Origin of the sequence: Paenibacillus glycinis, from assembly GCF_009909185.1 — a bacterium.
GTDB classification, from domain to species: Bacteria; Bacillota; Bacilli; order Paenibacillales; family Paenibacillaceae; genus Paenibacillus_Z; species Paenibacillus_Z glycinis.
In genome coordinates this window covers 1-57671 of the sequence record NZ_JAAAMV010000018.1, presented here as the reverse complement: position 1 = coordinate 57671, position 57671 = coordinate 1, and the positions used below count along the sequence as shown (strand labels likewise).

General features: G+C 58.4%; 55 protein-coding genes and 1 other RNA gene (1 of these 56 running past the window's edge). 38 read left to right on the top strand and 18 right to left on the bottom strand.

The features are described 5' to 3' along the window. The 7 genes from icd to GT019_RS19510 form a co-directional block, all read left to right on the top strand. A protein-coding gene (gene icd / locus GT019_RS19540; protein ID WP_161744875.1) for an NADP-dependent isocitrate dehydrogenase crosses the window boundary here: on the top strand, window positions 1–1233 show its 3' portion. 60 nt of this gene lie to the left of the window's left edge; the window shows 1233 of its 1293 coding nt (coding positions 61–1293); its start codon lies off the left edge, out of view; its stop codon occupies window positions 1231–1233. A 313-nt stretch (window positions 1234–1546) separates the two neighbouring features. After that, window positions 1547–2488 (top strand): malate dehydrogenase, encoded by a 942-nt coding sequence (gene mdh, locus GT019_RS19535; RefSeq protein ID WP_161744874.1) that lies wholly within the window; start codon window positions 1547–1549, stop codon window positions 2486–2488. 150 nt (window positions 2489–2638) lie between these two features. Then, entirely contained in the window at window positions 2639–4900 is a 2262-nt protein-coding gene (gene recQ, locus GT019_RS19530) for a DNA helicase RecQ (protein ID WP_161744873.1), read from the top strand. A 74-nt stretch (window positions 4901–4974) separates the two neighbouring features. Next, window positions 4975–5400: a hypothetical protein gene (locus GT019_RS19525; protein WP_161744872.1), complete on the top strand. Its 426-nt coding sequence runs from the start codon at window positions 4975–4977 to the stop codon at window positions 5398–5400. A gap of 37 nt (window positions 5401–5437) precedes the next feature. Further along, a complete protein-coding gene (locus GT019_RS19520) occupies window positions 5438–6394 on the top strand; it encodes a sugar kinase (protein WP_201755477.1) in 957 nt (318 codons plus the stop codon). After that, a complete protein-coding gene (locus GT019_RS19515; protein ID WP_161744871.1) occupies window positions 6395–7201 on the top strand; it encodes a DeoR/GlpR family DNA-binding transcription regulator in 807 nt (268 codons plus the stop codon). It abuts the gene before it with no gap. Window positions 7202–7368: 167 nt separating this feature from the next. Next, window positions 7369–8301, top strand: a complete 933-nt coding sequence (locus GT019_RS19510; protein WP_161744870.1) for an NHL repeat-containing protein — start codon at window positions 7369–7371, stop codon at window positions 8299–8301. A gap of 138 nt (window positions 8302–8439) precedes the next feature. On the opposite strand, the gene nagA is transcribed toward GT019_RS19510, so the two are convergent. Both nagA and nagB read right to left on the bottom strand, forming a co-directional pair. Continuing rightward, a complete protein-coding gene (gene nagA, locus GT019_RS19505) occupies window positions 8440–9630 on the bottom strand; it encodes an N-acetylglucosamine-6-phosphate deacetylase (RefSeq protein WP_161744869.1) in 1191 nt (396 codons plus the stop codon). Window positions 9631–9633: 3 nt separating this feature from the next. Then, window positions 9634–10356, bottom strand: coding sequence for a glucosamine-6-phosphate deaminase (nagB, locus tag GT019_RS19500; protein WP_161744868.1), 723 nt, complete (start codon window positions 10354–10356; stop codon window positions 9634–9636). Window positions 10357–10554: 198 nt separating this feature from the next. On the opposite strand from nagB, the gene fni reads away from it, so the two are divergent. Then, window positions 10555–11616 (top strand): type 2 isopentenyl-diphosphate Delta-isomerase, encoded by a 1062-nt coding sequence (fni, locus tag GT019_RS19495; protein WP_161744867.1) that lies wholly within the window; start codon window positions 10555–10557, stop codon window positions 11614–11616. A 51-nt stretch (window positions 11617–11667) separates the two neighbouring features. Here the strand turns inward: fni and GT019_RS19490 are convergent, their stop codons facing one another. The 3 genes from GT019_RS19490 to GT019_RS19480 are packed head-to-tail and all read right to left on the bottom strand — an operon-like array spanning window position 11668 to window position 15204. Continuing rightward, window positions 11668–12765: a Ger(x)C family spore germination protein gene (locus GT019_RS19490; RefSeq protein ID WP_161744866.1), complete on the bottom strand. Its 1098-nt coding sequence runs from the start codon at window positions 12763–12765 to the stop codon at window positions 11668–11670. Beyond that, window positions 12722–13879: a GerAB/ArcD/ProY family transporter gene (locus GT019_RS19485; protein WP_161744865.1), complete on the bottom strand. Its 1158-nt coding sequence runs from the start codon at window positions 13877–13879 to the stop codon at window positions 12722–12724. The genes GT019_RS19490 and GT019_RS19485 overlap by 44 nt, the downstream gene beginning before the upstream one ends. Continuing rightward, a complete protein-coding gene (locus GT019_RS19480) occupies window positions 13879–15204 on the bottom strand; it encodes a spore germination protein (RefSeq protein WP_161744864.1) in 1326 nt (441 codons plus the stop codon). Before GT019_RS19480 ends, GT019_RS19485 begins: the two co-directional genes overlap by 1 nt. Window positions 15205–15386: 182 nt before the next feature. On the opposite strand from GT019_RS19480, the gene GT019_RS19475 reads away from it, so the two are divergent. From GT019_RS19475 to GT019_RS19465, 3 genes are read left to right on the top strand one after another with little or no spacing between them, the layout of a single operon-like run. Next, window positions 15387–16388: an MBL fold metallo-hydrolase gene (locus GT019_RS19475; RefSeq protein WP_161744863.1), complete on the top strand. Its 1002-nt coding sequence runs from the start codon at window positions 15387–15389 to the stop codon at window positions 16386–16388. A gap of 36 nt (window positions 16389–16424) precedes the next feature. Then, complete coding sequence (locus GT019_RS19470) at window positions 16425–17885, top strand: CapA family protein (protein WP_161744862.1); 1461 nt, start codon at window positions 16425–16427, stop codon at window positions 17883–17885. Window positions 17886–17890: 5 nt separating this feature from the next. After that, window positions 17891–18625 carry a glycerophosphodiester phosphodiesterase gene (locus GT019_RS19465; RefSeq protein ID WP_161744861.1) on the top strand — a complete coding sequence of 245 codons (735 nt, stop codon included), beginning with the start codon at window positions 17891–17893 and terminating at the stop codon, window positions 18623–18625. 131 nt (window positions 18626–18756) lie between these two features. Here GT019_RS19465 and GT019_RS19460 read toward each other — a convergent pair whose 3' ends face one another. Continuing rightward, on the bottom strand, window positions 18757–19914 hold the full coding sequence (locus GT019_RS19460; protein WP_201755472.1) for an HD domain-containing phosphohydrolase: 1158 nt from the start codon (window positions 19912–19914) through the stop codon (window positions 18757–18759). A gap of 186 nt (window positions 19915–20100) precedes the next feature. Between GT019_RS19460 and GT019_RS19455 the strand changes: the two genes are divergently transcribed. Continuing rightward, window positions 20101–20913, top strand: coding sequence for a DUF92 domain-containing protein (locus GT019_RS19455; RefSeq protein ID WP_161744860.1), 813 nt, complete (start codon window positions 20101–20103; stop codon window positions 20911–20913). On the opposite strand, the gene GT019_RS19450 is transcribed toward GT019_RS19455, so the two are convergent. After that, on the bottom strand, window positions 20910–21107 hold the full coding sequence (locus tag GT019_RS19450) for a hypothetical protein (RefSeq protein WP_161744859.1): 198 nt from the start codon (window positions 21105–21107) through the stop codon (window positions 20910–20912). The two genes, GT019_RS19455 and GT019_RS19450, sit on opposite strands and share 4 nt — an antisense overlap. Before the next feature lie 209 nt (window positions 21108–21316). Here GT019_RS19450 and GT019_RS19445 point away from each other — a divergent pair, with 209 nt between their 5' ends. From GT019_RS19445 to ssuE, 5 genes are all read left to right on the top strand, one after another. Next, window positions 21317–22024 carry an ABC transporter ATP-binding protein gene (locus GT019_RS19445; protein ID WP_161744952.1) on the top strand — a complete coding sequence of 236 codons (708 nt, stop codon included), beginning with the start codon at window positions 21317–21319 and terminating at the stop codon, window positions 22022–22024. Further along, on the top strand, window positions 22008–23048 hold the full coding sequence (locus tag GT019_RS19440; protein ID WP_161744858.1) for an efflux RND transporter periplasmic adaptor subunit: 1041 nt from the start codon (window positions 22008–22010) through the stop codon (window positions 23046–23048). Before GT019_RS19445 ends, GT019_RS19440 begins: the two co-directional genes overlap by 17 nt. Window positions 23049–23079: 31 nt before the next feature. Continuing rightward, complete coding sequence (locus GT019_RS19435; RefSeq protein ID WP_161744857.1) at window positions 23080–25950, top strand: ABC transporter permease; 2871 nt, start codon at window positions 23080–23082, stop codon at window positions 25948–25950. 3 nt (window positions 25951–25953) lie between these two features. Then, on the top strand, window positions 25954–26832 hold the full coding sequence (locus tag GT019_RS19430; protein ID WP_161744856.1) for an ABC transporter ATP-binding protein: 879 nt from the start codon (window positions 25954–25956) through the stop codon (window positions 26830–26832). Between the two features lie 235 nt (window positions 26833–27067). Next, window positions 27068–27628: an NADPH-dependent FMN reductase gene (gene ssuE / locus GT019_RS19425; protein ID WP_161744855.1), complete on the top strand. Its 561-nt coding sequence runs from the start codon at window positions 27068–27070 to the stop codon at window positions 27626–27628. Window positions 27629–27787: 159 nt separating this feature from the next. Here ssuE and pepF read toward each other — a convergent pair whose 3' ends face one another. From pepF to GT019_RS19410, 3 genes are all read right to left on the bottom strand, one after another. Beyond that, window positions 27788–29578 (bottom strand): oligoendopeptidase F, encoded by a 1791-nt coding sequence (pepF, locus tag GT019_RS19420; RefSeq protein WP_161744854.1) that lies wholly within the window; start codon window positions 29576–29578, stop codon window positions 27788–27790. Between the two features lie 186 nt (window positions 29579–29764). Further along, entirely contained in the window at window positions 29765–29944 is a 180-nt protein-coding gene (locus GT019_RS19415) for a hypothetical protein (RefSeq protein WP_161744853.1), read from the bottom strand. A gap of 98 nt (window positions 29945–30042) precedes the next feature. Further along, complete coding sequence (locus GT019_RS19410; protein ID WP_161744852.1) at window positions 30043–30276, bottom strand: hypothetical protein; 234 nt, start codon at window positions 30274–30276, stop codon at window positions 30043–30045. A 185-nt stretch (window positions 30277–30461) separates the two neighbouring features. Between GT019_RS19410 and GT019_RS19405 the strand changes: the two genes are divergently transcribed. The 6 genes from GT019_RS19405 (at window position 30462) to GT019_RS19380 (ending at window position 34935) form a co-directional block, all read left to right on the top strand. After that, the gene (locus GT019_RS19405) at window positions 30462–31160 is read left to right on the top strand and encodes a class I SAM-dependent methyltransferase (RefSeq protein ID WP_235948694.1); all 699 of its coding nucleotides are present in this window, start codon (window positions 30462–30464) and stop codon (window positions 31158–31160) included. 76 nt (window positions 31161–31236) lie between these two features. Then, complete coding sequence (locus GT019_RS19400; protein ID WP_161744850.1) at window positions 31237–31434, top strand: cold shock domain-containing protein; 198 nt, start codon at window positions 31237–31239, stop codon at window positions 31432–31434. A 314-nt stretch (window positions 31435–31748) separates the two neighbouring features. After that, entirely contained in the window at window positions 31749–32063 is a 315-nt protein-coding gene (locus GT019_RS19395) for a hypothetical protein (protein ID WP_161744849.1), read from the top strand. Window positions 32064–32095: 32 nt separating this feature from the next. Beyond that, entirely contained in the window at window positions 32096–33181 is a 1086-nt protein-coding gene (locus GT019_RS19390) for a tetraprenyl-beta-curcumene synthase family protein (RefSeq protein ID WP_161744848.1), read from the top strand. 41 nt (window positions 33182–33222) lie between these two features. After that, entirely contained in the window at window positions 33223–34191 is a 969-nt protein-coding gene (gene pfkA / locus GT019_RS19385) for a 6-phosphofructokinase (RefSeq protein WP_161744847.1), read from the top strand. A 210-nt stretch (window positions 34192–34401) separates the two neighbouring features. Then, window positions 34402–34935 carry an NADPH-dependent FMN reductase gene (locus GT019_RS19380; protein WP_161744846.1) on the top strand — a complete coding sequence of 178 codons (534 nt, stop codon included), beginning with the start codon at window positions 34402–34404 and terminating at the stop codon, window positions 34933–34935. 82 nt (window positions 34936–35017) lie between these two features. Here GT019_RS19380 and GT019_RS19375 read toward each other — a convergent pair whose 3' ends face one another. From GT019_RS19375 to GT019_RS19365, 3 genes are all read right to left on the bottom strand, one after another. Further along, entirely contained in the window at window positions 35018–36250 is a 1233-nt protein-coding gene (locus tag GT019_RS19375; RefSeq protein ID WP_161744845.1) for a putative glycoside hydrolase, read from the bottom strand. 188 nt (window positions 36251–36438) lie between these two features. Continuing rightward, entirely contained in the window at window positions 36439–36633 is a 195-nt protein-coding gene (locus GT019_RS19370; protein ID WP_161744844.1) for a hypothetical protein, read from the bottom strand. A gap of 153 nt (window positions 36634–36786) precedes the next feature. Beyond that, window positions 36787–37611 (bottom strand): YitT family protein, encoded by an 825-nt coding sequence (locus GT019_RS19365; protein WP_161744843.1) that lies wholly within the window; start codon window positions 37609–37611, stop codon window positions 36787–36789. 141 nt (window positions 37612–37752) lie between these two features. On the opposite strand from GT019_RS19365, the gene GT019_RS19360 reads away from it, so the two are divergent. The 4 genes from GT019_RS19360 to GT019_RS19345 all read left to right on the top strand — a co-directional run bounded on the left by GT019_RS19360 (window position 37753) and on the right by GT019_RS19345 (window position 41196). Beyond that, complete coding sequence (locus GT019_RS19360; RefSeq protein ID WP_161744842.1) at window positions 37753–39363, top strand: DEAD/DEAH box helicase; 1611 nt, start codon at window positions 37753–37755, stop codon at window positions 39361–39363. A 312-nt stretch (window positions 39364–39675) separates the two neighbouring features. After that, window positions 39676–40476, top strand: coding sequence for a YesL family protein (locus GT019_RS19355; RefSeq protein ID WP_161744841.1), 801 nt, complete (start codon window positions 39676–39678; stop codon window positions 40474–40476). Between the two features lie 48 nt (window positions 40477–40524). Beyond that, a non-coding RNA gene (ssrS, locus tag GT019_RS19350) (6S RNA) lies at window positions 40525–40707 on the top strand. A 96-nt stretch (window positions 40708–40803) separates the two neighbouring features. Further along, window positions 40804–41196, top strand: a complete 393-nt coding sequence (locus tag GT019_RS19345) for a DUF1499 domain-containing protein (RefSeq protein WP_161744840.1) — start codon at window positions 40804–40806, stop codon at window positions 41194–41196. A gap of 64 nt (window positions 41197–41260) precedes the next feature. Here GT019_RS19345 and tpx read toward each other — a convergent pair whose 3' ends face one another. Continuing rightward, a complete protein-coding gene (gene tpx / locus GT019_RS19340) occupies window positions 41261–41779 on the bottom strand; it encodes a thiol peroxidase (protein ID WP_161744839.1) in 519 nt (172 codons plus the stop codon). Between the two features lie 98 nt (window positions 41780–41877). Here tpx and GT019_RS19335 point away from each other — a divergent pair, with 98 nt between their 5' ends. From GT019_RS19335 to GT019_RS19325, 3 genes are all read left to right on the top strand, one after another. Continuing rightward, window positions 41878–42498, top strand: coding sequence for a rhomboid family intramembrane serine protease (locus tag GT019_RS19335; protein ID WP_161744838.1), 621 nt, complete (start codon window positions 41878–41880; stop codon window positions 42496–42498). 50 nt (window positions 42499–42548) lie between these two features. Next, complete coding sequence (locus tag GT019_RS19330) at window positions 42549–43457, top strand: LysR family transcriptional regulator (RefSeq protein ID WP_161744837.1); 909 nt, start codon at window positions 42549–42551, stop codon at window positions 43455–43457. A gap of 149 nt (window positions 43458–43606) precedes the next feature. Then, on the top strand, window positions 43607–45430 hold the full coding sequence (locus GT019_RS19325; RefSeq protein ID WP_161744836.1) for a peptidoglycan D,D-transpeptidase FtsI family protein: 1824 nt from the start codon (window positions 43607–43609) through the stop codon (window positions 45428–45430). A 16-nt stretch (window positions 45431–45446) separates the two neighbouring features. Here the strand turns inward: GT019_RS19325 and GT019_RS19320 are convergent, their stop codons facing one another. Beyond that, window positions 45447–46571 (bottom strand): AI-2E family transporter, encoded by a 1125-nt coding sequence (locus GT019_RS19320; protein WP_161744835.1) that lies wholly within the window; start codon window positions 46569–46571, stop codon window positions 45447–45449. A 210-nt stretch (window positions 46572–46781) separates the two neighbouring features. Here GT019_RS19320 and GT019_RS19315 point away from each other — a divergent pair, with 210 nt between their 5' ends. Both GT019_RS19315 and GT019_RS19310 read left to right on the top strand, forming a co-directional pair. Next, window positions 46782–48230, top strand: a complete 1449-nt coding sequence (locus GT019_RS19315) for a polysaccharide deacetylase family protein (protein ID WP_328804001.1) — start codon at window positions 46782–46784, stop codon at window positions 48228–48230. 123 nt (window positions 48231–48353) lie between these two features. Beyond that, window positions 48354–49082 (top strand): zf-HC2 domain-containing protein, encoded by a 729-nt coding sequence (locus GT019_RS19310; RefSeq protein WP_161744834.1) that lies wholly within the window; start codon window positions 48354–48356, stop codon window positions 49080–49082. A 226-nt stretch (window positions 49083–49308) separates the two neighbouring features. Here GT019_RS19310 and ilvD read toward each other — a convergent pair whose 3' ends face one another. Further along, window positions 49309–50997: a dihydroxy-acid dehydratase gene (gene ilvD / locus GT019_RS19305; RefSeq protein ID WP_161744833.1), complete on the bottom strand. Its 1689-nt coding sequence runs from the start codon at window positions 50995–50997 to the stop codon at window positions 49309–49311. 352 nt (window positions 50998–51349) lie between these two features. On the opposite strand from ilvD, the gene GT019_RS19300 reads away from it, so the two are divergent. From GT019_RS19300 to GT019_RS19275, 6 genes are read left to right on the top strand one after another with little or no spacing between them, the layout of a single operon-like run. After that, window positions 51350–51652, top strand: a complete 303-nt coding sequence (locus GT019_RS19300) for an urease subunit gamma (RefSeq protein ID WP_161744832.1) — start codon at window positions 51350–51352, stop codon at window positions 51650–51652. A gap of 19 nt (window positions 51653–51671) precedes the next feature. Beyond that, the gene (gene ureB / locus GT019_RS19295; protein ID WP_161744831.1) at window positions 51672–52040 is read left to right on the top strand and encodes an urease subunit beta; all 369 of its coding nucleotides are present in this window, start codon (window positions 51672–51674) and stop codon (window positions 52038–52040) included. Continuing rightward, window positions 52037–53755 (top strand): urease subunit alpha, encoded by a 1719-nt coding sequence (gene ureC, locus GT019_RS19290; protein WP_161744830.1) that lies wholly within the window; start codon window positions 52037–52039, stop codon window positions 53753–53755. The genes ureB and ureC overlap by 4 nt, the downstream gene beginning before the upstream one ends. Window positions 53756–53773: 18 nt before the next feature. Then, window positions 53774–54487 (top strand): urease accessory protein UreF, encoded by a 714-nt coding sequence (locus GT019_RS19285; RefSeq protein WP_161744829.1) that lies wholly within the window; start codon window positions 53774–53776, stop codon window positions 54485–54487. Window positions 54488–54512: 25 nt separating this feature from the next. Next, complete coding sequence (gene ureG / locus GT019_RS19280; RefSeq protein WP_161744828.1) at window positions 54513–55247, top strand: urease accessory protein UreG; 735 nt, start codon at window positions 54513–54515, stop codon at window positions 55245–55247. Next, window positions 55201–56079, top strand: coding sequence for an urease accessory protein UreD (locus GT019_RS19275; protein ID WP_235948691.1), 879 nt, complete (start codon window positions 55201–55203; stop codon window positions 56077–56079). The genes ureG and GT019_RS19275 overlap by 47 nt, the downstream gene beginning before the upstream one ends. Window positions 56080–56124: 45 nt before the next feature. Here the strand turns inward: GT019_RS19275 and GT019_RS19270 are convergent, their stop codons facing one another. Next, the gene (locus GT019_RS19270; protein WP_161744827.1) at window positions 56125–56667 is read right to left on the bottom strand and encodes a GNAT family N-acetyltransferase; all 543 of its coding nucleotides are present in this window, start codon (window positions 56665–56667) and stop codon (window positions 56125–56127) included. A 318-nt stretch (window positions 56668–56985) separates the two neighbouring features. After that, entirely contained in the window at window positions 56986–57336 is a 351-nt protein-coding gene (locus tag GT019_RS19265; protein WP_161744826.1) for a hypothetical protein, read from the bottom strand. Between the last annotated feature and the right edge of the window lie 335 nt (window positions 57337–57671).

Here is a 57671-nt window from a genome sequence, read left to right as displayed (position 1 = left end):
GTGCTTCAAGTACCGAACAACCCGATCATTCCTTTCATCGAAGGCGACGGCACGGGCCGCGATATCTGGAAAGCATCCAAACGCGTTCTGGACGCGGCCGTAGAGAAAGCATACGGCGGCGAGAAAAAAATCGCTTGGTACGAAGTGTTCGCCGGCGAGAAAGCATTCAATACTTACGGCGAGTGGCTTCCGGCCGACACGCTGACGGCTATTCGCGAATACATCGTTGCGATCAAAGGACCGTTGACGACGCCGATCGGCGGCGGCATCCGTTCCCTGAACGTCGCGCTTCGCCAAGAGCTCGACCTGTACGTTTGCCTGCGTCCCGTCCGTTACTTCGACGGCGTGCCTTCCCCGGTTAAACGTCCGGAGCTCGTAAACATGGTGATCTTCCGCGAGAACACGGAAGACATCTATGCCGGCATCGAGTACCAAGAAGGTTCCGACGCGGTCAAGAAAGTAATCTCCTTCCTACAAAACGAAATGGGCGTCAACAAAATCCGCTTCCCTGAAACGTCGGGTATCGGCATCAAGCCGGTTTCGGCGGAAGGTTCCAAACGTCTGGCTCGCGCAGCGATCGAATACGCGCTGAAACACAACCGCAAATCGCTGACGCTCGTGCATAAAGGCAACATCATGAAATTCACGGAAGGCGCGTTCAAGAACTGGGGCTACGAAGTGGCCGAGCAAGAGTTCGCGGATCAAACCTTCACGTGGGGCCAATACGACCGCATCAAAGAAGCAGACGGCGCGGACGCTGCCAACAAAGCGCAAAAAGACGCGGAAGCCGCCGGCAAGCTGATCGTGAAAGACGCCATCGCCGATATCGCGCTGCAGCAAGTGTTGACGCGTCCTACGGACTTCGACGTCATCGCGACGCTGAACCTGAACGGGGACTACCTGTCCGACGCACTGGCTGCGCAAGTCGGCGGCATCGGCATCGCTCCGGGCGCCAACATCAACTACCTGACCGGACATGCTATCTTCGAAGCTACGCACGGCACGGCTCCGAAATACGCGGATCTTGACGTGGTGAACCCGGGTTCCGTTATCCTCTCCGGCGTTATGCTGCTTGAGCACCTGGGCTGGCAGGAAGCGGCTGATTCCATCTACAAAGGCTTGGAAACGGCGATCAACAACAAAACGGTCACGTACGACTTCGCCCGCCTGATGGAAGGCGCGACGGAAGTGAAGTGCTCGGCGTTTGCCGACGAGATCATCAAGCATCTGTAAGGAATAGGGGTCTCTATTGACCCTTTGGTTTAAAAATAAATTCATAAGTGCATCCTCTAGATATTAAGTGCACCCCCTAAATCTCCCTGAGGGGGACTCCAAGGGCTTCGCCCTTTGGAATCCCTCCGAATAGCGGGCGAGCGGGAGAGGCGCTTAAATGTAGATGCATGCAGGGCTTACGCAAGATCCGCATGGCTTCGCTTATGCGGATCTTGTCCGCTTTTACGTCGTTCGAGCGGTTGGGCGCTTGCAGCGTTCTATCAAACTAATGATGGCCGCTTGACGCGGTTATACTTATGGGAGGCTTTCTAAGATGGTGATTAAACGGCATAAGATTACGGTTGTCGGCGCCGGCTTTACCGGTGCTACGACGGCTTTGATGCTGGCGCAGAAAGAGCTTGGGGACGTCGTGCTGGTCGATATTCCGCAGCTCGAGAACCCGACGAAGGGCAAAGCGCTCGATATGATGGAATCCACGCCGGTCCAAGGCGTCGACGCCAAGATCACGGGTACGTCCAACTATGAAGACACGAGAGATTCCCAAGTCGTGATCATCACGGCCGGCATCGCCCGCAAACCGGGGATGAGCCGCGACGATTTGGTCAACACGAACGCGGGCATCGTGAAATCCGTCTGCGAGAACATCAAAGCGACCAGTCCGGACGCTTACGTCATCATCTTGTCCAACCCGGTCGATGCCATGACATACGTGGCTTACAACGCGCTGGGCTTCCCTAAGAACCGCGTCATCGGCCAGTCGGGCGTGCTGGACACGGCGCGTTACTGCACGTTCATCGCCGAGGAGCTGAACGTATCCGTCGAGGACGTTCGCGGGTTCGTGCTCGGCGGGCACGGCGACGACATGGTTCCTCTCGTGCGGTACTCCAACGTCGGAGGGATCCCGATCGAGAAGCTGATCGCGGCGGATCGCATCGAGGCAATCGTGCAGCGCACGCGCGTCGGCGGCGGCGAGATCGTCAACCTGCTCGGCAACGGCAGCGCGTACTATGCGCCCGCGGCATCGTTGGTCCAGATGACCGAAGCGATTCTGAAGGACAAGAAACGCATCACGCCGGTCATCGCGCTGCTGCAGGGCGAATACGGCTACGATAATTTGTTCATGGGCGTACCGGCGATTCTGGGCGGCGACGGCATCGAGAAAGTGTTCGAGCTCGAGCTGACCGAGGACGAGAAAGCGGCGTTGGAGAAATCCGCGAGCTCCGTTCGGAACGTGATCGCTGTCGTGAACGGCTAGCCGATACGCTTATCGCAACACTCATGAAGCACATGAGACCCTGACTGATCTGCCGTCAGGGTCTTCCTGTTTTTCCGGCCTTATGAAGCGGGTTATTTCTACTAAAGCGATTTTCAGGCGGATACCTAACACGTAAAAGGAGTGGGTCTTATGCATCTCGAAGCGCTGCAGACGCTAAAAAAGATTTACGGCTATGACAGCTTCCGCAAAGGGCAGAGCGATATCATCGAGGGGCTGCTTTCCGGCAAAGACACGTTGGCGATCCTGCCGACGGGCGGCGGGAAGTCGGTCTGCTATCAAATCCCCGCCATGCTTCAGACGGGCACGACGATCGTGGTCTCGCCGCTCATATCATTGATGAAAGACCAGGTCGATACGCTGAACCGGCTGGGCGTGCCCGCCGCGTATTTGAACAGCTCGCTCGATGCCGCCGCATACCGGGACGTCGTCAGGCAGACCTCCCAGGGCGCCTACAAGCTGCTCTACGTCGCGCCCGAGCGGCTCGACGGCGGCATGTTCGAGTCGTTGTCGGCGCAAATGCATATTCCGCTCATCGCGATCGACGAAGCGCACTGCGTCTCCCAATGGGGGCATGACTTCCGTCCGAGCTACCGCCAGTTGGCGGGCTGGATCGGCCGGCTCGAGAACCGGCCTCCGGTCGCCGCGTTCACGGCCACGGCAACACCGGAAGTATCGGAAGATATCGCGGCCATGCTCGGACTGCATGATCCGAATATTTTCGTAACGGGCTTCGCCCGAACGAATCTCACGCTGTCGGTCGTAACGGGAACGGACAAGCGCAAATTTTTGCGGGATTTCGTGCGGCAGCGGCCCGATCAATCGGGCATCGTCTACACCGCGACGCGCAAAGAAGCCGAGGAAGTGTGCGAGGATCTGTCCCGGCTCGGCATCGCGGTCGGCAAATACCACGGCGGCCTGAACGACGAGGAGCGCGCGGATGCGCAGGAACGGTTCCGGTTCGACGAGAACCGGGTGATGGTCGCGACGAATGCATTCGGCATGGGCATCGACAAACCGAACGTCCGCTTCGTCGTGCACTGGCAGATGCCGGGCGACGTGGAATCGTATTATCAAGAAGCCGGACGTGCCGGACGCGACGGCGAGGAAAGCGAATGCGTGCTCCTGTTCGAGCCGCAGGACGTCCAGGTGCAGCGGTTTCTCATCGACCGCGGTACCGCGGATCCGGAGCGCAAGACGGTTCAATTGAACAAGCTGTATACGATGATGCACTACAGCCGGTCGGAGAAATGCTTGCTGCAATACATTGTCCGGTACTTCGGCGAGGCGGACGTCCCGGAATGCGGCAAATGCAGCAATTGCCTCGACGTCAGCGCGATGGCGGACGTCACGGAAGACGCGCGCAAGGCGTTGTCCTGCGTAGGAAGGCTGAAGGGCCGGTTCGGAATCTCGATGGCGGCGAAAGTGCTGAAGGGCTCGCGCGAGAAGCGAATCCTGGAATTCGGCTTCGATCGCCTGTCGACCTATGGGCTGATGCGCCAGTGGGCGGAACGCGACATTGCCGATCTGATGTATTTCCTGGTCGCCGAAGGGTATCTGCGCATCAGCGATGGCGAGTACCCGACGGTCTCCTTGACGGCGGAGGCGCTGCCGGTCTTGGAAGGCTCCGTGCCCGTCCAGCGGCGTCAGAGCGCGTCCGTCAAACGGCGGGAGACCGGTTCCGCGGTGTCGGCCGCGAACGCGCCGTTATTCGAGGCTTTGAGGGAGTGGCGCCGGGAGACGGCGGCACGGGAGAAGGTGCCGCCGTTCATGCTGTTCTTCGATTCGGCGCTGCGGGAAATCGCGGACACGCAGCCCGTCACGTCGGAGCAGCTGCTCGGCGTGAAAGGGATCGGCGCGGCGAAAGTCAGCAAGTATGGGCATGACGTCATCGCGATCGTCAGGCAGCATAAGCAGGACGGAGCGGAAGGGCAGGCGCGGAGCGGACAGGCATCCGGCGGATTCGCCCCGTCGTCGTCGGCTCAAGCCGTCCATGGATCAACGGAGCCGCCGAACTCCGGGGACGGAGCGGGATTTGGCGCCGTCACCGGTGCGGCAGGAGGCGACGAGTTGGCCCGACTGGCGGAACTGCCAAGCCATGTGCAGACGCTGACGCTGTTCGCCGAAGGCAAGTCGCTGGCCGAGATCGCTTCGCTTCGCGGAATGAGCCGCGTGACGATCGAGAACCATTTGCTTCGCTGCGGGGAAGAGGGCGAGGAGCTGCCTTGGGGCGATTTCATTCCCGAGCGTCACGAGGCGCTGATCGTGGAGACGATCAGGGAGATCGGCACGGAAAAACTGAAGCCAATCAAGGAGGCGCTGCCGGAAGAGGTCGATTATTTCGCGATCAAGGCCGCCATCGTGAAGCACCGCCTGTCGCAGGCCGGCGAATAAAGCGTTTCTTTGTATTGCCGGGTCAGTTTTAGTATACTTAAGCGTGACTATATATCTACCGAGGAGGACGCTTGATGTTAAGTTTTATGTTGTTTTTGCACGTGATCGGTGCAGCCGGATTGGGGTTCTACATCGCCCTGCCTTTCATGGCCGGACGCGCGTCCAAGCTTGACGGCGGCGGACAAGCCGGACTGGCCGACGGACTGGCCGCGGCGAACCGCATCGCCCAATACTTCCTGGTGCTTCAGCTTCTTACGGGCGGTTATTTGATGTCTCAAAGCGATTATAAAGTCATTTGGATGATCATCGTCATCGTGCTGTTCCTGGCGATCGCCGCGATCGGCGGCATCATCACGAAGCCGCTCAAGCGCATCTCGTCCGCGATCCAAAGCGGACAAAGCGCGTCGGCGCACATCGCGAAAGTACGCACGATGAGCGTTATTCTGCTGCTTGTCTATCTGGTGACGCTCTACTTCATGAAGTATCCGATCCTGAAGTAGGAACCGGCTGCGGACGATAGAGGAGGGGGAACGGGTGTTGAATTCGCAATCACCGGATTTGCTTACCTTCGGAGAGACGATGGCGCTGTTAATGCCGCAGGATTTCCGAAGCATCGAACACGCCTCTTCGCTCGAGCAGAGCTTTGGCGGGGCGGAGAGCAACGTGGCCATCGGCGCGGCGCGGCTGGGCTGCTCGGTCGGCTGGTTCGGCGCATTGGGCGACGATCCGTTCGGCCGGCTGATCCTGAAGCGGATCCGCGGGGAAGGCGTCGACGTATCCCGGGTCAAGCTCGCGCCGGATGCGCCGACGGGCATGATGTTTCGCGAGACGGTCGCGGGGAAGCTCGCGGTCCATTATTTCCGCCAGCATTCGGCGGCCAGCCGAATGTCGCCGGACGACCTTGATCTGGATTACATACGCGGCTGCAAGATTCTTCACGTCACCGGGATTACGCCGGCGCTCAGCGACAGCTGCCGCGAGACCGTGTTCGCGGCCGTGGCTGCCGCGAAATCGGCCGGCGCGCGCATCAGCTTCGACCCCAACCTTCGGCTCAAGCTGTGGACGGTCGAGGACGCGCGCCGCGTCGTGCTGCCGCTCGCGGAGATGGCGGATTATTTTCTTCCGGGCTGGGACGAGCTGCGCCTGCTGTACGACACCGAGGACTTCGAGCTCGTGAAGGACAAACTGTCGCGATTGAAAGCGGTCAGCGTCGTGAAGGGCGTCGGCGACACGACGGTCGTGCTGGAGAACGGCAGCGCCGTCGAGATCCCGTTCTACCCGGTTGATCAGGTCGTGGATACGGTCGGCGCCGGCGATGCGTTCGGCTCCGGATTTTTGGCCGGGCTGCTGAAGGGCATGAGCCCGGCCGAAGCCGTCCGTCTCGGCAGCATCAACGGCGCGCTCGTCGTGCAGATGCGCGGCGACTGGGAGGCGCTTCCCGACTGGACGACGGCAAGCCGCAGACTATCGGACAAAGGCTGGGTGGAACGGTAGATGGCGGAGATGCAATCGTCGAAAGGGCAGCGTCGCCGCGAAGGGATCATGAACGTGCTGAAGCGGCAGGGGCGGATCACGATCCAAGAGGTCGTGGAGCGATTCGGCGTTTCCGAAGCGACGGCCCGCCGCGATCTGGAGCTCATGGAGAAAGCGGAGCCCGTCATTCGAACGATCGGCGGCGCCATGTACGACGGCTTGAACGCGGTGCGCGAACTGCCCTTCGCCGAGAAGGAAGGAATGTCCTTCCTGGAGAAAGAGCGGATCGCCGCGGCCGCGGCCGGCCTGATCGCCGAAGGCGACGTCGTCGGCTTGTCCGGCGGCACGACCAATTATTACTTGGCGAAGCTGCTTAAGACGCGCCGAGGCATTACGGTCGTGACCAACACGGTAAACGTGGCGATGGAGCTCGCGGGCAGCGATATCAACGTCGTCGTGACCGGCGGCATGATGCGGCATAACAGCTTCGAATTGTGCGGGCCGCTCGGCGAAGGCATGGTCGCGCAGTTGAACATCGGCAAAATGTTTCTCGGCGTGGACGGCGTATCCTCGACCGGCGGCATTACGACGTACTCGGAACAGGAAGCCCAGATCGCCAAAGCGATGATCCGGCGTTCGCAGGCGACGTACGCCATGTTCGACCATACGAAGATCGGGCGCACTTCGCTGTTCTCGATCGCGTCCCTGGCGGAATTGCAGGGCTTCATCACCGACCGGGAGCTGCCGCAGCAGCTGGCTTCCATTGCGCGCGCGCAAGGCATTCAGACGGTGATCGCCTCCATCGGGCATGAAGATCCCGGCATTTAACGAGAGAGCCTGCGGCCGCAGGGACGTTCAACCGGCAAGGTCCGTATCGCGCATCGGCGCGGCGGGCCTTTTTGGTAACTTAAAAATTTCTCACCTATTTTTACCTTCCCGGATTCTCAAGATTTGGTATACTGGGAGGGATCTTATTCGAAAAGGAGAAATGATACGTGTCTGAAAAATTGATCATTGGCAGCGCATCACATTCTTACGAAGTCGCCAGCGGGTGGGGCGAACTTCCGGAAGGCATTGCTTACGGATATACGCACGGCATCGTGGTGGATGAAAATGATAACGTTTACGTACATAACACGAGCAAGGATTCCGTCGTCGTGTTCGATAAAGACGGCCGTTTCAAAACGTCGTGGGGCGCGGAATTCGAAGGCGGCGCGCACGGCTTCTACCTGCATCGCGACAACGACGGCATCGAATATTTGTATTTTGCCGACACGAACCGCTCCCTCGTCGTCAAGACGACGCTGGACGGCGACGTGCTGCTGGAAATCGGCACGCCCGACCGTCCGGACCTGTACGACGCGGAACGCCGCTACGTGCCGACGGACGTATGCGTGGCGCCGAACGGCGACATCTACGTATCCGACGGCTACGGTCAATATCATATCCATCATTACGATGCCAAAGGCGGCTACATCCGGACGTTCGGCGGCCGCGGCTCGGAGCCGGGCAAAGTCATCGAGCCGCACGGCATCTCCATCAACCTTCGCGGCGGCGAGCCGGAAATCTACGTGGCGGACCGGGGCAACGGACGGATCCAAGTGTTTACGCTCGAAGGCGAGCATAAACGTTTCGTCGATCACAACCTCGACCGGCCGTGCAGCTTCTATTTCTTCGGCGACGAAGTATACCTGCCGGATCTGGACAGCCGCATCACGGTGCTGGACAACGAAGACCGCTTGATCACGCATCTGGGCGAAGACCAGAAAGCCTATAAGCAAGAGGGCTGGCCGAACCTGCCTAAGTCGTACTACCGTCCGGACAAATTCAGCTCGCCGCACGGCGTCTGCGTCGATTCGCAGGGCAACGTGTACGTGGCGGAATGGATTTTCGACGGCCGCGTGACGAAGCTGATCCGGCAGAAGTAAATTTCCCCGACCCGCTTGCGTTGACGGTCACATACAAAAGAGCCCATGAAAGCCGCCAGTCGGCTTCCATGGGCTCTTCTTAATTATCGGCGCGATAATGCCTGGATAGACGGATGGCACAGAAGCGCCTCAGCAGAATCAATCCTGCTTCGCATGATGAACAAGCCTTCCCTGTACCCAGGTATGGCTGACGCCGGAGAAGGACGCATCCGCAAGCACGAGGTCCGCGGCCAAACCGACCGCGATCGTTCCCGTCACGTCCCGAAGGCCGAGCTGCCTCGCGGGATTGGCGCTGGCCATGCGGCTGACCTCGGCAACGCCAAGCGAGGTATGTTCGAGCACGTACCGGACCGCGTCGATCATCGTCAGCGTGCTGCCGGCGAGGCTGCCGCCTTCGCGAAGGCGGGCGACGCCGGCAGCCACATCGACGTCGAGTCCGCCGAGATCGTAGCGGCCGTCGCCGAGCCCCGCGGCCGACATCGCGTCGGTGATCAGGATGACGCGGTCGCGCGGCTTGGCCTGCACGAGCAGGCGGATGGCGGCCGGATGCACGTGGTGGCCGTCGGCGATCAGCTCGGCATGAATCCGGTTATCGCCGAGTACGGCGCCGACGGTGCCGGGTTCGCGGTGATGGAGCGCCCGCATGGCGTTGAACGTATGGACGGCCTGCGACAAACCGGCCTCGACCGCCGCTTCGACCTGCGCGTATAGCGCGTCCGTATGCCCGGCGGCCGCGACGATGCCGTTAGCGGCGAGGTATGCGATGACGTCGGCCGCGCCTTCCTTCTCCGGCGCCAGCGTCAGCTGCTTGATCGTGCCGGGATAGGCGTCGTTCCAGGCTTGCACCCAATCGAGACGCGGCGGCGAGATGTAGCCGGGATTTTGCGCGCCGGGCCACAGCTCGCTGATGAACGGGCCTTCCAAATGCACGCCTTCCAAGCTGGCGAACGGCATCGGATTCCGCCTATACGCGGCGGAGGCGCCCAGCACGGCTTCGATGGCTTCCGGCGGCGCGGTCACCGTCGTCGCCAGCATGCGCGTGGTGCCGTGCGCGGCGTGGAAAGACGTGATCGCGTCGTATGCTTCTTTGGAGGCATCCATAAAATCCGAGCCGAAGCCTCCGTGGACATGCATGTCGATAAACCCGGGCAGCAGCCAGCCGCCGCCGCCGTCGATTACGGTTGCGCCATCCGCTTGCGGACGCTCCCCGCCGACGAGAATCTCCGCTATCTTGCCGTTCGCGATCACGACGGCGGCATCTTCGACCTCAGCGTCGCCGATGACCGCGCGGACGCCTTGAATCATCCATTTTCCTTCGGCCGTGTTCATGGTTTACAACAACCTCCCTGCCTCTCGATCTACCAATACCGTAACGTTTTTGTGCGTTTGCAGCAGCGACGCGGGGCATTCCGTCGTAATCGGCCCCTGCAGCGCTTGTTTGAGGATGCCCGCTTTATCCGAGCCCTTGACGACCAGCAGGATGGATTCCGCTTTCAGAATCGAGCCGACCCCCATCGTGATGGCTTGCGTCGGAACGTCGTCGATGGAAGCGAAAAATCTCGCGTTGGCTTCCCGCGTCGCTTGTTCAAGCTCGACGATATGCGTGCCGCTCTGCAGTTCCCGGTCCGGTTCGTTGAATCCGATATGGCCGTTATGGCCGAGTCCGAGAAGCTGAATGTCGACGGCCCGTTCCTCCAGCATCCGGTCGTAATTCGCGCATTCCGCCGCCAAATCGTCCGCCGTGCCCTGGGGAAGATGAGTCTGCCCGGCCGGAAGATCGATATGGGCGAACAGATGCCGATTCATGAACCGCGCGTAGCTTTGTTCGTGATCCGCCGTAAGTCCGACGTACTCGTCAAGGTTGAAGGTAGTCGCATATTTGAAGGAAATATCGCCTTGTTGGTACAGCTCTATCATTTTTTCATAAATTCCGACCGGTGTCGAGCCCGTGGCCAGTCCAAGCGTCGACGCCGGTTTCTCCTTTAGCGCGTCTGCAAACAGCTGCGCGGCATAGCGGTCCAATTCGGACGTCGTCTCAAACATTTTCAGTTGCATCGCAAGCGCCTCCCAGTAAGTTCGTTCTGATCTAATTATAATTTATTTTGTAGGAATCGACAATTAAAATGATTGTAAAAATCATTTTAAAGATAAAAATGATCAAAATACCCATATTGAGGGATGGACTTGCTCCGTTGTCGACTCTATGCCATGATGGATGGAAATCGATGGGGATGGAAGGAGCACAATCTCAGCATGACGGACAGAATGAATGCGGAGCATGCCGTTACCGCAAACCGGAAGGGCGAGCATATTCGCATTTGCCTGCAGGAACAGGTGCAGGGCACGGGGGCGGGACCGGGCTTCGACGGCTATCGGTTTCGCCATCTGGCGCTTCCGGAAATCGCCTTCCACGATATCGATCTTGCCGTTTCTTTTCTGGGCAGGAGGCTGTCGGCGCCGCTGCTCATCAGCTCCATGACTGGCGGAACGGAGGAAACCGCGCTTATTAACGCCCGGCTTGCCGAAGCCGCCGAGACGCGCGGCTGGGCGATGGGACTCGGCTCCATGCGGGCAGCCATCGAGAACGAGCACCTCGCGTCGACGTTTCAGATGCGAAGGTTCGCCCCGAGCATTCCGATCATCGCCAATCTGGGCGCCGTCCAGCTCAATTACGGCTACGGGATCGATCAATGCCGGCGGGCGGTGGAAATGGCCGAAGCGGATGCGCTCGTGCTTCACTTGAACAGCATCCAGGAAGTGTTCCAACCGGAGGGCAACACGGACTTCCGGGGCTTGCTGCGCCGGATCGGCGAGGTATGCCGCTTGATGGACGTGCCCGTCGGCATCAAGGAGGTCGGCTGGGGCATCGACGCGGAGACGGCGGGCGTGCTGCTGGAAGCCGGCGTCGCCTTCATCGACGTGGCCGGAGCGGGCGGAACCTCGTGGAGCCAGGTCGAGAAGCATCGCGCGCGCGACGAGCTGCGCGCGGATGCGGCCGCGGCGTTCGCCGACTGGGGAACGCCGACCGCCGCGTGCGTCCGCGACATCCGGGCCGAACGCCCGGAAGCGACCGTCATCGCGAGCGGAGGCCTCGCGAACGGCGTGGACGCGGCGAAAGCGATCGCGCTCGGGGCCGATCTTGCCGCGTACGGCCGGACGCTGCTCGCCGGAGCGGCCGATCCGGCAGCCGGCGCGAGCGGCCCGCTGCAGCGCCGGATGGAACGCATCGAGTTCGAGCTGCGCGCGGCGATGTTCGGCATCGGCGCGGCGAATATCGGCCAGCTGCGGGCGACGGACCGGTTACTGCAGGTTTAGCACGGCGGCAGCAAGGGCAGACCCGTTCCAATAACGGGTGCTGCCCTTGTTTTATTTGACGAGTCCCGTGCCTTCGATCTCCACCCGGACCTTGATGTCGAATTTCAAATCGGGGTAAAGGTTTTGCCAATCCTTCCACGTCTGTTCGGTTCCGGGATGCGTGGCCCGGTAGCGCAGGCCGAAGCCGAAAGGATCCACGGCCGCCTGCTGCATTTTCTTGAACAGCTTCTTGATTTCCGATGCGATCTGCTGATTGAACAGCGCCTCCAGCTGGTTCCAATCCTCCTCGTAGACCCCGAGCGGAGCCTCCTCGAAGATGCCGCTGACGTTCAACCACAGGCGCAAGACATATTCGCCGTTTTCGTTCGCGATTTTGAAATGCGTCGCGATGTGGTCGACGTTGATCACCATGGTGTTTCCGTTCTTCACGGCCGCTACCGTCGATTTCGCGTCTTGGTTCCGAATCTGGCTGTACGTTTCCGTCTCGCCCGGCGTCAACGTTTCCATCAGCTTGGATTTGTTCAGCACGCCGAGCCGGGTAATGGCATAGCCGTCCTTGTCCGCGCGAATCAAGGGCAGCACGGGATCGATCCCGTGTTCCCTGTAGCGACGGATGAAATCGAACAGATAGACGGGCACGAGGTAGGAAGACTGCGTGCCGTCTTTGCCGAACATCAGGAACAGCGTGTTCCCGGGATAACGTTCGCTTTTCGGTTCAACCTTCAGAATGGATGCCGCATCCGGTTGACCGATGGCGACGTAAGCGATGCTCTGCACGTCGCGCCTGCGCGTCAGCCAGCGCAAGATATCGGTATAATCGCGTCGGGCCAGCTTCTCGCCGACCGCGAACAATTTGCAATGGCCGAAATCGAATTCTTTATCGACATGCGCTTTCAGCAGCCTCACGGCTTCCGCGATGGAGGTGGCTTCCATGGTGACTACCTGATTATTGCCTGCGCCGGGCTCGACCTTCGGCGAGGGCACCGCGAGCCGCAGCGTGATTTTGTAGCCTTTCGCGCCTTGATCCGCCGGGTCGATGCCCATCGCGATGACGAAAAACCGCTTGTCGATATCCCTGAAGCCGCATCCGGCCGTTGCCGCGAAGCTAAGCGCCGTCAGGGCTAGCAGCGTTATGCGAAGTATTTTCATGGCTCACCAGCTTCTTTCTTTTCCCGGATCCGAACAGGCTAAGCACGAAAACGAACAGCACCGAGACGATCTCCACGCAAGCTCGCAATACGATCCAATGGCTCGTGATTTTCAAGTTTTCCTTCTCGTTGAACCAGTACGCGTAGGCGACCGTCAGCACGGCGAACAGCCCGACGATGACCCAGTTCGAACGAGGCGTGCGCGCGGGGTCGATTGCCTCCTTTTTCTCCGGCAAACAGCTCTTGATCATTTCCATCCCCATATGCCAGCCGATCATCGCGAAGATCAGGGATAACATCAGATACATCAGCAGAAACACGAAAATGACCCGTTCGATAAACCCGTAGCTCATGATGAGCGTGTCCGAGGTGACGCTCCAGATGTACAAATAATCGGCGGCTCCTTCCGTGCCGTGGAAGCCGATGGGAATGAAGAACGACGTGAGCAGGATCAGGCTGCAGAAGATGGGCGTGCCCCAGCGAAACCGCAGCCGGAAATTCGGCGAATTCAGCCGGTTGAACATAAAGAAATTCATGTACCCCGTGAAGACGAACAACGAAGCGGCGAACGGCTTGACCTGGGGACCGCGGTTCCAATAATGGCTGACCGTCCGGATGGCGTCCCAGTCCAGCATCGGACTGTTGAAGGCTTTGAACAGCAGGAACACGATGATCGGGACGCATACGATCAGACCGACTTCCAGCACGAAGATCACCGTCAGCGTGGAACGCGTCGCGGCGTACATGCAGACGAGGCACATAAAGACCAGCACGACGAGCGAGCTCGTGTCCGGATTGAAGAAGCGATTAATGAGCACGGAAAAGGCGTACATCGTAATGGACGATGCGGTCAGCCACATGACGGCGCAGACGATCAAGATGGGAATCGTCAGCGGTTTGGGCATGAACAGGCGCAGGATCTCCGGCAGGCCTTTCCCGGGAAAGGTTTTCATGACATGCATGAAGAGCAGGGCGAGCGCGGTGCCGACGATCGCGGCGCACAGCATCGACATGATCGCGCCTTTGTAGCGGTATTGAATCAGCAAATACGGGACGAACAGCATCAGGTTCAGCAAACTGACGAGAATGACGTTGTAGAAGAAATAGCGGCTCATTACCGGCCCACCTGCCCGACGTCGCTCGATTGCGATTGCCTTCGCCCGAAGATCCGGAAGTACGGCTTGCCGAAGCTGCGCAGGTCGGCCAGGTAGACGAGGTAGCAGAAGACGCCGAACGTCACGCCGGAGATGCCGAAGAAGATCGCGGGCACGATCAAGGGATACTTCAGGAACCGTATGGCCGTCGACATGTTGTTGACGGGAATGACGAAGTTCGAGATGGCCACGACGGAGGTCACGATGATCATGATGCTGCTGACGAGTCCCGCCTGCTGCGCGGCCTGGCCGAGAATCAAGCCGCCCACGGTGGTGGCCGTCGAACCGATGTATTTGGGCAGGCGGACGCTGGCCTCGATCAGGGATTCGATCATGAACAGCATGATGAACACCTCCACGAAGGACGGATAAGGGACGGCGGAGCGGCTGCCGGCAATCGAAAAGGTCAGCTGCACCCGGAACAGCTCCGGATTGTAGGACATGATGGCGACGTAAAGCGCCGGCAGCGTAATCGTCAGCACGACGGCGAAATACCGCAGCGTGATCATGGCGCGCGTCATCCAGAAGGAGTCGTAATCGTCGTCCACCGCGTGCAGGAAATCGAAGAAGGTAGAAGGCAGGATTATCGCGAACATGGAGCCTTGCAGCAGCACGATCACTTTGCCGTCCTCGATGGCGGAGCAGACGCGGTCCGGACGCTCCGTCACCATCATCGAGGGGAACAAGCGGTAGCGGTCGCCCAGCGAACGGACGAGTTCCCCGGTAGCCGTGTAAAACGGATCGGAGATGCGCTCCAGCTTCGCGCGGATAAGGCCGAGCACGGTGGCGTCCACCCGATGCTTGTCGTAGACGAGCAGCATCCGGGTCTTGGAGATCGTGCCCACCGTGCGTTCCTCGACGGCCAGCTCCTCGCTCGGATAGCGGCTCCGAACGATGTTGATCGAATCGATCAAATCCTCGCTCAGCGAGATCTGCGGTCCCATAATGACGGTTTCCACCATCGTCTGGGGATTCTCGTTGCGGATGATCCGCGCGGCGTCGAGCTTATAGACCATGCCGTTCAATTGCAGCAGCACGAAGCCGTGAAGGAGCGTGTCGCCCCATTTGGCCGGATCGTCCAGCCGTTTGAAGGACGGATTGCGTTTGACCAGGTCCTCGAACGGATGCTCTTGTTTCGTGAACGGAACGAGGATGAAGTCGCTGACCTTGCTCTCGTCGCAAAGGGTGGAGATGTAGGCGACCTCGATGATCAGCGAGTCGTTCTGCAAGCGGTCCAACGTCAGGTCCCGCGATTCGGCGAACAAAGTTCCGATACGGTTCAGCATGGCATCACATCCTCGATCGAAGAATATCCACCCGTTTATGGAAACGGCTGGCAGCTCGATATAGTATGGATTTCCAATTCGAAAAATATGCCCCGTTCGGCATTTTGCCAGATTAGCGGGCTTACGTTACAATTGGATGAGTTGCGCCTAGGCGCGCAAAGGAAACGGCGGGAGGGGAATGGATGGACGGAATAGCAGGAAGGCCCGCCGCGACGGCATGGCCCGGAGGCATCGTGCAGGTTCGCGTGCCGCTGCCTTTCTCGTTGAAATGGGTGAACGCTTATTTGCTGCGGGATGAGCGGGGATATACCTTGGTCGATCCCGGCTTGCATACGGACGAAGCGAAGGCGGCATGGGAAGCGGCCATGGCCGAGCATCGGGTCGCGTTCGCGGACATTCATACGATTCTATTGACGCATCAGCACCCGGACCACTACGGCCTTGCCGGATGGTTTCAGCGGCGAACCGGCGCTTCGGTCCTCATGTCCGCGGAATCGCATGCGTACGCGCGGCGGCTGTGGGGACCGGACGGCGGCGCCGCTTTCGCCGCGGAGCTGGCCGCGCTCTACGCGCGGCACGGGATGCCGGCGGAAGTCGTCGCGACGTTGAGGCCGCATTTGGACAGCTTCGTCGCGAAGGTGTCGCCGCAGCCGGAAGTGCGCTACATCGAGGCGGGGCAGACCGTCCGCATGGCCGGCTTGGATTGGCTGGCCATCGACGCCCCGGGACATGCCGGCGGACAGCTGTGCTTCTATGCGGCGGAGACGAAGCGGATGATCTGCGGCGACCAGGTGCTGCCCACGATCACGCCGAATATCAGCGTCGTGCCCGGGGAAGACCACCGGCAGCTGGCGTCGTTTCTGGCAAGCTTGCGCGAGCTGTCCGCCTATGAGGTCGAGCTGGCTTTTCCGGGCCACCGGGAACCGTTCGACCGCTTCGCGCAGCGGACGGCGGAACTGGCCGCGCATCATGAACGCAGGCTCGAGAGCATCGTCGCGATGCTTCGGGAAGAGCCTTGCACGGGTTATCGGCTCTGCCTGCGGTTGTTCGGCGAGAGGATCGCCGGGGACGCGCATCATATGCGCTTTGCCATGTCGGAAACGCTGGCGCACGTCTATTATCTGGAACATCGGGGTTTGATCGGCAAGCGCGAAGCGGAAGAGCGAATCTCGTATTTTGTGTGAAGGGAACGAAGTTCCCGGAAAAGGAGCCCGCGGATCATGGTCATGTCACGCTCTGAATCCCATCAGCGTCAAAAAAAGCAGCGCTCCAAGCGACTGCGCAGGCTCGTCGTCATTAACGGCATCCTGCTGCTGCTCATCGGCGCCGCAGCGGTCGCATATCTCGTCCAGCGCGGAGGCGGAGGCGATAAATTGGACGCGCCGTCTAACGGTAACGGCACTACGGCGCAAGACGGCGCCGGGAACGGCGGAGGAGATGCTCCGCCCGCGCCGGAGGGCGACGCCGGCTCCGTGCCGGATGCCCCGTCGGAAAACGCCGGCGCTTCGAATAATGGCGGCGCGGACGGCGCGACGAACGGCGGAACGGACGAGGGCAATGCCGGCGGCGGAACCGCCGGGGATGCGCCGGTCAACGCGCCTGCCGATACGCCGACCGATGCGCCGGCCGGCGCTTCGCCCGGGGCGGATGCCGGCACCGGTGCAGCCGGCGGCCAGAGCGGCAGCGATTCGTCGCAAGGGTCGGCCGGGAACGGCGGAATTGCCGGTCCCGGAGAGGACACGGCCGATCTATCCTTTACCGGGGATATCCTGCTGGCGGCGTCGGTCGAGAAGCTGATGCTCAAGAACGGGTACGACTATCCTTACGCGAAGGTCCGGAATTTCCTGCAGCTGTCGGACGTGACGGCGGCGAACCTGGAGACGCCCGTCACGCTTCGCGGCACGCCGGCGCCCGACAAGCAGTACGTGTACAAATCCTCGCCGGACGCGCTGCCCGCGCTGGTGGATTCCGGCATCGACGTGGTCAACCTGGCGAACAACCACACGCTGGATCAGGGCGAAGAAGGCTTGCTGGACACGATCGATTACTTGAACAAGGCCAAGATGCCGAACATGGGGGCGGGCAAGGACGATACCGAGGCGTTCAAGCCGGTGATCAAGGAAGCGAACGGCATCCGGATCGCTTATCTCGGCCTGACCCGCGTCGTTCCCGTCGGCTCTTGGAAGGCGGGCAAGGACCATCCCGGATTGGCGGAGTCGTACGATCCGACAAGGGCCGTCGCCGCGATCAAGAAAGCGAAGGAAGAAGCGGACGTCGTCGTCGTCATGGTTCATTGGGGCACCGAGCTCGCGGATAAGCCCAATGCGGATCAGACGCGGCTCGGGCACGCGTACATCGATGCCGGGGCCGATCTGGTCGTCGGCAGCCATCCGCACGTGCTGCAGGGCTTCGAGGCGTACAAAGGCAAATGGATCGCCTACAGCCTGGGCAATTTTATTTTCAGCGGCATGCCGGATAAGCGAACGGCCGATACGGGCATTCTGGACGCCGCTTGCGATGCCGGCGGGACGTGCTCGCTCCTGCTGCATCCGATGCGCGCCGTTCAATCGCAGCCCGCTCCGCTCGAGGGCGCGGAAGCCGCCGCGCTGTTGAAACGGATATCGGGCATTTCCATCCATGCGTCGATCGATTCGAACGGTCGCGTTCAAATGAAGGAGTGAGTTCGTTGTTAAATCCTTGCGTTGCCCACCGGGGCGCTTCCGGCCTTGCGCCGGAGAATACGATGGCGGCATTCAGGGCGGCACTCGATTTTCCGTTCGTGCAGTGGATCGAGCTGGACGTCCAGCTGTCCAAGGACGGCATTCCGGTCGTCATTCATGACGATTCGCTGAGACGAACGGCGAACTCGGGGGGGCGGGTCGGCGATTATACGGCCGAGGAGCTGGGTCGGCTGGACGCCGGCGGCTGGTTCGGCAAGTCTTTCAAGGGAGAAGGCATTCCGACGCTCGAACAGGTGCTGGATGCGACGATCGGCCGCTGCCGGCTCAATATCGAACTGAAAACTTACGGCGGCCGATATCCGGGCATGGAACGGAAGGTCGTCGAGCTCCTGTACGGCAAAGGGCTGCAGCATGACTCCGTCATCACCTCCTTCGATCGGGAGGCGCTTCGCCGGGTGAGGGAGCTGACGCCGGAAGTGCGGACCGGACTTATCATCGACGCGCTCCCTTGGACGCTGACCGACGAGCTGAAGCAAATGGGCGCCACGTTCCTGTCCATCGGGTACACGCGCGTCTCCGAAAAGCTGCTTGCGGACATGAAGCGGGCGAACATCGCCGTCATGGCGTGGACGGTCAACGACACGCCGATGATCAAACGGTTGGCGGCACTCAGCGAAACGCTGATGATTTGCACGAATTATCCGAACCGCTTCCTGGAGGCGGCCCAATCGAAGGCATAAGCCGCGGCTCCGGTCCGCGAAGCGAAAAAGACGCATAGCGCGGCGCGGCCGCGACTATGCGTCTCGTTGTGTTGAGGTATTTGCGATGAAAGCGCGGAAAGCGCGCGGATTCGGTCGGGCTTCGCGGGACGCTAAAACGCCGGTTCGTCCCGGTAATGCTCGCGTATGCCCAGCAGCGCGGGCAGCTGCTCGAAGAAGACGTCGACGATGCGCGGATCGAAATGCCGGCCGCGTTCCTCGCGGAACAGCGCGAGAATGGGTTCCAGGGCCCAGGCTTTCTTGTAGATCCGGTCGCTGCCGAGCGCGTCGAATACGTCGGCGACCGCGGTAATGCGGCCGTACAGGTGGATCTCCTCTTCCTTCAGGCCTCGCGGATAGCCGGTCCCGTTCCATTTCTCGTGATGCTGGTATGCGACGATCGCCGCCGCTTTGAGCAATTCGCGGCCGGAGGACTTGAGCAGCTGGTAGCCGACTACCGTATGCTGCTTCATTTGATCGAATTCTTCGGGCGTCAGCTTGCCCGGCTTGAGCAGCACGGCGTCCGGAATGGCGACCTTCCCGATATCGTGCATGGGCGAGACCATGCGCAGCAGCTTCGCTTCCTTGGGGGGCAGGCCGAGCCCGAGCGCGAGGACGGCGGAATATTCGGCGACGCGTTTGACGTGGTTGCCGGTTTCCTTGGAACGGCTCTCGCCGATCTGCCCCATCGTGAATATGATTTCGCGCTGCGTCGATTCGATTTCCTCGTGCAGGATGACGGATTCCAGCGATTTGCCGGCGTAGGCCGCGGCCAGCTTGAGCTGCTCGAGGTCCCGCCGCGAAAACGCGCCCTGCGGAGTCAGCTTGTTGATGGCCTGGTAAGCGCCGATGATCACGCCGTCGTTGTCGACGAACGGCACGGTGATGATGGACTTCGTCCGATAGCCGGTCTGCCGGTCGGATGCGGCATTGAAACGCGGGTCCTCGTAGGCGTCGTCGATCAGCAGGCTTTCGCCCGTCGTGATGGAATGGCCGGCGAAACCCGATCCGACGGGCATGCGGATTTCATTCGCGCCGTGGGCGATCACGCTGAACAGCTCCTGCTCGGCATGGTCGATGAGCCAAACGGTGCACCGGTCGGCGACGACCATCTCGCGGCCCATGTCGGCCATGAGCAGCAGCACGTTTCGCAGCCTGCGTTCGACGCTTATTTTCGCGGTATAGTCAAAAATGATGCGCAGCAGTTCCTCCGGCGTTCGCTCCTGCGGAAGGGCGTTTTCGGCATCGCCGTTTTGCATCGGTTCATTCATGGACTGACGACACTCCTAACGTCTGGCGGCTGCGGGCAGCACGCTCCGACAGCGATGCGATTCGAGAAGGAGTTCAACGCGGATAGGGCAAAATCCTGCTTGAATCGAGTGGAATAGACAAAATTCGACATTTTAACGGTCGGATGAACGAATCGCAATGAAAATAGCAGGATGGGGGAAACGCGGATGGAATGGTGGATGAGGGCGGGAGCGGGTTTAGCGGGAAGCGTCTTGATCGCGGGAGCCGCTTATCGGGCGAGGTCGCTCTCCGGCACGGGCGCAGTGTCGGCCGCGGTCATGGGAACGGGCTACGTGGCGCTTGGCGGTTCGTTGTGGTTCGGGACGCTGCTGGCGTTCTTCCTGTCGTCGACGCTCTGGTCCAAATGGAAGAAGCGTCACGCGCGGAAGGAAGCGGCCGAGGCGAATTACGCCAAGACCGGCAGGCGCGACGCCATGCAAGTCTGGGCGAACGGCGGTCTTGGGCTGCTCTTGTGCGCGGGTCATGCCGCATGGCCGGGAAACGGTTGGATCTACGCGTTCTCCGGCGTCATGGCCGCGGTCAACGCGGATACGTGGGCGACGGAGATCGGCGCGCTCAGCCGCCGGCTTCCTCGCTCGCTGCTTACAGGCCGCCGCGTATCGGCCGGAACGAGCGGGGGCGTCACGGCGCTCGGCAGCGCAGCCGCTCTGGCCGGCGCCGCCTTTATCGGCGCGGCAGCCGCGGCGCTCGCGCCGGCGGGCATCCCGCTCGGCCCGCTGCTCGCAGCAACGGTCATCGCGGGCACGGCCGGCGCCTTCGCCGATTCCTTGCTCGGCGCAACGGCGCAGGCCATGTACCGCTGCCCCGCATGCGGCAGCGAGACGGAGCGCGCCCGGCACTGCGGCGTCGCCGCCGCGCGTATCCGCGGCTTCGCCGTCATGACGAACGACGCGGTTAATTTCGCATCCTCGGCCGTTGCCGGCTTGCTGGCGTGGGGCATCGGCTGCGCCTTGGCTTAGGCGGGCTCCTTGCCGCCTCGGCTTTGCCGGCAGGGCATGGAGATGCCCGCGCCAGCGGCATCGCCGCGCAGCCGTGCCGCTGCCTTAGCCCGGCGCCCAGCCGTCCAGCAAAGCACCGGCAGCCTTCGGCCCGGCACCCCGCCGTCCGCGGCGACGTCCCCCTCTCCGCCGCCATTAACCGGTCGCTCCAACAACCGATTCGCGTACCTCCGCCAATTCTAGCAATCCCCCGAGTAGGCCATTTCCATAATTTCACCTATGTAAAAGCATACGTATGCAGGTTGACAGGGGGGACGATAGCCTAGTATTCTAACTCTAATAGAAAAAATTTACAAATAGTTTTCTTTTTTTGAAAGCGAATTCATAGGACGGAAGCGGAAGGGAATGACCGATCGTGACGAACGTGCCGGCGGAATCGCCGAATGCGCAGCCTTTGCTGCAGGCAGTCAACGTCAAGAAGGTATTCGGACGCGGCGACAATGCTGTAACCGCTGTCAAGAATATTGACCTCAACATACGTCAAGGCTCCATGATCGCGCTGAAAGGACGGTCCGGCTCGGGGAAGACGACGTTGCTCAATCTGCTGGCCGCGCTCGATCAGCCGACGGAGGGCCGGGTTTTTTATGAAGGGCGGGTCATCTCGGAACTGCCGGAGAAACAGCGGAGCACATGGCGCAGAACGAATCTGGGCCTCGTTTTTCAAGCCTTCGGCTTGATTCCGCTCATGTCGGCGTACGAGAACGTGGAGTTCGGGCTGCGCATCGCCGGCAGCGATCCCGCGCTGCATAAGGAGCGGGCGGAGCAGGCGCTGGAATGGGTGGGCATGAAAGGGCGGATGAAGCACCGTCCGCCGGAGCTATCCGGCGGGGAGCAGCAGCGCGTCGCGATCGCGCGGGCGATCGCCCACCGGCCGGCGCTCCTGCTCGCGGACGAGCCCACCGCCGAGCTGGACAGCCGCATGGGACTGCAGGTGATCAAAGTATTTCGCGACCTCGTCGAAGACCTCGGCATGACGATCGTCATGACGACGCATGACCCCGGCATTATGGAAATTGTCGATCACGTTATTGCACTGGAGGATGGAGAGATTGTCGTTGAACCCAACGTCTAGACGCCGCCCCAAGCGGCTTGCGAAACAAGCTGCCGCCGCGATGGTTGCCGCAGCCCTGCTGTCCGGCTGTTCCCTGCTGCCGGCGAAGGAAACGACGCTGCAGCCGCCGCTGATCAAGCCTGCGGCCGAGAAGGTGGATGCCGTCGAGGTGAAGAAAGGAACGATCGAGCGTTATTTCTCCGGCACGGCCGTCGTCGCGTCCAGCCATGCGGTGCCGCTGTTCTATAAGGAGAGCGGCCGTCTCAAGGAGCTGCACGTCTCGCAGGGCGACGAAGTCAAAGCAGGACAGCTCGTCGCGGAGCTCGACAGGGGCGACCTGGACCTGCGCGTGCAGCTGGAGAAGCTGAACCTGGAGCGGGCGCAGATCGTGCTGAACGGCGCCAAGAAGGACGGCGTCACGGGAACCGATCTCCGCATGAAAGAAATCGACGTGGAACGCGAGCAGGTCACGCTCGAATCCATGATGCAGCAGCTCGAATCCGCCAAGCTCGTCGCGCCGATAAGCGGCGTTATTTCCTATGCGGATACGAAATCGGCCGGGGACGGCATCAACGGCTACACGCCGCTCGTCGTGATCGCGGATCCGACTCAGACGCGACTCGTGTACGCGGCGGAGGATGTCAAGCAGATCTCGGGCATCGAGCGCGAAATGCCGGTCGAGGTGACCATTGACGGGAAGAAGACGGCGGGCAAGGTGCTGCAGGGTCCGCTGGATGCGCCGCTCACCGGCAACAAAGACATCGACGACCGCAATACGAAGCTGCTCTACGTCGGCGTCACGGATCCGTCCGTCAAGCTGGAGCTGGGCAAATCGATCGATATCCGCATCGGGCTCGAGAAGAAGAGCGACGTCATCGTCATTCCGCGAAGCGGCCTGCGCACGTACCTCGGGCGCACGTACGTTCAGGTGGCAGACGGCGACCGCCGCAAGGAAATCGACGTGGAGCCGGGGCTCATGACGCAGACGGACGTCGAGATCGTGAAGGGATTAGACGCGGGCATGAAAGTCATATTGAACAACTAATTCCGGCGGATCGGTGAGAAGAGGTGAAACGATGGCATTATGGACGATGATTTTTCGGAAAATGGCGAAAAACCGCTGGCTTCAGCTTAATTTATGGTTCGGCCTCACGTTATGCGTCGCGCTGTTCAGCTCCATGCCGCTGTATTCGCACGCGATATTGCAGCGCACGCTGTTCAAGGAGCTGCAGCAGCTGCAGAAGGATCAAAATATTTATCCCGGCCTGATTCGCGCCACGACGTCCGTATCGGGCGGACGCGCCTTCGACACGACGCATTCGCTCATTCAGAAGGCGGACAGCTACATGGCTGGAGCGCCGAAGCGCATGGGCCTTGCCGTGCAGTCGTATATCGTGACGCGTAGCACGCAATCGTTCCGAATCCTGCCTGCGGACGCGTCGGACAAAGAGAAGAAGGATATGACGGTGTCCGGAAGCTTCCGCACCGTATCGGATCTCGACAAGCACGTGAAAGTGATCGACGGGCGCCTTCCGGATCCGAATCGCGGCGACGGGGTATACGAAGCGGTCGTGACGCAGAAATTCATCATTGATCTGAAGCGCGATCTCGGCAGCGAGTTGGTGTATACGAACAAGGACACGGGCAATACGATCCGCATCGTGCCGGTCGGCATCGTGGAGTCGAATTCCGCCAACGCGTACGATCAATTCAGCGTCGAATCGAACAACTCGTCCTTCTATATTCCGTTCGAGCAGTTCAATCACGACTTCGTGGACAATCAGGGTCCCCTCAATCTCTCGCTGCTGACCTGGCAATATTCGCTCGACTACAGCCAGATGAACATCGACCGCATCGATACGTACTTGTCGCAGTTCAACGCCATGAACAATTATTTCAATACGCGCATCGGCATCGGCAACGCGGACATGCCGGCCAAGACGCCGATCGCGACCTATACGGAGAAGAAAGAAAAGCTGGACCTGATGCTGTGGTCGCTGTACTCGCCGGTCATGTTCATGCTCGCGTTCTACCTCTACATGGCGGCCAACCTGATCATCGACCGGCAGAAGACGGAGATCTCGGTGCTGCGAAGCCGCGGCGCGAGCCGGCTTCAAATCATGACCGTGTTTCTGATCGAGAGCGTCATTCTCGGTGCGCTGGCGCTTGCCGCGGGGCCGTTCGTCGGCGTGTATTTCACGAAATTATTGGGCGCTTCCAGCGGGTTCCTGGAGTTCGTGCAGCGCGCGTCGCTTGACGTCGTCCTGAACAGCACCTCTTACAAGATCGCCGCCGCCGCGATCGCCGGCTCCATCGTGCTCATCCTCATCCCGGCCCTGCTGGCGACGCGGGTGACGATCGTCGGGCATAAGCAGCGGATGGCGCGTCTCACCAAATTATCGTTCTGGCACTTGATCTGCGCGGATTTCATCCTGCTTGCGGGGTCGCTGTACGGACTTTACAAGCTGAAGTCGCAGCTGAACGGCTTGAAGGCGCTCGCCCTGGATCCGACCTCGATCCGGGTGGATCCGCTTATCTTCTTCATGCCGCCGCTCTTCTCGCTTGGCGCGGGGCTGCTCGTCCTGCGCGTCTATCCGTGGTTCATCAAGCTCGTATTCTGGATCGGCCGCAAATGGTGGACGCCGGCGCTCTATTCCACCCTGCTGCAGATCAGCCGTTCTTCTTCGCAATATTTGACCATCAAAGTGTTTCTGATCATGACCGTCGCCACCGGATTGTTCAGCGCGAACGCGGCGAGGACGATCAACGGGAACATGGAGGACCGTATCCAATACATGACCGGCTCGGATATCCAGCTCTCCGTTCATTGGGACAACGACAAACCGCCTCCTCCGCCGCCGGGCGCGCCGGGTCCGCAAGAGTCGGATCCGGCGGCCGCGGCGCCGAAGGTCGTCACCTATACCGAACCGTCGTTCATCACGATGACCGAGCTGGACGGCGTGGACTCGGCCGCGCGCGTCTTCCGCAAGGACAACGCGAGCTTCTCCGCGGGCGGACAGAACGGGGCAACGACCTTGTACGGGATCGATCCGTACGATTTCGGCAAAGTGACCTGGATGCGCGGCGGCTTGCTGCAGTATCCGTTGAACAGCTACTTGAACCTGATCTCGACCAACCCGAAGGCGGTGCTCGTCTCGCGCTCGATGGCGAAGCAGTACGGCGTCAAGGCCGGCGACACGATAGCCGCGAAATGGGAAGGACTCGACAGCGCCGATTTCCTCGTCTACGGCATCATCGATTATTGGCCGGGCTGGAGCCCGCTTCCGGTATCGGGCGACAAGGACGATCCCGACGTCCGGCTGCCGAACCTCATCGTGGGCCAGCTGCCGTACATCCAGAATCATCTGGCGCTCGAACCGTACGAGGTATGGGTCAAGTTGAAGGCCGGAGCCGGCAGCAAGGTCGTATACGATGACCTGATCAAGAAGGATATTCCGATCGAGAACCTCGTCGATGCCAACCAGCTGCTGATCCGCTCCAAGAACGATCCGTTCCGGCTCGCGATCAACGGCGTCATGACGCTGGGCTTCGTCATTTCGATGCTGATCAGCTTTTTCGGTTTCCTGCTGTTCTGGGTGCTCACGCTGTCGGGCAGGACGCTGCAATTCGGCATCCTCCGGGCGATGGGCATCTCCTTCAGGCAAATCATCGGCATGCTCCTAAGCGAGCAGGTGCTCACCTCGGCGGCCGCCATCCTGTTCGGGGTCGTCATCGGCAATGCCGTCAGCAGCCTGTTCGTGCCGTTATTCCAGTTGTCGTTCAGCGCGACGGACCAGGTGCCGCCGTTCGAGATCGTCCGGCAGCTGAGCGATTACGTGCAGCTTTACGGCGTCGTCGGCTTCATGCTGTTGACCGGGCTGGCCGTGCTCGGCATCCGGGTCTCGCGGATGAAGATCACGCAGGCGCTGAAGCTAGGGGAGGAATAAACGATGATCCATTGCGACGGACTCGTGAAAATTTACAAGACCGACGACCTGGAGGTCGTTGCCCTGCAGGGCTTGGACCTGCACGTGGAGGACGGCGAGCTGATGGCCATCATCGGCAACAGCGGCAGCGGCAAATCGACGCTGCTCAATATGCTCGGCGGGCTTGACCGGCCCTCCGCGGGCAAGCTGATCGTGGATGACAAGGACCTGCTGAAGTTTACGGAGCGCGACCTGGTCAACTATAAGCGCGAAACCGTCGGCTTCGTCTGGCAGAGCAACGCGCGCAACCTGATTCCGTATTTGACGGCGCTGGAAAACGTGGAGCTTCCGCTGCTGCTGAAAGGCCGCGGCAAGCGGCTCCGGGCGCTGGAGCTGCTGGACGCGGTCGGACTGAGCCACCGCATGAAGAACCGGCTCAGCGAGCTCTCCGGCGGCGAGCAGCAGCGCGTGGCGATCGCCATCGCGCTGGCGAACGAGCCGAAGCTGCTGCTGGCGGACGAACCGACCGGCTCGCTGGACACCCGGATGTCCAATCAGATCCTCGACTTGTTCCGCGAGCTCAACCGGAGCATCGGCATCACGATCGTCATCGTCACGCATGATCCGCTGCTCGCGAGGAAGGTCGACCGCGTCGTGGCGATTCGCGACGGCAAGACGTCCTCGGAGATCATCCGGCGCCAGTCGTACGCGGAGGAGCTTGCCGCGCTCGAGAGCGGGGCGGTCATCGAGGAGGAGAGCCACGTGGAATATGCCGTCATCGATAAAGCGGGGCGCATGCAGATTCCTTCGTCCTACCTGCAGGCGGACGAGTTCAAGGAGAAGAACAAAGTGCGCGTGGAGAAAGAAGAAGGACGGATTATCATTTATCCGCCTGAAACCTGACCTTGAAGCGAAACGATCGCGGAGCTGTCCGGACCGGCCAAGCAAACGAACCAAACGCACACCATGCCGCTTTCCTGCCAAGGGAGGCGGTTTTATATTGAAAGGCCATAGATACGGAACAGCGGCAGCGTATGCGCGGGAGAACGGAGACAAATCGGCTTAATTCATAGTTTACGGGTAGGAATTATGGTTGTATAATGAACTCAATATTCATTTCACGAGGAGGAAGCCTGTCATGCCGAAAGCGATTATTATATCCGGAAGCCCGAATCCGGTTTCCCGTTTGAACGGTATCCTGCAGTACGCGGAAGAGAAGCTGGCTTCGCTCGGCTGGGACATCGTTTCCCTGCACGTGGCGTCGTTGCCCGCGGAAGACTTGATCGGCGCCCGCTTCGACAGCCCCGCGATCGCCGAAGCAAGCCGGCTCGTGGCGGAAGCCGACGCCGTGATCATCGCAAGCCCCGTCTACAAAGCTTCGTACACGGGCGTGCTGAAAACCTTCCTCGACTTGCTGCCGCAGAAGGGACTCTACGGCAAAATCGTGCTGCCGTTGTTTATCGGGGGCACGCTCGCGCATCTGCTCGCGCTTGATTTCTCGCTAAAGCCGCTGTTGTCCGCGCTTTACGCCAAACATGTGGAGCCGGGCGTCTACGCGGTGGATTCGCAAATTCTGAAGACCGACGACGGCGGTTACGTGCTCGACGAGGAGCTGGGGCAGCGCTTGAACGCCGCGGTTGCATCGTTCGTGGAGACGACGCTGCTGCTGAAGCAGCCCGCGGGTACGTTGAACATTTGACGCCGCGCGCGGACCGGACGGCTGCGGCCGTTTCGTCCGCCGGTTTGCAGACATATCGTATCGGCTAGATGGACGCTTTCAACTGAATAGCCGCATAACAAAAGCAGCGGGTACCCCGGAGAACGATCCGGGACCCGCTGCTTTTGCGTTTCATAGAGCTTATTTCGTCAGCTGTTCCATTTGCTCGATCAGGCTTTCGAAGACGCTCATCGCTTCTTCGATCGGCGCAGGCGAGGACATGTCGACGCCCGCTTTTTTGAGGATGTTGATGGAGTAGTCGCTGCCTCCGCTCTTCAGGAAGCCGAGGTAGCGTTCCACCGCCGGCGCGCCCTCCTCGAGGATTTGCTTGGAGAAGCTGGTCGCGGCGGAGAAGCCCGTCGCGTACTTGAAGACATAGAAGCTGGTATAGAAATGCGGGATGCGCGCCCATTCCATCTCGATGTCCTTGTCGATGACCATCCCGTCGCCGTAGTACAGCTTGTTGAGGTCGTAGTAGATTTTGCTGAAATCCTGCGGCGTCAAGGATTCGCCTTCCTCGGCGCGCTCATGGATGAGCTTCTCGAATTCCGCGAACATCGTCTGACGGAACACCGTCGTGCGGAATTGATCGGCGTAGTAGGTAAGCAGGTACATTTTCTCTTTGGGATCGGTCGACTTCTTCAGCATGTAATCCATCAGCAGCGCTTCGTTCAGCGTCGAGGCGACCTCGGCCAGGAAGATCGTATACTGCGCGTCGCGGTAATCCTGATTGCCGTCGGAGTAGTAGGAATGCAGCGCGTGGCCCATCTCGTGCGTGAGCGTGAACATGCTGTTCAGGTTGTCCTTATGGTTCAGCAGCACGTACGGATGCGTGCCGTAAGCGCCCCAGCTGTAGGCGCCGCTGCGTTTGCCTTCGTTCTCGTAGACGTCGATCCAGCTCTTGTCGAAGCCGTCCTGCAGCACGTCGAGATAGTCCTCGCCGAGCGGCTTGAGGCTCTCTTTTACCGTTTCCTTCGCCTGGTCGTACGTGATGTCCATCTTGAATTCGTCCACCAGCGGGGCGAACAGGTCGTACATATGCAGCTCGTCGACCTTCAGCAGCTTCTTGCGCAGCTCCATGTAACGGTGCATGAGCGGGAGATGCTTGTGGATCGTGCCGATGAGGTTCGTGTAGACCTCTTTCGGGATGTTGTCGCCGTAGAGCGACATCTCGAGCGTGGACGGATACTTGCGCGCGCGGGCATAGAAAATGTTTTTCGTCACGTTCGCGCTCAGCGTGGAGGCGATCGTGTTCTTCAGCTTGCCGTACGTCTCGTACATCGCCTTGAACGCGCCTTCGCGAACCTCGCGGTTTTTGCTTTCGAGAAACTGTATGTAGCGGCCTTGGGTCAGCTCGACTTCTTCGCCGTTCTCGTCCTTCACTTTCGGGAATTTGAGATCGGCGTTGTTCAGCATGCTGAATATCGTGCCCGGCGCTTGGCTGACGTTGCCGACCTGCGCAAGCAGCGCTTCTTCCGATTTGGAGAGCACGTGCGCTTTTTGGCGGCGCATCTCTTCCAGCGTTTGGCGGTATTTCGCGAGGTCCGGATTCTCGATCAGCGCGTTCAGGGCATCGTCCGAGAGACCGAGCACTTCCGGCGTAATGAAGGAGAGCGCTTCGCCCGTCTCGACGCTCAGCTTCTTGGATTTCTCCGAGAGCGCCTGGAAGGCCGGCTCGGCCGTATCTTCGTGATGCTTCATGTTGGCGAATACGTAGAGACGCTCGACTTTAAGGGAAAGATCGTCCTCGAGCTGGAAGCAGGCTTTCAGTTGGCCCGGGTCGGACAGCTTGCCTTGATAGGCCTCGACGCTTTTCATTTGTTCTTTCGCCTGCGCGTATTCCTTGTCCCATGCGGATTGATCCGCGAATAAGTCCTCGAGCTTCCAGCGGTGTTCGGGTGCGGTCTCGGAACGTTTCGGTACGTGGTTCATAGGAACCCTCCTCGCCTCGGTTTTGGATGGTGCTGCGGTTAATGCGGCATGGGAAGCTTGCGGGAGCAAGCGGTCCGCGCTGCCTTGGAGCAGAGAGAACGATAGAACGATCGGCAGCCATTTCATGCCGGAGGTCACGCTCCTTTGACAGAATGTGCCTCTTAGTGTGACCCGGCTGCCGGCTCGTTATGACCCCATGGTCGCCAAACTGTAAACGACCAGGAAAAACGCAAAGGCGATAAAGACGATTGCCGCGATGGCAAGTCCTCTGCGCAGGTTCGGGGGAATGTTGTTTCGCTGCATAAGAATGACGCCGCCCAGCGAAAAAGCCGCGATGATGAAAATAATCGTAGATGTCTTATCCACCTGACTTGAGCTCCCCTCCGCACAACCTATGCATGCTTACATACGGTTATGTTCGCTAAACCGGCTCCGTTTTCCTGCTTCTGGACGGATCGTGCCGGTCACACGCCGCGGAAGCCCTCCATGATGGCCGCGCGCTCCTCTTCCTTGCCCGCGAAATCCTCCGCTCGGAAACGGTTCTCCGCCCAATGCAGCATTTCCGGCCGGCTGACGAACGTGTGGCATTCCTCGCCCCATTGGTCGGAGATTTCCCGCACGATCAGCGTCTTGCCCTGTACCTCCACGGTAAGCATGTTGTATTTATCGGTTTTATAAATTTGGACTTTCTTAAACATAAGACCATCCCTTCGAGATAAAGCGTGTGTATCCTCCAATGATAGCCAAAATGCGGGGTAGAAATCAAATCGGCGCCATGCTAAAATATGGAAATCGGACGGGCGGATGGCATTTCCCCGGCCGGTCGCAAGCGAGACGAGCCAGGTTTTTGAGACGAGACGAGATGAGACGAGGAGAGATGTGCATGAATGAACGTTACGAGCAGCTCGGAGTGGCCGTTACGTGCCGCAGCTTCGAGGAGTACGCGCGGATGTTCGATTTGGAGGTAAGCCGGTTGGGCGGGCGCATTCTGGATATCGCGGGCGGAGCGTCTTCCTTCACCGCGGAAGCGGTAGCGCGCGGGTTGGACGCCTGCGCCGTGGATCCCAGGTACGCTTTGGAACACGAGGCATTGATCCGGGAAGCCGGCGAAGAGATCGAAGCCTCGACGGCCAAGCTGGATAAGCTGCGCGACAAGTTCGATTTCAGCTATTACGGCAGCCTGGAGCGTCATCGCGCGAACCGCGAAGCTTCGCTGCGGCGGTTTGCCGGTCATTACGGGGACCCGGCGGAGCGGCAGAGGCGCTATGCGGCGGGAAGTCTGCCGCGGCTGCCATTCGAGGACGGCAGGTTCGATACCGTCCTGTGCAGTCACTTTCTGTTTTTGTACGAGGAGCAATTCGATTACGGCTTTCACCGCGACGCCGTGCTGGAGATGATGCGCGTCTGCAAGACGGGCGGCACGCTGCGGATCTATCCCGTCATGTCGCTTGGCTGGACGCCGTATGCCTCCATGGAGGAGCTGCTCGATGCGATTCGCGCCCGGGGAGGAGCGCCCGGATTTTATGCGTCCAAGCTGCCGTTTATACCCGGATCAGAGCTTGGCCTTTTTGTCAACCTTTAATTGCAAATCCCGCCCTCTAGGTATATAATGGAGGAAGCCGCCGGTGAACGGCGCTCATTTTTAGGAGGTTGTTACATTGAAAGGAACAGTAAAATGGTTTAACGCAGAGAAAGGCTACGGCTTCATTCAAGTTGAGAACGGAGAAGACGTGTTCGTTCACTACTCCGCGATTCAAGGCGATGGCTTCAAGTCTTTGGACGAAGGTCAATCCGTCGAATTCGATATCACGCAAGGCAACCGCGGACCTCAAGCCGCTAACGTTATCAAATTGTAAGATCGGTGCTTCCAACGGGAAGCTTCTTATAATGGAGTAATGGAATAGATAGCAAGCCGAACGAATTACCCGACACCCGCTGTCGGGTTTTTTCTTGTGGCGGTCGGCCAGCGAAGGCCGCTTCGCGATGGGGAGGTCGGTTCGATAAGCCGGGCATCGGGCGATGGGGCCTTGACGACTTTCACCTCAGAATTTGCGGCCTGAACGTATACGCGGATTGAAATGCGCAGCCCGGCAGAGCACAGGGGGAACAAGTTTTCGCGCTGGATTTACATTCTATGAAATGGTACATTAGTGGATGGAGGTTTTGAGACGTGAACCATTACTTCATATGGGATGATCGGCTTGGAATCTCGCTGCCGGCGCTTCATCAAGCATGGGACCGGTTCAGCGAAGCGGAACGGACGTACATCGTCGCGAGGTGGGAAGACATCCGCGGGACGATACCGGACCGGGTACTCGCTTTCGAACGCATCATTAACGTGAAGCAGGCGGAGCTCTTCGAGGAAGAAGACTTCGAGGTTTCCTGCGGCATTAATTCCGACATTGCGGAGTTGGCCAGCCGGATCAACGATCTGCATATCTGGTACCGCATTAACCAAGAGATCGAGAATAAGCGCCATTCATGAGCACGGAGTGGAATAAAGGAGGGCGCCGAATGATGAAAACGTCAGCAAAGACCCGCCAAGTGCCCAAAACACCCGTTACCCTCATGTATAGGGTATACAAATATGTGTTGCCGGAGGTCCGCGCGGAGCTGGCCCGGCTTCGAGTCATCGCCGAGCGCATCCCGGACGACGAATTGCGCGTGCAGGCGCTCGCAAGCATGACGAGCAAGCAGTTCCACTGCGAGGGCGGAGGCATATACGCCGCCGCCAATTTGAATAGCAGGCATATTCTCGTTCCGCTGATCGTCTGCCTGCAGACGATCAGCGATTATCTGGATAACCTGTGCGACAGGAGCACGTCGCTGGACGCCGGCGATTTCCGCCTGCTCCATCAATCCATGCTCGATGCCGTGGATCCCGAAGCGCCGCTGCAGGACTATTACGCGCTGCGGGCGGAGCGGGAAGACGGCGGCTACCTGCATGAGCTCGTTCGTACCTGCCAGGCGTGCGTCAGCCTGCTGCCTTCGTACAAGTCCGTGCAGCCGCTCGTTTCCGAACTCGTCGGCTTATACGGCGATCTGCAGGTGTACAAGCATATTGCCAAGGACAAGCGCGAACCGGCGCTGCTGCAATGGTGGGAGAAGCATCGGCATGCCGTGCCGCAGCTGCAGTGGAACGAGTTCGCGGCCGCAACCGGGTCGACCTTGGGGATGTTCATGCTGTTTCTCGCCGCTTCGGACGAGGACTGCACGCCGGAAGATGCGCTCCGCATCCGCAGCGCTTATTTTCCGCATGTTTGCGGGCTGCACATCATGCTCGATTACTTGATTGATCAGGAAGAAGATCGAATCGGCGGCGATTTGAACTTCTGCAATTATTATACGAATCAAAGCCAGCTGATCGAACGGATCGGCGCCATCGTCGAAGGGGCCCGCAAGGACGTCGGCAGATTGCCCGTTCCGAGATTTCATCGCATGGTGATCGAAGGGTTGATCGCGCTTTATTTGTCCGATCCGAAGGTGATCGGACAAGAAGACGTTCGGCTCGTGTCCAAGCGGCTGATGCGCAGAAGTCCGTTAACGCGGTTGTTTTTCTGGGGGAACAGCGTCATGATCCGCAAACGACAATCTTCGAACTGAATCAATAGCATGCCTAGATAAAAAATAGAGGAGTGAGTGGAATGTCAGCAGTAAAATCGATTGCCGTCCTAACGAGTGGTGGAGATTCGCAGGGCATGAACGCCGCGGTCCGCGCCGTCGTCCGCAGCGCGTTGTACCACGGGCTGGAAGTGTACGGCGTCCAGCGCGGCTACCAGGGCCTGCTTAACGACGACCTGCGCCAAATGGATCTTCGCAGCGTCGGCGACATCATCCAGCGCGGGGGCACCATCCTGCAAACGGCGCGCTGCAAAGAGTTTCTGACCCCGGAAGGCCAGCAGAAAGGCGCGGAAGTGCTGCGCGAGCGCGGCATCGACGGCCTGGTCGTCATCGGCGGCGACGGCTCTTACCAAGGCGCGAACAAGCTCTCCAAGCTCGGCATCAAAACGATGGGACTGCCGGGCACGATCGATAACGACATTCCATTCACCGACTACACGATCGGGTTCGATACGGCCGTCAGCATCGTCGTCGACGCGATCAATAAGCTGCGCGACACGATGACGTCGCACGAGCGTTCGTCCGTCGTCGAGGTAATGGGCCGCCACTGCGGCGATATCGCGCTGTATGCCGGACTTGCCAGCGGCGCGGAGACGATCATCGTGCCGGAAGTGCCGTTCGATCTCGACACGGTCGCGAACCGGATGAAAGAAAACTTCGCGTCCGGCAAACGGCACAGCATCATCGTCGTCGCCGAAGGCGCAAGCACGGGAGAGGAAATCGGCCACGGCATCATGACGCGCTGCGGCATGGAACCGCGCGTAACCGTGCTCGGGCATATTCAGCGCGGCGGCTCCCCGACGCACAAGGACCGGGTGCTGGCGAGCCAGCTCGGCGATTTCGCGGTTCGCAAGCTGATGGAAGGCGATTCCGGCAAAGCGTGCGGCATCATCAACGGCGAGCTGGTCGTGACGGACATCGATAAAGTCGTCAACACGAAGAAGCCGTTCAACATGGAATTGTACAACCTGGCGCTTCGGTTGTCGCAATAATACGGTAAGCATGCCTTGGAGCAGCGAAACGGAAATAGTTCCGAAGCGGCTGCCTAAGGCTTTTTTTATGCCGATAAACCCGGGCGATGCTTCCCGCAACAGGAATAGGCGAACCCAGTATTAGATCGACCGCCGCCAATCTTTGTATTGACCACGCGGACTTTACATACTATTATGTATCTAAATATTGGAATTCTGGAGGGATGATCGATGCGCATTGCCATTCTTATCGGGGCTACCCGTCGCGAGTCTACGACGGCGTTGATCTCGGCTTATATCGCGAAACTGATGGAGGACGAGGGGCATGAGACGACGTTGTTCGACCTGCGCGCGAAGCCGCTTCCGTTCTACGACGACGATGACGAGGACATCCACCCGCATACCTCGGAACTGATGGATGCGGTGCTGCATGCCGACGCCGTCGTGCTGAGCACGCCGGAATACCATGGCAGCCTGACGGGGGTGCTGAAGAACGCGCTGGATTATTTGGGCGGCGACCAGTTCGGCGGCAAAGCGGTGCTGTCCGTAAGCTCGGCAGGCGGGGCGGTCGGGTTAAGCTCCCTGCAGCAGCTGCAGACGATCGTCCGCAACGTGCACGGCATCAATTCGCCGGAGTGGATCTCGGTCGGCGGCGCGCAGCGCCAATTCTTGCCGGACGGCACGCCCGAATCGCTGGACGTCCAAAAGCGGATTCGCCGGACGGTGGCGTATTTCCTGCAGCTGGCCGCCAAGCTTCGGGGATAACGAACGGCATATCGCAAAAAAACGCTCTGCGCGGCCGAGGTCGGAAGTTCTTTCCGTCTTGGCCCGCAGGGCGTTTTGCGTGCTAAAATTTGGCGTCCGCCGTATAACGGTTGCCGGCGTTCCAGAGCAAATACTCGTCGACGCCCGATTCGTGCAGCGCCTTGATCTGCGCGTCGACCTGAGGCTTGCCGTAGGCGATATAATGTCCTTTGCCGAGCCAGCTTGCCGTGAAATCCTGGATCCAAGGCCGGATGACAGGCTTGTAGGAACCGATGGGATCCAGCTTCTTATGCGTATCCTTCATGGCGCCTGCGATGGTCGCGTACGGATTCGTATCCGGGTCTTTCACGCCGAACCAGCCGGTGCCGTAATGGCTCGGATAGATCATTGGCGAGATCACGTCCACGTTCTTGGAGATTTTCACGAAATCCTGGCCGATGCCTTCCGCGGCGGGCACGGAAGCGGCATAGCCGAAGATGTCGACGGAAACCCGGACGCCGAGCGGTTCGAGCTGCGCCTTCGCGTACTTCACGAACGCCGCGATCGTATCGACCCGCGAATCCTTCGTTTTGTCGAAAACCAAGGAGGCGGCTTTATTCTCGAAGCCTTCGGGGAAACGGACGTAATCGAACTGGATTTCTTTGAAGCCCATTTTGGCCGCTTCCTTGGCCACGGCGATGTTGTAATCCCAGACTTCCTTCCGGTAGGCGTTCACGAAGCTGTCGCCGTTGCCGTTGGACCAGATCGAGCCGTCTTTGCGCCGGAACGACAGCTCCGGATGGCTCTTGGCCAGCACGGTGTCTTTGAACACGACGATTCGCCCGATCGGATAGACCTTATGCTTATCGAGCTTCGCCATCAGGGCCGGCAGGTCGCGTATGAATTTCTGCGGTTTGCCGTATCGCAGCAGCTCGGGGTTCGTCGAAGGGTAAGTGATGTAGCCGTTGTCGTCCTTGACGTCGATGACCATGCTGTTCAACTCCGTATCGTCGAGCAGCTTCAGCAGCGAGTCCAGGCGAGCGCCTCCCGCGCTGTACGCGGTAACGTAGACGCCTTTGACTTTCGGCGCGTCAGGCTGCGGGTCGTGCTTGACGAACGCGGCGCCGGTGCCCGATCCGGAACTGTCGTCCGCGGGGACGAACGGTGCCGTGCCGCTGCCGGGCGCGACAGAAGAACCGGGCTGCAGGCCGGCCGCAGGCGCCGTCAGAAGCGTCGCCAGCAGTTGATGCGTCGATGCCGTTTCCGTTCCGGTTGCCGAAGACGAGCCCGTCAGTACGTGCAACAATAATAATAAGGCCGATACGATCGCGTCCATGGAACACTCTCCCCGCATGCAAAGTCACTTCGATTATAATGCAGCCGGTCAAGTAGGCACAGAGGTATTTCGTATGATTTCGGCGCCGGGCGGATCGGTGCTCGGCTCCTTGCTTCTACGTATGATTAAACAAAAAAAGAACGAGAACAACAGGCTGTTCTCGTTCCGCGTTATCTATTACAGAAGGTCTATTGCAGAAGCACTTCTTTTTGATGCTCGCAAATGCTGTGCTGCACGATTTCCATCGCGTCTTCCGGTTCCAGCCATGCCAGTCCGTCCCGCAGCACGATATTCAAATTCAACTCCCGCTCCGTGAGGAAAGGCACTAATTCGGGTGCTAACTTCTCCACAATCTGTACGAGTCTGACCGTTTCCATATCCATGAAGCATCACCCTTTCATCGTAATGGAGGGTAAAACGTATGGCACGAAACTTTGTTGTACGGGATAGTTATATTATAACAGCCGAACTTTGAAAAACCTAGTGTCGCTTGCAAAAATCCATGTTTGCCTCCGCCTGTTTCCGGGGTAATTCCGTTATAGGGCCGGTTTGCGGAAGTCCCCCAGCACCCCGACCGTTTCGACGATGTTGACGAAGGCTTTGGGGTCGGTGGCCGCGATGATTTTGCGCAGCTCGCCCAGCTCGTAGCGCGTCGTCACCGTCATCAGCATGTCGTTCTCCGTATTCGAGTAGCCTCCCCGGGTTCGAATAACCGTGACCCCGCGGTAGAGGGGGATCAACGCTTCGCGCATCGCTTCGGTTTTCGAGGTGACGATGAAAGCCGTCATTTTGTTATGGTTGATGTGGATCAGGTCGATGATCTTGCCGGACGTGAAGATGGACAGCAGGGAGAAGAGCGCGACGTCCCAGTCTTTCGTGAGCAGCCCCAGCGCCCCGATGACGGAACCGTTCAGCACGAAGATCAGCATGCCGATCGAGATGTCCCGCTTGCGGGTCACGATGGCGGCGATAATGTCGAAGCCGCCGGACGAGGAGCCTGCCCGGAGCGCGAGGCCGCTGCCGAAGCCGACGATAACGCCTCCGAAGACGGCGCCGAGCATCAAGTCGCCGACCAGCGGCTTGACCGGAACGAGCTGCATGAACAGCGTCGTCGCGGCCACGGCGACCAGGCTCCACCCGACGAAACGCAGCCCGAGCACGCGCCATCCCCAGAGGAGAATGGGGACGTTCAGAATAAAATACAGCCAGCCGATATTGAGTCCGGTCGCGTAACCCGCGATCATCGTGATGCCGGAGACGCCGCCGCTGATCATTTTATGCGGGATAAGCAGCTGGTTGAAGCCGAAAGCGATCAGCAGCGCGCTGATCAATGTCGTAGCCGCGGTTCTGGACGTTCGCATGCAAAGGCCACCTCGATTGTTCGTAGCTGGGAATGATGTTTAGTATGTGTAAATAGTCCTTGCTGGTATTCTGAAACTTAGTTGTGCTATAATGAACTGTATATTTTCTGTAGGATGCAGATAGAAGGAGATTGAAACAGTTTGAAAACATTTGCTGAATTCGGCTTGGAACCTAAAGTGTTGCAGGCCATTACGGAGCTCGGGTTCGAGGAATCGACCCCGATCCAATCCAAAGCCATTCCAATTGCGCTGACCGGAACCGACTTGATCGGTCAAGCTCAAACAGGAACGGGTAAAACGGCTGCCTTCGGAATCCCGCTCGTGAACAAGATTCCGGTTACGGAAGACCGCATCGTGGCGCTCATCATGACGCCGACCCGTGAGCTTGCCATCCAAGTCTCGGAAGAGATCGGAAAGCTTACACGTTACAAAGGTTTACGTTCGTTGCCGATTTACGGCGGTCAAGAGATCGGCCGTCAAATCCGCGCATTGAAAAAGAAACCGCAAATCATCATCGGTACGCCGGGACGTCTGCTCGACCACATCAACCGCAAGACGATTCGCCTGGACGACGTTCAAACGGTAATCTTGGACGAAGCGGACGAAATGCTCGACATGGGCTTCATGGAAGACATCACGTCCATTCTTTCTTTGGTGCCAGACAACCGCCATACGATGCTGTTCTCGGCGACAATGCCTCCGAACATTCGTAAACTGGCCGATCAATTCCTGAAGGATCCGCAGCATGTGTCGGTCATCCCGACGCAAGTCAGCGCTCCGACGATCGAACAAGCGTATATCGAAGTGCACGAGCGTCAGAAATTCGATGCTTTGAGCCGTTTGCTCGACATGGAATCCCCTGAGCTTGCCATCATCTTCGGCCGTACGAAACGCCGCGTCGACGAACTGAGCGAAGCGCTGCAGAAGCGCGGATACTCCGCCGACGGCTTGCACGGCGACTTGTCCCAGAATCAACGGGATGCCGTCATGCGCAAATTCCGCGACGGCAGCATCGACGTGCTGGTCGCAACCGACGTTGCGGCGCGCGGACTCGACGTATCCGGCGTAACGCATGTCATCAACTTCGACTTGCCGCAGGATCCGGAGAGCTACGTTCACCGTATCGGCCGTACCGGCCGCGCGGGCAAAGAAGGCACGGCGTGGTCGTTCGTGACGCCGCGCGAGCTCGATCACATGCACTTCATCGAGAAAGTAACGCGTCACAAGATCGCCAAGAAGCCGCTTCCTAGCATCGCGGAAGCGATCGAAGGCAAGCAGCGCGTAACGGCTGAACGCATCCTCGAAGCGATGGACGGCGAAGCCGTTCACGAATTCAAAGCGATCGCGATTCAGTTGCTCGAGCAATACGATTCCGTCAATCTGCTGGCAGCGGCGATCAAGCTGATCACCGGCGAGAAGAAAGACGTGAATATCGAGCTGACGCCGGAAGATCCGATTCGCGCGAAGAAACGCAGACCGGATGTACGCACGAACGGACGCCGTTTCTCGGGCGGACCATTCGGCGGCGGCAACCGCACGGGCAGCGGCCCTCGCGGCCGCGGCGAAGGCGGAGGCGGCTATGGCGGAGGCAATCGCGGCGGCTACGGCGGCAACCGCAGCTCGAGCAGTAGCAGCAACAGCGGCGGAGGCGGCGGTTACAACCGCGATCGCGACCGTGACGGCGGCTATAGAGGCCGCAGCGAGGGTCGTTCCGACGCGCCTCGCCGTCCGCGTCCTTCCGCAGATGAATAGTACGAGATAACGTGGCCGGGGCTTCCGTTTAACCGAGCAATCGGATAAGCGGAAGCCTCTTTTTACCTTATGAATCTACGGTTGGCTTTCCTTATGCGAGCTTGAATTTCCGAAGTCTTGACCTGTATTGCTCGCTAGCGCAGCGACCTCCCTTCGGAATCGGGCAAGGCTGCCTTGTCGCGATAGCGGATTCGGCGGGATCGGTCCCTTTCGACTCCGGATTCCCGAAAATGGGCGTTGGCTTATCCGGCCGCCTATATTATAGTTAACATAGGATGAAATGAAATCGCTTGCTAGGAGGATTCGGCAATAATGGAAATGAAGGGCATGATGGGCGGGTTTTACAAAATCTCGGAGTGGATCATGCGTTTATCGGTAACGAACATCCTGTGGATCATCTGTTCGATTCCGTTTGTTTTTGTGTTATTTCCGATTTTTTTCGCGGATACGACCGACCAGGTCACGTCGAACTTGATCTTCTCGGCGATTATCGCTCCGTTCACGCTATTCCCGGCAACGGCTGCCCTGTTTGGGGTAACGCGCAAATGGGTCATGGGGGAAGTGGACGCGCCGCTGCTGCGGACGTTCTTCAAGAACTATAAGGAAAGCTATCTGCAAGCCATGATCGGCGGAATCCTGTATGCGGTGCTGTTTACCGTTCTGATCGTGGACTTCCGCGTCTATCTCGTCAAATTGGGCTCCATGGGCATCATTTCGTACCTGTTCGTGGCGTTGATCGTGCTCGTTGGCGTCTCGCTGCTGAACTTCTTCTCGATGCTGGTGCACTATCATATGAAAACGCTGCAGCTGCTCAAGAACGCGCTGCTCATTACGATCGGCCGGCCGCTGCGGTCGCTGTCGACGGTCGTGCTCTGCGGCGTGGTGATCTACATCAGCTTCAGTTCGCCCAAACTGATGTTTCTCGTGCCGTTTTTTACGATGAGCATCGTGGGCACGATCGCGTTCTGGAATTTCTACGGCATCTACACGAAGCTGCAGCTGCAAGCGGAGAAAGCGGCGGAGGCGGAAGCCGAGGAAGAGCGCAAGCGCCTGGAGGAAGACGCGGCCATCATGCTGCCGAACACGGACGATGGGCATACGACCATTAAATAACGGCGTACGCCAAGTTTACTTTTCCTCGGCATGGGGCTATAATAGCAATACATCCTGCGGTGTGCGTTACGGCTTATCACTTGTTTTGAACCAATGGCTGTTTTTAGGGAGACTAATATTGAAACGCAGCTGACAAGCCCTCGAAAAGGGATCTCAAAAACGTTTCTGCGGCCACCCACCTGCGAGAGCGGGTTCAGAAACAAGCAAGTCGGACGGCATGGCGGGTTACTTACTAATGAAAAGGGGGCAACCCCTTTTTTTTATGTTACAAACTGTGCTATGATAGCTCTTAGCGTACATAGAAGACGTTGGAGGGGGAGATTACCTTTGTTGAAGCGGACCCTAATCGGGTTGCTGCGCAGTCACGAATTGACTGGCGATAAAGCGAAAGATCCATTGCTGAAATCCCATTATTACAAACTATCCCGTGAAAGAGCGTGGGAAGAAGTCGTCTCCACACTGAAAAAAATGCAAGGCTATAAACTCTTACATGAAGTCCAATCCGTCGGCGAAATCGTGATGGAGAAACGCACGATGACCGGCCGCACCATGGACATTACCGTATCCGTTATCAACATCAACCCGGTTACGTCCGCGGTTGACATTTATTCCGCGTCGCGCGGCTCCTTCGGCGACCTAGGGTCGAACTATCGCATCATACTTGATATTTACCGGACGCTCGATAAGAAGCTGGCTCAATATAAAACGACCGGCATATAATAAAACGAAAAAAGCGAGGAAGGGAGTCCCTGTCCTCGCTTTTATAATGATTGGCGGCTATTGCTTATACGAGTGCTTTCAATGCGTTCAGCGCGTTTTCATAGTTCGGGTGCTCGGTCATTTCGCTAAGCACTTCGATGTATTGAATCTTGTCGTTCGCATCGATCACGAAGATCGCGCGCATATCGAGCGTGAATTCCTTGATCAGGACGCCGTAAGCTTCGCCGAAATTGTTGTTTTTGTAGTCGGACAGCAGTTCGACTTTGTCGACGCCGGCAGCGCCGCACCAACGGGCTTGAGCGAACGGAAGATCCACGCTGACCGTCAGGATGACGACGTTGTCCCCGAATTTGCTTGCTTCTTCGTTAAAGCGGCGCGTTTGCGCATCGCAGACGCCCGTATCGATGGATGGAACGACGCTGATGAGTTTTACTTTGCCGGCGTAGTCCTTCAAGGAAACGACGTCCACGAGCGATTTGTTCAGTTGGAAATCGGGCGCTTGGTCACCGACCTTGAGTTCCGGGCCGATCAGCGTAAGCGGGTTGCCTTTAAATGTCGAAACGCTTGTACGTTCTTGTGTCATTATGAAATAGCCTCCTTGATTGGAATTGGTTTCTACCAAATAATTATAAGCATAATGAATTACCGTTGTCCAATTAGGAGTGCGTAAAGGAGACCGCCATGATTTTTTTGCGCTACGAAAGCTTCGGCAGTTATCTGCGGATGTTTCCCGTCACGGCTGCCATTATTGCACTGAATATCCTGGTTTACGCGGCAGATCATCTGTTTCTGGACGGGCGGTTGTTGGATCGGGGTCTTTTTTACAGCTCCCCGAACGACAATTATTTCTCGCTGCAGGAACCATGGCGGTACGTGACGGCGGTGTTCCTTCATTTGAACCTGCAGCATATTTTCTTCAACATGTTCAGCATACTCGTTTTCGCGCCGCCGCTCGAACGGATGCTCGGCCACGTCAAGTATGCCGTGTTCTATCTCCTGTGCGGGATCGTCGGCAACCTGTTCAGCGCGATCGCCGAGCAATCCACGGCGGGCGCGGGCGCGTCTGGCGCCATCTACGGCGTCTTCGGCGCTTATCTGTTCCTTGCGCTGCTTAAGCGCACGTTGGACGAAAATTCGCGCAAGACGGTCTACGGGATATTGATTTTCGGCGTCATTTATACGCTCATCGCGCCGAACATCGGCATTTGGGCCCATTTCGGGGGCCTGTTTGCTGGCTTCGTGCTTGCTTACGCGTATGACCGTTATTTAACATCCAAGGAGAACAGACGATATAGAAGATAGTCGTTCGGCGCCGGAGCGGATAGCGCGGGCCTTGAGGAGAAGAGGACGTCATGGAGCTTCGACAATTGTATTATTTCGTGAAAGTCGCGAAGCGGGAGCATGTCACGAAAGCGGCCGAGGAACTGCATGTGGCGCAGTCGGCGGTAAGCCGGCAGATTCATCAGCTCGAGGAAGAGCTGGGGGCCAAGCTGTTTCTGCAGAAGGGCCGCAACCTGCAGCTAACGCCGGTCGGCACCTTGTTCCTGAAGCGCGCGGAAGTGATATTGGCCGACCTGGAACGCGCGGTCTTGGAGATCCAGGAGTTTCTGGATCCCGAGAAAGGCGAGGTTCGGCTCGGATTTCCCCACAGTCTGGGCATCTCGCTTATACCGGAGGTCGTATCCGCGTTTCGGAAGCAGAATCCGAACGTGAATTTCCGGTTCAAGCAAGGCATGTATCCCTCGCTCATCCAAGACGTGATGAAGGGGGAGGTGGATCTGGCGTTCGTGTCCCCGTGTCCGGAGATGCACGCGCATGTGACCGGCCAAACCGTGCTGACGGAAGAGCTGTTCGCCATTCTGCCGCCGGGGCATCCTTTGGCGCAAGAAGAAACGATCGACTTGATTCAGCTGAGGGACGAGAAGTTCGTGCTCTTCAGCGATGGATATTCGCTTCGGCCGATCGTTTGGGATGCCTGCCTGGAAGCCGGGTTCACCCCGAATATCGGGTTCGAAGGACAGGAGACGGATACGATTCGCGGTCTCGTCGCCGCGGGCATGGGCGTCAGTTTGCTTCCGGAGATGGCCCTGCACGGCTCGGGCAAGCTGCAGCCGGCCAACGTCCGCGTACGTTCGCCGCGCGTGACGCGCACGATCGGGTTGATCTACCGATCGAACGAGAAGCTTCCCCTCGTCGCGAAAGTCTTCCAGCGGTTCTTGCTCGATTTCTTCGCCTGCGTCGAGTCGAAGGGCCGCCTATAAATCGGATAAAAGCCTTATTGCGGATGATGTCATTCGCGATAAGGCTTTTTGATGCTTCGCCGAGACGGAATTCATGATTGAACGCTTGTCCGCAGGGGGATAATGGAAAGCGAGAATGCGATTCCAAGGAAAGCGGAGACGAAGCGCGAATGAGCAAAGAATGGCGGAAAGCAAGGCAGCGGCGGGTATTCGCCGTCCTGATCGGCATGAGTTTGTTTCTGGTCGCCATCCTGCTGCGGCTGGCTTGGCTGCAGCTTTCGCCGGTTGAACCGGTCGGCGCGGGGAGTACGCGCTGGAAGGCCGAGTCCGTCGCTCAGCGCGAGCGGGAGCTCGTGCTCGATAGCGGGCGCGGCGATTTCTTCGACCGGTCGGGGATCGCGCTAACGGGCGAAACCTACGAGTCGCTTGCGGTTTTTCCCTTGCATGATGCCGAGGCGCGGATTGCCGGGAAACCGGGGGATATCATGGCGCTTGCCGGTGCGCTGCATGTACAGCCGAATCGGTTGGCGCGGTGGATGCAATCGTTGAAGGAGCCGGCCTTTTGGCGCGCGGAGGGCGCACGCTGCCCGCTGAAGCTATCGGCGAAGCAAATCGGCGTCATTCGGAATCTTCGCTTGCACGGCGTCCGCATCCTGCCCTACCGTAATCGATACCTGGACGGATTCAACGCGAAGCATGCCATCGGTTACGTCAGCCAGCATCCTGAGCTGCTTCGGATGGATTACGGCCAACGACTGCAAGAACGCACGATGAAGCTGACGGATCAGACCGGCGGCGCCGGGCTCGAGCGATCGCTTGACCGCCTGCTGCAGGGAACGGGACCGACGACGGTGTCGTATTTTACGGACGGCGCGAATAAGCCGATGCAGGGCCTGGACTGGCGGTTGAACGGTTCCGCCAATCCGTATTACCCGGTACGGGTCAAGACGACCATGGATTTCGCGCTTCAGAATCGCTTGGAGCGTTATGTCGATGCGGAACGGCTCGGAGAAGGGGCGGTCGTCGTTCTGGATGTCGATAATGCGGACATCGTCGCGATGATATCGAGGCCGAGGCTTCCGCAAGACAAACAGGGCGGCGGGCCCGAGGATTACGTGAACCATGCGGTGCGGGCCGCGACGCCGGGATCGATTTTCAAGCTCGTGACGGAGGCTGCCGCTTTGGAGTCGCACGCCGCGAACGCGCATGAGTCCTTTCAATGCCATGGGAATTATGGACGCTACGGGCTTCATTGCTGGAAGAGGGGCGGCCATGGACAATTGACGCTGGAAGAAGCGCTCGCCGGCTCCTGCAATGTCGTATTCGCAACCTTGGCGGAACGGATGAACGCGCAGGAGCTATACGTAACGGCGGAGAAGCTGGGTATCGGCGAGCAGGTGGGATGGGCCAGCGAGTCGGCCTTCGCGCCGCTGGACAAGCCGCTGAGACTCTTGCCTGAAGAAGAGGCGGGACATGTGTTTGCCAAGCTTCCGACCGTTCGTGACGGCGGACAACTGGCTCAAACGGGCATCGGGCAGCGGGATGTCCGGCTTTCGCCGCTCCAGGCGGCAAATCTCGTCGTTACGCTGCTGCATGGCGGTTCCGTGCAAGAACCGCGCCTCGTGAGCGATATTCGCTATGGGAACGGCCAGCTGCTTGCCGAGCTGCCCCGCCAAACCTGGCCGTCGCGTTACGGTCAAGTCAGCCGGCAGACGACGCAGACGATCTTGCGCGGCATGGAAGCGGTGGTGGCATACGGAACGGGACAAAGCATCGCCGATGGCAAGTGGGCCGTTGCGGGGAAATCCGGAACGGCGCAAGTACGGCTGCATGGAACGGAGCGGTTGAACCAGTGGTTCGTCGGTTACGGTCCGGTACGCTCGCCGAGGTACGCCGTTGCGGTGCTGTCCGAGAACCGGGGCGTGCATACGTCCAACCAAGCGACCAAGCTGTTCCGGGGCGTTATGGATATCCTGGCGGACGCGGAGCAATAAAAAGAGTCGGGCTCCATCATAAGATGGAATCCGACTCGTCGTAAGGATTGGATGCATTTTCAAACTCCCCTTTGGGGGAATGGATCCAGCGGTGAAAGTAACGTTGATCGTAGAGCGCCTTCAGCAGGATCATGAGAATCGGCGAAAGGATGACCCCCGAGATGCCGAAGATCGACAAGGATACGATCATGAAGGCGAGCATCGTGAACGCCGAGACCCCGAGCGTATCGCCGGTGATTTTAGGCTCCAGGATTTGCCGGGTCAGCACCACGAACAGGAATAGCGCGGTCAGCCAGATCGCCAGCGAGGTTTGTCCGACGATGAACAGGTAGATGATCCATGGAATGAAGACCGTGCCGACGCCCAGCAGCGGCAGGATATCGAAGAATGCCGACAACAGGGCGATCGAGAAAGCGTTGGGAACCCCGAGCAGCAGCAGCGCGATGAAAATGACGACGAACGTGATGCTGATCAGCTTTCCTTGCGCCTTCAAATACCCGGCTATGCCGACGAATACGTTCTCGCGCAGAAATTGAAACGCGCGTTTGAACGTATTCGGCGTTTTTTCGCGCGCAACCTGTTTCCATTCCTTGATTTCCAAGCTGAGAAAATAAGCGAGAATAATCCCGATCGAGAAGTTAATGATAAAGGTTGAGAACGACATCAGGTAACCGCCCAGCGAAAGGAGAAACGTACCGGCAAGGCCTTGGCCCCAGTCGGTGACATACCCGATGACCTTCTCCGCATTGTCGACGACGTCCGGCGGAAGTCCGGAGATCTTATCCTCGAGCAAGCTGGCGTGCTGCTGGAATTCCGTGACCAGTATGCGCTGGTATTCCGGCAGCTTGTGGGCTAGCCCCGTGACCTGCGTCGTGACGACGTAACCGGCTCCGACGAAAGCGGCCACGATGATCAGCGTGAAGATCAGCACGGATATGCCCGAAGCGATCGATTTTTTCAGCCCCAGCCGGGTCAGCCAGCGCGCAGGCGGTTCGATGAACAAATAAATCAGGAACGACAGAAAAATGGGCGTCGCGATCCGGTATAAATAACTGAACAAGTACATGATGAGCCAAACCGTGAGGATGATCAGCGCGATGTCGAATGCGGTGCGCCAGTATTTTCGGTAGAAGGACAGCATAATAAACTCCTTTTCGCACTATTATTCTTCTTATAGAATACCAGTATTTCCTAAAAAAGCTATGTTTAGTGCTTGCCGCGGCCGCGTGCTTAATGTTTACTTTAACTTTCGTAGCCGATTTCCGCGGGGCTATGGTACAATGGATGAAGTCAACGAGCAATGGGCACATGGCACTCCCTCTTCCATGGACGTACAAGGTTGAAACTAGGGGTGGTGGGAAAACAAGACATGGAAAACTTCCTGCTGTGGGGCTTTTATTTTTTGACGTTTTATGCGTTTTTACCCGGTTTGGTCAGCCGGACTTTCGGTTTTCACGTGTTTAAGCGAGGGCGGGCGAAGCAAGAAATCGCGCTCACGTTCGATGATGGACCGGATCCGGTCTATACCCCGCGGTTGCTTGATTTATTGAAGCGCTATGATGCGAAAGCGACCTTTTTCGTCGTGGGCATTCATGCGGAGAAGCATCCGGACATCCTCAAAAGGATGCATGACGAAGGACATGTAATCGGCATTCATAATTACGTGCACAAAACGAACTGGCTCATGCGTCCGAGGACGGTCAAGAAACAAATCCACCGCACTTCGGATATCATAAAACAGGCAACCGGATCACGAACCGCTTACTATCGTCCGCCGTGGGGCATCGTTAATTTGTTCGATTTCTCGAACTTGGGGTATCTGCAAATCATACTGTGGTCGGCGCTTTTTGGCGACTGGCGCAAGCGCGTCGGGGCCGATCGGCTGCTGCAGCGGATGATGAAGAAGCTTCGGCCGGGCGAAGTGCTGCTGCTCCACGATTGCGGGCTGACATTCGGAGCCGACAAGGAAGCGCCGGAGAACATGCTCGCCGCGCTGGAACCCTTTTTGGCAGCGGGTCAGGCTAAAGGTTATCGATTCGTGCATATTACCGAGATGATCGCCCTGTCCGGTCGCGGCAAGAAAGCCGGCCGGGCGAAGCCATCGATCGGCTGGACGAAGCGCATCGCCGTCGCCTGCTGGATGGGCTGGGAGCGCGTCTTCCACGTTTTGTTCCGCGTGAAGGAAGTCGCCGAGGACTGCATTTTCTATTACCGGATCGTGCCCTATCACGGGAAAACGCTGGAGCTGTCCGACGGCAGATCGATCACCGACAAGGATCGCGTCGTCGAGATCCATTTCGACAACAGGAAACTGGTCAAATTAATGACGGAATCGCGATCGATGATGCAATTGGCCGTCATGCTGATTCGCGAAGCGAAGAAGGGAATGCCGCAGCTTGCCCATAAGCTTGCCGCTGACGAATCCGTTCAACCCGCGAAAGGGATTTACGGCGTCAGCATGATTAACCGTGGCGTAGAGCAGTTCGGCTTCGATGTGCTGCCGATGCCGAAAGGCCTATTTGATACGTCAACCCGCTTTTATTTGAAATTATTGCTGCGCGTCCTGAATCCTGCCGGCAAACAGCGGTTGGCCGATCAGAGCCATCCCTTGGAGCCGCGTATCATCGCAATGTCGATGGAACATTTCTGGCAAACCTCCGCCAGCGGGCGGCAAAATGAGCCTGCGCCTCCGCGAATGAAATCGGCCATCCATTATGACGGAAGCATGCATGGCAACAGGGACGACATCCCGCCCGTATCATACGACAGTTCAAATGCCGCCAGGGAGTTTACTCCCTAGCGGCATTTTTACGTCGAAGCATCAACCATAATTCGCGCCGACGAATTCAAATTGTTATTTTGACATTTCTTGGTAAGATGAGGTTGAACGTCTATTTTCGACAACGAAGGGATACAGGAAAACATGATGCGGTTGCGGTTTCATGCGAACAATGATGCTTGCGATGATGCAGCTATGTATATGTTCGACGGCTTGAGCGATTTCAGGCGAAAGGCGTTTGAAATGCATTTGGAGCATTGCCCCGATTGCCGGCAGTTCGTGGCGGATATCCGAAGCGTTCACGAGCAACTGCTGGCTCCCGATGATTGCACCAATTATCCCGCGAGCGGAATGAAGTCGTGGGTCGCGACGCATCTCGTGCTGCGAGAACATCGGAAGAATGATCGTGATCGGACTTCTTGCCTAGTCGCTAGTCTCGGGGCCTTCTGCGTGCTTCTCCTTCTGACGATGGCGTTTCTTGCATTGCGAGTCACAAGCCTGGCTTCGGACAGCGATACCGGTTCGAGCGCCGCCTTCGTGCCGTACGTTAAGCAGGTCGTCGATTTGTACGCGCAAGCGGAGGGCAGCGCTGCCGAGGGGCATGTCGTCATTATGCTAGATCGCGGCGGCGTCCAAATCGTCGTGCAGGCCGATCATTTGCCGCTTCCCGGCAAGGACGAGACTTATCGCGTATGGCTTGTGAAGGACGGTGCGCCCGTTGATAATGTAGCGTTTCCGACCTTTGCCGGCGAGGGAGAGCTTCATTATGCCGCCTCGTCGGACCGTTATGAACGAATTTGCGTCTCTCTTGAACGGGAAGCTGATGATGAAAGCCCCAATGGTTTGATCGTGCTGGCTGGAAATTTGTCGTAAGCCAGGATATTGGCGCGCATTCGTCAACGGTTGATAGAACGCTCGAAGACGGAAGCGAGATCATTGGATTTGAAGTACTCGAACAGGTCGCTTAATCCGAGCACATAAGCTGCTATTTATCCAAACCTAATAAGGCCCCATCTTCGCCGATTAAAAATGCCCTGCGCAGATGACTGACATTCAGTCATACGCAGGGCATTTCCACAAGTTTCAGCTCGGGCGAAAATTAGTTGAATTTCAGCACGCCGCCCGTGCTTGCATTGGTTACCAGGTGCGAGTAGCGCGCCAGGTAGCCTTTTTTGATCTTGGATTCGAATCCCGGCCATGCGGCACGGCGCGCTTCGAATTCCTCGTCGCTGATCAACAGGTTCATTTCGTTGTTGTTCAGGTCAAGCTCGACGATATCGCCGTCTTGAACGAAAGCGATCGGTCCGCCTTCGGCCGCTTCCGGGGAAACGTGGCCGATGCTGATGCCGCGGGAGGCGCCGGAGAAACGTCCGTCCGTAACGAGACCGACTTTCGCGCCGAGACCCATGCCGACGATTTGCGACGTTGGCGCCAGCATTTCAGGCATGCCGGGACCGCCTTTAGGTCCTTCGTAGCGAATGACCACGACATGGCCTTCTTTGACTTTGCCGTTCGCGATGCCGTGCAGCGCGTCGTCTTGGGAGTCGAAGCAGATGGCAGGACCTTTATGATAGCCGCCGACCGATTTATCGACCGCGCCGACCTTGATAATCGCGCCGCGCGGAGCGAGATTGCCGAACAGGACCGCCAGTCCGCCGCGTTGGCTATGCGGATTATCCAAGGGATGGATGACATCCGTATTTAGGATGTCGCATCCGGCGACGTTTTCGCGAAGCGTTTTGCCCGTGACGGTAAGCACGTCGCCGTTCAAGGCGCCTTCTTTTTTGAAGAGCTCGTTGATGATGGCGCTCACGCCGCCCGCGTTATGCACGTCTTCGATATGGTAATCGGAAGCGGGAGCGATCTTGGCGAGATGCGGCACGCGAGCCGCGACTTCGTTGATGCGTTCGATCGGATACTCGATGCCGGCTTCATGCGCGATCGCAAGCGTGTGCAGCACGGTATTCGTCGAACCGCCCATCGCCATGTCGAGCGCGAAGGCATTGTCGATCGATTCCAGCTTCACGATATCGCGCGGTTTGAGATCCATTTTGATCAGTTCCATCAATTGTCGCGCCGCTTGTTTTACGAACTCTTTGCGTTCCGGCGATACGGCGAGGATCGTGCCGTTGCCCGGAAGCGCAAGGCCGAGGCCTTCGGCGAGGCAGTTCATAGAGTTGGCCGTGAACATGCCGGAACAAGAGCCGCAAGTCGGGCACCCGTATTGCTCGAGCTCGGTGAGGCTGGCTTCGTCGATCTTGCCCGCTTGGAACGCGCCTACGCCTTCGAAGACGCTGGAGAGCGAGATCGGACGGCCGTCGGACGTTTTGCCGGCTTTCATCGGACCGCCGCTGACGAGCATCGTCGGGATGTTGACGCGTAGCGCGCCCATGATCATGCCCGGCGTGATTTTGTCGCAGTTCGGAATGCAGACCATGCCGTCGAACCAGTGCGCGTTAACGACGGTTTCGACGGAATCCGCGATAATTTCGCGGCTGGCGAGGGAATACCGCATGCCGATATGGCCCATGGCGATGCCGTCGTCGACGCCGATCGTATTGAACTCGAACGGAACGCCGCCCGCTTCGCGGATCGCTTCTTTAACCAGTTTACCGAATTCTTGGAGATGAACGTGGCCGGGAATGATGTCGATATACGAGTTGCACACCGCGATGAACGGTTTGCCGAAATCTTCTTCTTTTACGCCGGCGGCACGCAGCAAGCTGCGATGGGGAGCGCGGTCAAAGCCTTTTTTTATCATGTCTGAACGCATCTTATTTGAAGCCATATCGGTACCTCCCAAGTGTTAATTCAATATTGAGTAGTCTATCACATTGCACTAGGAATGACCAGTATTCCGGGCTGTTCGCGGCCTAGTGAGAGAGTCGTCAGAGAGAGGGGAAAGTCACATTCGTCCAGTTGAGTTTCGATAAAAAGTGACACGATTCAGTGAGGTTTATCGCGAAATGGCGAATTATCTTTCATGAGATGTGAGTAAACGTAACGCAAAAGATTTACTTGCCCTTGAACGACCGTTATAATAGGAAGTGATCTTGCTCGAATGCTATCATTGCGGTGCCACTTTATTGGCGTTATGCATTAAAGCGGTCATTCATAAAAATTCAGGAAGAGGTGCCTCCATGCAGTTGACTGAACGCGAGAAAGAAAAACTTCTCATCACGATTGCGGCCGATTTGGCTCGAAGGCGCCTTCTCCGCGGCGTGAAGCTGAACTACCCGGAAAGCGTGGCCCTCATTACTTCCGAGATATTGGAAGGCGCGCGGGACGGCCAAACGGTAGCCCAACTGATGGAATTCGGAACGACCATATTGAACCGCGAACAAGTCATGTCCGGCGTCGCGGAAATGATTCATGAGGTCCAGGTTGAAGCGACGTTCCCGGATGGGACGAAGCTGGTTACGATTCATCATCCCATACACTGAGAGCGAGAAGGTGATCCGCATGATTCCCGGGCAATATCGCATCGTCCCAGGCGAGATCGAGCTTAACGCCGGACGAGCAACGGCTCGTATCGTCGTCATTAACACGGGTGACCGGCCTGTCCAGGTCGGCTCGCATTTCCATTTCTTCGAGGTGAACCGCGCGCTTTCGTTTTCCCGAGAGGAGGCGTTCGGCATGCGGCTTGATATTCCGGCGGGGACGGCCGTCCGGTTCGAGCCCGGCGAAGAGAAGCCGGTCCAGCTCGTCGAGCTCGGGGGATCCAAACGCTCCTTCGGCCTGAATGGCTTGACGAACGGTCCGGCCGTACGCGGCGAGATGCCGGAGGACGTACGTGCGCGTTTGACCGCTTGGAAGGGAGAGCAGCCATGAGCAAAATGGACCGAAGCAGCTACGCCGCGATGTTCGGGCCGACGACCGGCGACGCCGTGCGGCTGGCCGATACGGAACTTTGGGCGCAAATCGAGCGCGACTATACGGTGTACGGGGACGAAGGCAAGTTCGGCGGGGGCAAAGTCATCCGCGACGGCATGGGACAGTCGAGCGGCGCGTTGCGCGGCGAAGGCGTGCTCGATACGCTCATCACGAACGCCGTCATTATCGACCATTGGGGGATCGTAAAGGCCGACATCGGCATTCGCGACGGCGTCATCGTCGGCATCGGCAAAGCCGGTAATCCCGATATCATGGACGGCGTCATGCCGAATATGATCGTCGGCGCCAGCACCGAGGTAATTGCCGGCGAAGGGAAGATCGTGACGGCCGGCGGCATCGACACGCATATCCATTATATCTGTCCCCAGCAGATCGAGACGGCGCTGGCTTCCGGGGTGACAACGATGATCGGCGGCGGCACGGGGCCGGCGACCGGCACCAACGCCACGACCTGCACGCCGGGAGCTTGGCATATGCGCCGAATGCTGGAAGCGGCGGAAGCGTTTCCGATGAATCTGGGCTTTACGGGAAAAGGCAACGCGTCTTTCGCGGAGCCGCTCATCGAGCAGATCGAAGCGGGGGCGATCGGCCTCAAGCTGCATGAAGACTGGGGAACGACGCCGGCCGCGATCGATGTTTGCCTGGAAGTGGCGGATCGATACGACGTGCAGGTGGCCATTCATACGGACACTTTAAATGAAGCGGGATTTTTGGAGGATACGCTCGCGGCGTTCAAAGGCCGGACGATCCATACCTATCATACCGAAGGCGCCGGGGGCGGACACGCGCCGGACATCATCCGCGCTGCAGGTGAGCGCAACGTGCTCCCATCGTCGACGAACCCCACCCGGCCGTTCACGGTGAATACGATCGAGGAACATCTGGACATGCTGATGGTTTGTCATCACTTGGACAGCAGCATTCCCGAAGATGTCGCCTTCGCGGATTCGCGGATTCGCCCGGAGACGATCGCGGCGGAAGATATTTTGCACGACATGGGCGTATTCAGCATGCTGAGCTCCGATTCGCAAGCGATGGGGCGCGTCGGCGAAGTCATCATCCGGACCTGGCAGACCGCCGACAAAATGAAAAAGCAGCGCGGCCCGCTCGCGCCGGACGCCTCGGACGAGGCGGACAATTTCCGCATCAAGCGCTATATCGCCAAATACACCATTAATCCTGCGATCACCCACGGCATCTCGCACTTGGTCGGCTCCGTCGAACCGGGCAAATTCGCGGATTTGGCCATCTGGAGTCCGATGTTTTTCGGCGTCAAACCGGATATGATCCTCAAAGGCGGCATGATCGCTTACGCGCAAATGGGCGATCCCAACGCTTCGATTCCGACGCCTCAGCCGGTGTTCGGCCGGATGATGTTCGGCGGTTTCGGCAAAGCCGTGGCCAATACCTCGATCACCTTCGTCTCGCAAGCGGCCTATGACCGCGGCATTGCGAAGGAGCTCGGTCTCGCGAAGCGTATCGAGCCCGTCCGCGGCTGCCGAGCCATATCGAAGAAGGACATGATCCACAACGATGCCACGCCCGTGATCGAAGTGAATCCCGAGACGTACGAAGTTAAGGTCGACGGCGTGCCGGCCACTTGCGAACCCGCGGAGGTGCTGCCGATGGCGCAGCGGTATTTTCTGTTTTAAGCGAAGAGGTGTGCTGGAATGAAGGAATCGACGGCTTCGACGCCTGGAATCGTGCCTTGGCTTGCGCTGCAGCAGCTTTTGGATTCGGCGCTGCCCATTGGCGGCTTCTCGCATTCGTTCGGCCTGGAAACGCTCGTTCAGGAAGGCGCGTTGCGGACGAGTCGTCAACTCGAGGCCTACGCGGCGACGATGCTGATGCAGAGCTGGGCGACGGCGGATCTGATGGTGATCAAGGCGGTATATCGCGACGTGCCGGCAGGGAACTGGGGCTCGTTATGGGCCGTGGAACGAAGGGTTCATGTGCAGCGAACTGCGATCGAGACCAGAAGCGGCATCGAGAAAATGGGCCGGCGGCTGCTGCAGCTGCTCTCCGCGGCGTACCCGCAGCTGGATTGGAAACCGCTCTCCGAGGGACTGAAGAACGGCGCTTGTTTTGCGACGCATCCGCTTGTTTTCGGCTATGCTTGCTTCTCGCTGGGAATTTCTCTGGAGCAGGCGGCGCAGGGCTATTTGTACGGTTGCATCGTTACCTGCTTGAACAGCGCTCTGCGGCTGATGTCCATCGGACAGACGGAGGGGCAGAGCATCATTGCGCGTTTGACGCCGAGAACGGCGGAGGCTTGGCGGATCGCGGCGGCGCTCCAACCGGAGGAGGCTTACACGAACATGCCGCTCGGCGAAATCGCGATGATGCGTCATGAACACTTGTATTCGCGGTTATTCATGTCATAGAACACCAATCGAGGAGGAATGTATCATGTGTCAAGGACAAGGACATACGCATCAGGAATGGGAACAACCGGCATTGGATCGTTCAAGACCGATCCGCATCGGCATCGGCGGCCCTGTAGGTTCGGGCAAAACCGCGCTGGTCGAGAAGTTGGCGGGGGCGATCAAGGATAAATATAACGTCGCCGTCATTACGAACGACATTTATACGAAGGAAGACGCGCGTATATTGGCGGCGACCGGCGTGCTCCCGGAAGAGCGCATCATCGGCGTCGAGACGGGCGGCTGTCCGCATACGGCGATTCGCGAGGACGCATCGATGAATTTCGAAGCGGTCGAGGAGCTGACGGGCCGATTCGATAACCTGGATCTGATTTTTATCGAAAGCGGCGGCGATAATTTGGCGGCGGCCTTCAGTCCAGAGCTGGTGGACAGGTTCATTTATATCATTGATGTCGCCCAAGGAGAGAAAATCCCCCGTAAGGGAGGTCCCGGCATCATGCGTTCCGATCTGCTGATCGTGAACAAAATCGATTTGGCGCCTCATGTCGGCGCCAGCCTGGAAGTCATGGAAGCCGATACGAAGCTGATGCGCGGCGAGCGGCCATACGTGTTTTCGAACCTATATGGCGGCGTCAATGTCGATCGCATCGTCGCATGGCTGGAGCATGAGCTTGCTCACGCAAACGGAATCGCGCACCACCATGAGCACGAGCATGAACATAATCATGAGCACGATGCAGCCCATCACCGCCACGCCTAGCGCGCAGCGTTTATCCACGCTCCGCGCGACGTTCCGGAGGCGGGAAGCAGGCACCTTTATCGTTTCCAAATACCACACGGCCCCGATCAAAATCGCGAAAGCTTTTCCGCTCGAAGGGCAGCTCGGCGTGATCGTAATGGACGTTTCGCCTGGACTGCTGGACGGAGACCGGTACGATTTCCAGTGGAACGTAGAGGACGGCGCGCATGTTTACGTGACCAATCAGTCCTTTACGAAAGTACATCCGTCGCACGCGGCAAGCAGCGGTTCGTCGATGAGCCAACGGTTTGAACTGGGCCAAGGGGCTGTCGTGGAGTCGATGCCGGAGCCCGTCATGCTTTATCGCGACGCGGCATTCGCCAGCGAGTCCGAGGTGCGCTTGTCGAGGGGAGCGTTATGGATGGGGGCGGACGTGTTCTGTCCTGGAAGGACGCCGCGCGGCGAGCGGTTTGCTTATCGCGAGTTTCGGAATAAACTGAACGTTTATTATGGAAACGAACTGATATACGCGCAGCATCAACGGATCGAGCCGTCTCGGCAGGAGCTCTTCGCGCCGGGGTGCATGGCGGAGTTGACGCATACCGGCGTATTTTATGCATTCTCCGATCGCATCGGCATGCCCGAAGCGGACGTTGTTCGCGAGGCATTGAATGTACTGCCGAAGCACGAAGGGCAGCCTCTCATATGGGGGGTATCATTGACCTACAAGTACGGTTTTGCCGTTATGGCGGCTGGAAACGCGGCCTGGGTGCTGCAAGAGGCATTGGAGGCCGCCTGGTCGTCGCTTCGCTTGCATCTATTGCATTTGCAGCCCTTGAATTTTTTGCGGTGAGGATAAACTAACGAAGCTGGCGGTTCTCCCGCCAGCTTCGTTAGTTTATCGAGACTCGTAATCCGACCTCGTTAGCCCGTAGTTATCGACATCCTCGTACTGAGTCCACTTCTGAATATGTTGTTTCAAGCAGCCCTCGTACCGCAAGCCAGCTTTTTGGAGAACGGAGCAGGAAGCGGGATTTCTCGTCATGGCAGCCCCCCAGATCCGATTGAGGCCAAGTTCTTCGAATCCGAATTGGATGATTCTTCGTGCGGCTTCCGTCGCGTACCCTTTGCCCCAATGCGCGCTTCCGAGCCAATAACCGATCTCGGCGCGCTGGTGCGCGGAGGTTAGATTAAGGCTGATACAGCCGGTGAGCCGGTTCGCGGCTTGCTCGACAATCGCGAAAGTATAGCCGTGCCCGTGCCGCGCGGCATCCTCGCGGAAAGAAATCCATAATTCGGCGGCGCCATCCGGATAAGGATGGGGAAGCGAGAGCGTGGTATCGGCCACGACGAATTCGCCAGCCATCAGCTGGATGTCTTTGGCATCATCCTGAACAAATGGCCGCAGCAGCAGCCGCTCGGTATGAAAATGTACATGCAAGCCCGATCACCTCGCCATGTTTTCATTCATTATACCAACAAAAAGAACCCCAGGGATTCCCTTTTCGACGAGGGAAACGCGGGGTTCGGCTGGAGCTATCCATGGAGCTGAACTAGTTTTCCGAGTTGTTTTTATTCTTTTTATCCGACGTTCTGGTCGTTGTGTTCTTGCGACCGTGACCTTGCTGTTTGGCCAATGGGATTCCCTCCTTCTGCGTCAGCTGTAGCGTATTGTGCGTAAGAGAAGGAGGCATTATTCCATGAAAAGGCCTTGTTCGGAGACGGTATCCGTCGCATCCTGAACAAGGCTTTGATAAGGCTACATCGCCATTGGCTTATGTGCGGATAGCAGGTTTTTGACGCCGTGCTGTCTCCATTTCGGAACGTGGATTTGTTTCGTTTCGGAGCAGCCGCGGTCGAAGCAGATCAAGCCGTCGGTGACGGAAAGCACTTTCCCTGCATTGACGTAACAATTCGAGCTCACTTTAACGAAATGCCCCGAAGTGATGTAACTGTTCAGCTGTTCGGTAGTAATGCTCTTTTTAATGTTGTAGTTTCTACCGTGAAAGCTGACGAGTCCGAGTCTGCCGACTTTGAAGTAGTAAATATCCTTCTCTACCTCAAAGCTCTCGTATATACTGCGCGCGTCATCTGCTATTACATTCATCATGTCGTGCTCCCCCTTAATGAATTTGTTAGCGCTTTCATTTTAACACATCAGATTTGTTTTGTGAACCGGAGGACAAGGCCTTTACATAAAATTTTGTGTGCATGCTTGCGAATCGAATAGCATAGATATAGTAGATTGCGCATAACCGACCATTCATGACATTCGGCTTTTCCAACATGTAAAATAATACCTGTTGCAACGTAAGTTGCGGGCATGGTATATTCTTATTCCGGCCGAGAGAGAAACACGGCGACGGTGATCGAAATCGAAACAAGCCTAAAAATAAAGCTTGCAAAACGGTTTTGAAATATGATATATTCTAATTCCGGGCTTGA

Excerpts from the sequence above, each read along its gene's own strand:
- GT019_RS19455 (WP_161744860.1), top strand. The coding sequence starts at position 20,101 with ATGGAATGGTGGATGAGGGCGGGAGCGGGTTTAGCGGGAAGCGTCTTG.
- GT019_RS19485 (WP_161744865.1), bottom strand. The coding sequence starts at position 13,879 with ATGAGCCGCTATTTCTTCTACAACGTCATTCTCGTCAGTTTGCTGAAC.
- GT019_RS19285 (WP_161744829.1), top strand. The coding sequence starts at position 53,774 with ATGAAGGAATCGACGGCTTCGACGCCTGGAATCGTGCCTTGGCTTGCG.
- GT019_RS19325 (WP_161744836.1), top strand. The coding sequence starts at position 43,607 with ATGAGCAAAGAATGGCGGAAAGCAAGGCAGCGGCGGGTATTCGCCGTC.
- ureC (WP_161744830.1), top strand. The coding sequence starts at position 52,037 with ATGAGCAAAATGGACCGAAGCAGCTACGCCGCGATGTTCGGGCCGACG.
- GT019_RS19320 (WP_161744835.1), bottom strand. The coding sequence starts at position 46,571 with ATGCTGTCCTTCTACCGAAAATACTGGCGCACCGCATTCGACATCGCG.
- ssuE (WP_161744855.1), top strand. The coding sequence starts at position 27,068 with ATGCCGAAAGCGATTATTATATCCGGAAGCCCGAATCCGGTTTCCCGT.
- GT019_RS19300 (WP_161744832.1), top strand. The coding sequence starts at position 51,350 with ATGCAGTTGACTGAACGCGAGAAAGAAAAACTTCTCATCACGATTGCG.
- GT019_RS19475 (WP_161744863.1), top strand. The coding sequence starts at position 15,387 with ATGGACGGAATAGCAGGAAGGCCCGCCGCGACGGCATGGCCCGGAGGC.
- GT019_RS19460 (WP_201755472.1), bottom strand. The coding sequence starts at position 19,914 with ATGAATGAACCGATGCAAAACGGCGATGCCGAAAACGCCCTTCCGCAG.
- GT019_RS19490 (WP_161744866.1), bottom strand. The coding sequence starts at position 12,765 with ATGAAAATACTTCGCATAACGCTGCTAGCCCTGACGGCGCTTAGCTTC.
- GT019_RS19310 (WP_161744834.1), top strand. The coding sequence starts at position 48,354 with ATGATGCGGTTGCGGTTTCATGCGAACAATGATGCTTGCGATGATGCA.
- ilvD (WP_161744833.1), bottom strand. The coding sequence starts at position 50,997 with ATGGCTTCAAATAAGATGCGTTCAGACATGATAAAAAAAGGCTTTGAC.
- GT019_RS19480 (WP_161744864.1), bottom strand. The coding sequence starts at position 15,204 with ATGCTGAACCGTATCGGAACTTTGTTCGCCGAATCGCGGGACCTGACG.
- GT019_RS19275 (WP_235948691.1), top strand. The coding sequence starts at position 55,201 with ATGAACATAATCATGAGCACGATGCAGCCCATCACCGCCACGCCTAGC.
- GT019_RS19365 (WP_161744843.1), bottom strand. The coding sequence starts at position 37,611 with ATGCGAACGTCCAGAACCGCGGCTACGACATTGATCAGCGCGCTGCTG.
- tpx (WP_161744839.1), bottom strand. The coding sequence starts at position 41,779 with ATGACACAAGAACGTACAAGCGTTTCGACATTTAAAGGCAACCCGCTT.
- GT019_RS19525 (WP_161744872.1), top strand. The coding sequence starts at position 4,975 with ATGTTAAGTTTTATGTTGTTTTTGCACGTGATCGGTGCAGCCGGATTG.
- GT019_RS19380 (WP_161744846.1), top strand. The coding sequence starts at position 34,402 with ATGCGCATTGCCATTCTTATCGGGGCTACCCGTCGCGAGTCTACGACG.
- GT019_RS19430 (WP_161744856.1), top strand. The coding sequence starts at position 25,954 with ATGATCCATTGCGACGGACTCGTGAAAATTTACAAGACCGACGACCTG.
- pepF (WP_161744854.1), bottom strand. The coding sequence starts at position 29,578 with ATGAACCACGTACCGAAACGTTCCGAGACCGCACCCGAACACCGCTGG.
- pfkA (WP_161744847.1), top strand. The coding sequence starts at position 33,223 with ATGTCAGCAGTAAAATCGATTGCCGTCCTAACGAGTGGTGGAGATTCG.
- GT019_RS19515 (WP_161744871.1), top strand. The coding sequence starts at position 6,395 with ATGGCGGAGATGCAATCGTCGAAAGGGCAGCGTCGCCGCGAAGGGATC.
- GT019_RS19435 (WP_161744857.1), top strand. The coding sequence starts at position 23,080 with ATGGCATTATGGACGATGATTTTTCGGAAAATGGCGAAAAACCGCTGG.
- GT019_RS19410 (WP_161744852.1), bottom strand. The coding sequence starts at position 30,276 with ATGTTTAAGAAAGTCCAAATTTATAAAACCGATAAATACAACATGCTT.
- GT019_RS19330 (WP_161744837.1), top strand. The coding sequence starts at position 42,549 with ATGGAGCTTCGACAATTGTATTATTTCGTGAAAGTCGCGAAGCGGGAG.
- GT019_RS19370 (WP_161744844.1), bottom strand. The coding sequence starts at position 36,633 with ATGGATATGGAAACGGTCAGACTCGTACAGATTGTGGAGAAGTTAGCA.
- fni (WP_161744867.1), top strand. The coding sequence starts at position 10,555 with ATGACGGACAGAATGAATGCGGAGCATGCCGTTACCGCAAACCGGAAG.
- GT019_RS19390 (WP_161744848.1), top strand. The coding sequence starts at position 32,096 with ATGAAAACGTCAGCAAAGACCCGCCAAGTGCCCAAAACACCCGTTACC.
- GT019_RS19335 (WP_161744838.1), top strand. The coding sequence starts at position 41,878 with ATGATTTTTTTGCGCTACGAAAGCTTCGGCAGTTATCTGCGGATGTTT.
- nagB (WP_161744868.1), bottom strand. The coding sequence starts at position 10,356 with ATGCAACTGAAAATGTTTGAGACGACGTCCGAATTGGACCGCTATGCC.
- ureB (WP_161744831.1), top strand. The coding sequence starts at position 51,672 with ATGATTCCCGGGCAATATCGCATCGTCCCAGGCGAGATCGAGCTTAAC.
- GT019_RS19265 (WP_161744826.1), bottom strand. The coding sequence starts at position 57,336 with ATGATGAATGTAATAGCAGATGACGCGCGCAGTATATACGAGAGCTTT.
- mdh (WP_161744874.1), top strand. The coding sequence starts at position 1,547 with ATGGTGATTAAACGGCATAAGATTACGGTTGTCGGCGCCGGCTTTACC.
- GT019_RS19375 (WP_161744845.1), bottom strand. The coding sequence starts at position 36,250 with ATGGACGCGATCGTATCGGCCTTATTATTATTGTTGCACGTACTGACG.
- GT019_RS19405 (WP_235948694.1), top strand. The coding sequence starts at position 30,462 with ATGAATGAACGTTACGAGCAGCTCGGAGTGGCCGTTACGTGCCGCAGC.
- nagA (WP_161744869.1), bottom strand. The coding sequence starts at position 9,630 with ATGAACACGGCCGAAGGAAAATGGATGATTCAAGGCGTCCGCGCGGTC.
- recQ (WP_161744873.1), top strand. The coding sequence starts at position 2,639 with ATGCATCTCGAAGCGCTGCAGACGCTAAAAAAGATTTACGGCTATGAC.
- ureG (WP_161744828.1), top strand. The coding sequence starts at position 54,513 with ATGTGTCAAGGACAAGGACATACGCATCAGGAATGGGAACAACCGGCA.
- GT019_RS19470 (WP_161744862.1), top strand. The coding sequence starts at position 16,425 with ATGGTCATGTCACGCTCTGAATCCCATCAGCGTCAAAAAAAGCAGCGC.
- GT019_RS19355 (WP_161744841.1), top strand. The coding sequence starts at position 39,676 with ATGGAAATGAAGGGCATGATGGGCGGGTTTTACAAAATCTCGGAGTGG.